Consider the following 54,240-nt stretch of genomic DNA (forward strand, 5'->3'; position numbering starts at 1 on the left):
GCGAGCAGTCGCCGCCAGGTCGGTGTGCGGATTTGAACGGGAGAAGGAGTCACGAGAGCTGCGCCAACAATGCCAGTCCGCCGCTGGTGATCAACACCACGCCGCTGATCGGAGGCACCCAACGGCTGAGCGCGCGCAGCGCAAGCAAGCGCTGCATTGAGGCGGCGGCACTACCGGCCAGCACCAACGGGAGCACCTGGCCGGCACCAAAACAGGTGAGCAGCACCATCCCCACCAACGGACGGCCCTGCTGGGCCATCCAGCCCAGCAACACCGCCAACACAGGGGTGGTGCAGGGGCTGGCCGCCAGACCAAAGGCCGCACCGGCCGCCACCGGGCCAAGCGGCGCCGGGACGCGCCCGCGCCAACGTTCCGGGTCAGGACCAGCCGGCAGGGGAAGGCGCAACAGGCCCAGCAGGTTGAGCCCCATCACCACCGCGAGCACAGCCACCACGGTGGGGATAAAGCCTGGCACCTGCCCATAGAGACGCCCCAGAACGGCACTGGCGAGACCCAGCATCACGAGGGAGAGCACGATCCCCCCGGCAAAGCAGGCACTCAGCAGCCATGGCTTGGAAGTTTTGCTTGAAAACCCCGCCATGTAGGCGACCGTGACCGGCAGCAACGAAAGGGAGCAGGGCCCCAGGCTTGTGAGCAAACCAGCGGCGAAGATCAGAACCAGGGTGGAAGGGCCTGGTGCGTTGAGCGAACCGATGATCAGATCCTCCGCCCAGCGGGCCAGATCTGCGACTTGGAACCCCACCGCATCCATCCGCTTGCTGGCAAGGCCAGGGGGTTGGCCTGGCACTGATAAGGATGGTCAGCCTATCGGGGCATGGTGGGCCAGGTCGCCAGCCGACCGGTCAGTGCCCTGGCGTCGCCGCCGGCCAGTGGGTTGGTCCAAGCCGGCTGATTCCAGGGAACAGCGGATCAACAATCCGGCTGTCAACAAGCTGGCCAGCAGTGAGTTGCCGCCGTAGCTGATCATTGGCAACGGCAGGCCGGTGGTGGGCATCGAGCCACTGGCCACGGCGATGTTGAGGATAGATTGACCGACCAGCAAGGTGGTGGCACCAATCGCCACGAGGCGCTGCTGGTTGCTGCGGCAGCCCAGGGCCACCCTCAGCCCCACGAAGCCGAACAGCAACAGGAACAGCAGCATCACCACCGACCCCACGTAGCCGAATTCCTCAGCAAAGACGGCGAAGATGAAATCGGTGGACTGGATCGGAAGGTATTGGAGCTTCTGGGTGGAGAGACCGAATCCTTCGCCGAGGACACCGCCAGAGCCGATGGCCAGCAGGCTCTGCACGAGTTGATAGCCATCACCTTGAGCGTCGCGCCAGGGATCCAGGAACGACACCACGCGGACTCGCTGGTACTCGTTGATCAGGATGCTCGCTACACCCGTGATGCCGCCGGCTGCTGCGGTGCCCAGCAATCCCAGCAACGGGAGCCCCGCCGCCAGGGCCATCAGCCAGAGCAACAACCCAGTGAGTGCCGCGGTGCTGAGGTTTGGCTGCCGAAGGATCAGGAACAGAATCACGCTGAAAATGCCCAGCCAGAACATCTTCTGGTCGTTGCCGATGCGGCTCCAGTGAGCGAAGAGTGAGGCCCCCTGCAGCACGATGAACGGTTTGATCAGTTCAGATGGCTGGAGCTGAACGGGACCCAACACCAACCATCGACTGGCCCCATTGACGGTGCTGCCCGCCACCAGCGTGGCGAAAATCAACACACCACCGATCAGTACGGCCGGGGCAGCCAGCCTCAACCAGCGTCTCAGCTGGGTGCGAATCGACAACCAGAGCAGAACCCAGCTCGCCAGCATCCACAGTGCCTGGCGTTTGAGGTAGAAGGCCGGGTCGCCCATCTCACGCTCCGCCACCCACCAACTGGCAGACGACAGGATCACCAGGCCCGCCAGGCTCCAGATCGCCACCATGCCAAGCAGCAGACGGGCTTCGGCAGGCCACTGTTCCCAGGTGAAACCAGCGGTTCGCTGGGTCCCCGCCTTGGATCCCGCCGCATTGGCGCCAGACCTAGCGCGAGGTGTCAGAGAACCTGGCACGGGTGGAAAGGGAAAACCATTCCCCATTCAGCCGTGTCGCTGCGACTTTTTCAGTGCAGCAGGGACAAAAAAAAGCCCGGCTGGGCCGGGACGTGACGGTAATGATCAGTGAAGACCACTACAGATGAAGCAACACTAAGGCTTAGTTGCCGACGTTGACCTGACGACGGCCGGTAGCCAGTTCAACTTTGAGGATCTTGCCTCCCTGCTTCATGATTCGCTGTTGTTCAGCAAACCAGCTTTCATACGGCACCCACTTGGTGAAGAAAGTGTTTTGCAACTCCCTCTGACTCCGCACCTTTTCTGGGCATGGAATGCAGGCCGTGATTTTGAACAGACGCATGAAGAAGCCCTCGCTGAGTTCCTTGGGAGGTGATCAGTTGCCCAGGCCGGAACTGATGTAGTCGAGGTAGGTGCCGAGCTCGCGACCGGCATCAGCGCCGACCAGAGAAGCTGCCGTTTCCTTCATCGCCTGGATCGACTGCACCGTGGCACCGATGGGCACACCCAGAGAGTTGTAAGTCTCCTTCAGGCCGTTGAGGACACGCTCATCAAGGATGGAGGTGTCACCAGCCAGCATGGCGTAGGTGGCGTAACGGAGGTAGTAGTCGAGATCGCGGATGCAAGCGGCGTACCTCCGAGTGGTGTACATGTTGCCGCCCGGACGGGTGATGTCCGAATACAGCAGCGTCTTGGCCACAGCTTCTTTGATGATCGCTGAGGCGTTGGCGCTGATGGTGGCAGCAGCCCTCACACGCAGTTCGCCACTGGCGAAATACTGCTCAAGGCGTCCGATGGAGGAATCGTCCAGGTAAAGGCCCTGAACGTCGGACTGATTGATGACGTTGGTGATCGCGTCTTGCATGTGTCCGGGGAAGAGGCGGTGGGCAGGGGGTGTGGCGAACGCTCAGGAAAGGGCGCCGATGACGTAGTCGAAGTAGAAGCCAGCTTCTTCGGCATCGGCTCCCGTGAGAATTCCGAGAGAGGCGTTCTTGAGCTCCCGCACGGCTTCGGCCATGGCCTCAAGCGGTGTGCCCAGTGCCTTGTACATCTCGCGGGCACCGATGATGCCGATCTCTTCGATGGGCGTCACGTCTCCCGCGACCATTCCGTAGGTCACGAGACGGAGGTAGTAGTCGATGTCCCGAAGACAGGTGGCTGTCATCTCTTCTCCGTAGGCGTTGCCGCCCGGGGAGATGATGTCGGGACGCTTTTGAAAGAGGGCGCCGCCGGCCTGCTTCACAATGCGCTCGCGGCTCTCGCTCAAGACCTGAGCCACCCGCAGACGGCGCTGCCCGCCGGCTACGAAAGACTTGATCTGGTCGAGTTCGCCAGGGCTGAGATAGCGGGCTTCGGCGTCCGCGTTGATGATCGAGTTGGAGACGATGCTCATGCAGTTCTGCCTCGAAACAAGCGGTCGCCGTTATGGAGACCGATATCCGGTGGGTAAGGGATGCCCCCCTGACCTGCGACGTCCGATGGCTTTGAGGGCCAGAGCGAATGGTGTTGCAAGCGTGGGCTGACGATCGTGCTTGCCGATCGCCGAATCATTCTGCGGCAAGACCCACCGCAGGCCTGGGCCCGGTAACAGTTCTTCACGGCGAGCGAACCGCGAAATCCCAGGTGGGGCAACGATTTTCGCCGATCCATCACGCCGTGTTCCTGGGGGTCATTGTCAGGAAACTCCATGGAAAACATTGGCTGCCGTTGGACGTTGATAGCCCAACTTGTCAGGATCATGCGAGGTCTCCCATGAAGTTTGACCAAGGTTTCACTTCGATCTGCGCACTTGGTTGGGCCAGATAGATACCCAAGCACAAAAAACCTCCTGGATTGAGATCCAGGAGGTGCAGGGTGGCGCAGATGAGATTGAATCAGTGTCTGGGCTTGATGCTTAGATGGCGCCCCGGGTGGGCGGGGTGAGTCCGGCGTTGCCGGCGTAGAGCGCAGCGGTTCGGTTCACAGTGGGCAATGGGATGCCGTCCTCGGTGTTGAGGCCCCAGAGATAAGGAACAGTGTCGCGGCCGAAGCGGGAGGCATACTCCTCGCTGGTGAGGAGTGCGCCCAGAGCGGTCGTCTGACCCTGCTTGCCGCGCACGGCCAGGAAATCGCTCACCTCTTTGGGTTGACCGGCCCGCCCCATCAGGGCGAGATAGGCCGCAGAGGCGGCGCGAAGCGGGGCCATGCGGTTCAGGCGCTGCTGGAACAGGTCACTGGACGCGACGATCCCGACAAACTCGGACAGGGAGATCTGCCCATCACGCAGTTGGGATTCGGCGTCGCCGAGCCGTTCGGCGGCCAATGGCATGCGATTCAGCAGTTGCCGGTAGGTGGCTGCAATCACAGCCTGAAGTGAAGACTCGCTGGCTCCGGGCCGCCAGGTGATCGGCGCGCCGATGCCACGCCGGCGGCTGAAGCCCTGGGGACGGGCACCCTGGAGGGCGTTCGCCATCGCGGCCTGGGGTTCGCGAACCTGGGTGAAGCTGGCGCCATTGCCGCTCAGGCGTGCAGACCAGCCCCCCACCGGCGGGGAAGAAAGCTGGCGCGTGGTCTGGGCGGGAGCGGGTGACCAGGCAGGAGCCGCGTAGCCAAAGCGCTGACGTGCAGCACTCCAGCGCCGGGTGGGCTCCGGCGGCTGCTTGATGCTCTGGGGCCCCTCCACCGAAGGACGGGCAGCAGGCTGCTCGCCATCGGCGATCTTGGGGCTCCAGCCGCCCACGACGCGCTGCAGGCGACGGTCTGGCAGGTTGCGTTGGGTGAGGTCGCCGCTACCGCGGAATGACTCGTTACGGGCAGTTTCGGGGCGGCGCACAGGGGTGAGCTCCACAACCGCTGCCGCGTTGTAAGGCACCTTCAGCTTCGGCACCCGACGGGCGTTGAGATCGGCCGGCGTGACAAACCGCTCGTAGGGAACGGTGTCCTCACCGAAGGACTGGCTGTATTCGGCGCTTTCAAGGATCGCGTCGATGACGCCGTAGAAGCCCTTGCGAGCGGCTGTGTCGAAGTAGCTGTTGATCTCCCAGCGGCCGAAGGTAGGCCGGCCGAGCAGACGTCGATGGATCACCTCAATCGCTTTGGTGATGTACAGACCCGACCAGTAGCGGCGGCGGAAGGGATTCGAACGCGCCACCAGGCGAATGAACTCCCTCAGGGAGATGTCACCGTTCTCCAGCTTGATCTCTTCGACGGTGAGTCGTTCGCCCTGGTAGCCAGCGGTGCCGAGCACCTGGACGTAGACGGCACGAATCACCGCCTGGGTGCTGGATTCGGTGCCACGAATGCTGGGTTCTCCACCTCGGCGGGGCACGGAGGCGCCACCGGTGGAAATCTGCTGGAGGCGAACCACCTTCGGCCCCACCCGGCGCGGAGTGGACGCGCGGAATTGGGGGCTGTCCATCTGACCCGGCTGCTTCATGCCGTTGCCCACCAGGATGCGGCGGGTGTCGTAGCCGAAGGGCGCTGGCCGGGTGGCCACCGAGGCCGTGGACGACGGAAAGATTGCCCCGTACGTGAGGCCCAGAGGGTCGTTGCCGCCGCCATAGACGTGCTGGTCGGGCAGAGGCTGCCTGTAAGCGGCGTAGAGGGTGATGTATTGAGGCGCGCCTTCGAACGGGGCGCTGAACCGGAAGAGTTTGCGGTTGGAACCCCAGCCGGCACTCTCCTGAGCTTCTTCACCGAGATCGCGCAGGTAAGGGACCGTTTCCTCCCCGAACACCTGGGCGTACTCCATGGAATTGATCAGGGAGTCGACCAGGCCGGCCAGGCCCTGGGCGCTGACAATCGCGAAGTAGCGGCGGAACTCCTCAATCGAACTGACACCGCGTCCGAGGAAATGACGGAAGGCCAGCTCCACCACCCGGCTGTTGGAGAACCTGCCGTAAAACTGGCGGCGGTATTCCTTGCTGCGACCGAGGGCGCGGATGAAATCGCGCATCGACAGCTGGCCCTGTCGCAGCTGGGTGGCTTCCACCGGGCACACCACCTGGGAGTAGCCCTTGACGATGTCGCGTTCGAAGACCTGGCGGTAGGCGGCCCGGATCACCTCGGCCTTCTCACGCCCGGAGAGGCCTGGCTTCATCACGAAGCGCTGGGGGGATTCGGCTGCGAGGGCGTAGATCGCCGGCAGCTGCAGGCCCTGGTTCTCCGGGCTGCCGAGGCGCTGGCGCGGTGAAGGCGTGGGAACGTCCAGTTCCTTGAGCAGGACGTTGAAGCAGTCGATCACCAGCTGACGGGCCTCTGATTCCTGCCGGAAAAGATTGGCCGCTGCTGCACGCATTTCCTGCAGCGCCACATTGGTGGCGGCCAGGGAACAGGCTTTCTCCAGGACGTCGCGGAGGCCCCGGGTGTTCACCGCCAGGATGCTGGGATCCCCCGCCACGACGGCGTATCCCACGTAGCGCAGGAACCAGCCCATGTCCCGCAGGGACTTGCGCATCCGCTCAGTGCCGTAGCGAGCCACGCTGATCGGCGTGAAGCCCGTGGGCAGCACCACCCGTACATCGGCGTCGGCTTGCAGACCCTCGAGCACCCGCCCGAGCAGGCCACTACCGCCGGTTCCCTGGGCAAAGGTGCGCACCGAACGGCTGAAGGCGGCCTGGTCGGTGGCAAGTACGGTCTGTTCAGGCACGGTGACCGCAAAGGGCGTCAGCGGCTCATCGAGATAGGAGAGCGGTGTGCCGCCGGCGAAGATGCGGTTGGCCGCCTTGGCGACGATGGCATCCGCATTGGCCGAGAGTCTGCGGGCCGCTTCCATGCGGGTGGCGCCGCTCTGAAAGAAGGTGAGGAGCGTGTCGAGCTCCCCCTTTTCGGGAAAGCGATCCTGCTGCTCCGCCTGACGGACGCTGGAGAGCGGCAGGGTGTCGTAGCGCTGAGGGCTGACCCTGTTGCTGCCGCTGCTGGCGGTCACGGTCATGGAGAGGGGCGTGTACCAGGCCTGGCCAGGGTACGGCTCAGCTTCCGGCCCTTTTGAACGCCATAGACAAATGTTTGCAGCCCTGAGGGCACGAGGGGCACAGGCTGGGCCCGGCCATGAAAAGCTCGCCTTTCCCCTTCTCCATGCCTTTGCCTGTGTCCGAGCCAGTCGCCGATGCCGCCACACCGGCGGTGCGCTCCTTCTACGACCGCTTCCCTTATCCCGGCGATCCCCTGCAGGACGGCCCCCCGCCCGGGTACAACTGGCGCTGGTGCTACCCCTGCGTGGTGAGCGCCTGCACGGGGATGCTCCCGGAACAGGCGGGGCCCCTGCGCCTGCTCGATGCGGGCTGCGGTACGGGCGTGAGCACCGACTATCTCGCCCATCTCAACCCTGGAGCAGAGATCCTCGCGGTGGACATCAGCCCTGGCACGCTGGAGGTGGCCCGCCGGCGGTTGGAGCGCTCGGGCGGCACCAGGGTGGCCGGCTCCTTGCGGATCGAGCAACGCAGCCTGCTGGACCTCCAGGGCGAAGGCCCCTTCGACCTGATCAATTCCGTGGGAGTGCTGCACCACCTGCGGCAACCGGAAGCTGGCCTGAAGGCCCTGGCCGCGTTGCTGCGCCCGGGCGGACTCCTGCACCTTTTCCTCTATGCCGATGGAGGGCGCTGGGAGATTCACCGTGTTCAGGCCGCCCTCTCGCTGATGGGGGTCAATGGCGATGGCGAAGGACTGCGCCTGGGGCGCCAGCTGTTCGATGCTCTGCCGCCAGCCAACCGCCTGCGTCTCCACCATGAGCAGCGTTGGGCACTCGATACGGCGGCCGACGTCAACTTCGCGGACATGTATCTCCACCCGCAGGAGACCAGTTACGACATCAAGCGTCTCTTCGATTTCGTCGATCAGGCCGACCTGAGTTTCGCTGGCTTCTCCAATCCCCAGGTCTGGGATCCGGCCCGGCTGTTGTCAGGAGAACTGCTCGAACGCGCTCGTGCCCTGCCCGAGCGGGAGCGTTGGGCGTTGGTGGAGGCCCTCGATCCCGACATCAGCCATTTCGAGTTCTTCCTCAGCCGTGGGGAGCTGCCCAGGCAGACCTGGGAGGACGACGCCACGCTGCTGGCTGCGCACGGCTGCCGCAACCCCTGCCTCTGGGGTTGGCCAGGTGCCAGCCTGCTGGACCCCGATCTGCGGCCGCTCGATCTCACTCCGGATGCCGTGGAGCTGCTCACCCAGATCGAGCAGGCGCCACCGGACACGGCGCTCACGGCACTGCCGCTCGCCTGGGAGCCCGCCCGCGTCGCCAGAGTCGCCCGCTGGCTCTGGCAGCACCGTTTGCTGTTGCTCAGCGCACCAGTGCCAGCCTGAAACGTCAAGGGAGCTGTGCGGGCTCCGTGATAGATTCCGGCCGCCTTTCCAATGGATTTGGAGCGTTTGCAGGCTCTTCCCGACGCGTCCAAGATCACATCCGGCATGCCTGCCGGGGGTGTTTCGGGCGGCTCCCGTCAGGCCCTGAGCCTCGAGCCCATCACAGACGTTTTTCCTCCTCAGGAAATCAATGATCTGCGGGCAGCGCTCCTGCGCGATCTCTCCGGGCGTTCCTCGGAAGTTCCGCTACTGATCCAACCGGTTCAACCTGACGCAACACTCCCCGCCGAGGCCCCGCTGGCCAACGGTATGGACGACTACGCCAGGTTGCAGCGCCGCATTCAGCTGGCCACGCTGATTCTTTCCGCGTTTGCCGTTGTTCTTGCTGCCCTCCTGTTCGATCGTTCCACGGCTTTGAGCCTCGCTGTAGGCGCACTGGCCGGCATGCTCTACATGCGGATGCTTGCCCGCAGTGTCGCTCGCATCGGCGGCGACAAACGCGCGGTCGGCAAGTCCCAGTTGCTTGTGCCGATCGTGCTTGTGCTGGCAGCCTCCCGGTTGCCATATCTGGAGATCGTCCCTTCGCTTGTTGGATTTCTTCTCTACAAGCCGGCCTTGATTCTTCAGGCTCTCACCGACCGCTGATTCCCGGCCACCGCCCCGTCGATCCGGGCCTCCTGTCCTTTCTCGTCGCTTCTGCGTCACCCCAGCACACCGATGGCACCGTTGTCTCTCTTGCTGCCCCTGGCCGAACTGGAGGTTGGAAAACACCTCTACTGGAAGATTGGTGGTCTGGTGATCCACGGTCAGGTGTTCATCAGTTCCTGGGTTGTGATCGGCGCCCTGCTGGCACTGGTCGTGGTGGGCACCCGCAAGCTGGAGCGAGATCCCAGGGGTGTTCAGAACCTGCTGGAGTTCCTCTGGTCCTACGTCCGTGATCTGGCTCGTGAGCAGATCGGCGAAAAGGCCTACCGCGATTGGTTGCCGTTCATCGGCACCCTGTTTCTGTTCATCTTCGTCAGCAACTGGGGCGGCGCCCTGGTTCCCTGGAAGTTGATCCACCTTCCGAGTGGAGAGCTCGGTGCTCCCACCGCCGACATCAACACAACCATCGCCTTGGCGCTGCTTGTTTCTCTCGCCTATTTCTACGCAGGTCTCAGCCGGAAAGGTTTCCGGTATTTCGAGTACTACGTAGAGCCCACTCCGATCATGCTTCCGTTCAAGATCGTTGAGGATTTCACCAAGCCTCTCTCCCTTTCTTTCCGTCTGTTCGGCAACATTCTTGCTGACGAACTTGTGGTGGCCGTTCTGGCCTTCCTGGTGCCCCTGATTGTGCCGCTGCCCGCCATGTTTCTTGGTCTGTTCACCAGCGCCATTCAGGCCCTGATCTTCGCCACCCTTGCTGCCTACTACATCGGCGAGGCTGTTCACGAAGAAGCTCACTGAACTTCTGCCGCCCAGGCCCGTCCCAGCGATCTGCTATACCTCCTGCGCGTAGGTCCGGCCATTGCCGGGCCCATCTCCGATCCGGGGATGTCCCAAGCGCCAGGTCCAACCCGCGCTTCACCGGCGCCTTCCATCCCCCCCGTTCCAAAATGGATTCCATCACTTCCGCCGCCTCCGTCGTGGCTGCCGGTCTTGCCGTCGGCCTCGGCGCCATCGGCCCCGGCATCGGTCAGGGCACCGCTGCCGGCGGCGCTGTTGAGGGCATCGCCCGCCAGCCCGAAGCCGAAGGCAAGATCCGCGGCACCCTGCTGCTGTCGCTGGCCTTCATGGAAGCTCTGACCATCTACGGCCTTGTTGTGGCCCTGGTGCTCCTGTTCGCGAACCCTTTCGCAGGCTGATCGCCGTCCGTCGGGATCGGGAGACCAGCCCATTCATTTGGTGCGGCCCCGATCCAGACCCTGGCTTCGTTTGAACCGTCCAGACCCATCTGCCGTGCTTTGCACGGCAGCCGTACCTGATCCTTCCAGCGTCCCTGCCCCATGACCAGCTGGCTTCTACTCGCCGCAGCCGGTGCTCCAGAGGGAGGTCTCTTCGACCTCGATGCCACCCTGCCGCTCATGGCGGTGCAGGTGGTGCTCCTCACCTACGTTCTCAACCTGCTGTTCTTCCGGCCAATTGGTCGCACGGTTGAAGAGCGCGACAGCTACATCACTCTGAGCCGTGCGGATGCCAAGCAGAAGCTTGCACAAGCCGAGCGCCTCGCCGCCGATCTCACCGCCCAGCTTAAGGACGCTCGACAGAAGTCCCAGACGCTGATCGTGGAAGCCGAGGAGGAGATGGACCGGCTTTATCGCTCGGCCCTTGCTGCTGCACAGGCCGATGTCAACGCCAGCATGGAAAGCGCACGCCGCACCATCGAGGCTGAACGTCAGAAGGCCATCGAGCACCTTGAAGGCGAATCCGATCTTCTCAGCGAACTGATCGTCAACCGTCTGCTGGCTGCGAAATGACTCCTTCCCTCTTTCTGATGGCGCCCCATACCCCGCTGTTCGCCAGCGAGGGACATTTCGGGCTCAATCTCAATCTTTTCGAAACCAACGTCATCAACCTGGCGATCGTGATCGCCGCGCTGGTGTGGTTTCTGCCCAAGGTTCTCGGCAGCGCTTTGGAGCGAAGGCGCGAAGTGATCCTGAGCGATCTCCAGGACGCCGAGGAGCGGCTTGGCGTAGCCACAGCCGCTCTTGCCACAGCCCAGAAGGATCTGGCCGAGGCTCAGATCAAGGCGGATCAGATCAGGGCTGACGGCAAAGTGCGCTCTGAGTCCATCCGGCTCGAAAGCGAGCGTCGCACGGTGGAAGCCATGGCGCTGCTGAAACAGGGCTCAAGCAACGATCTTCAATCAGAAGCCGACAGGGTGAGCGAAAAGCTCCGCCGCGAGGCGGCCAGGCTGGCGGTCGAAAAGGCTCTTGCAGCTCTCCCCTCTAAGCTCGATGCCGGTGCCCAGCTCGCACTGATCGACCGTTCCATCGAATCGCTGGGTGAAGTCTGATGCCCTTGCTCAATACCATCGCTTCGCCCTACGCCGAAGCCCTTCTCCAGATCACCGATCAATCCGGTGAGAGTGAACTCGTTGCCGAGCAGGCCAAGCAGTTGCTTGATCTCTGGCACCAATCCGCTGAGCTACGCCAATCCTTCGTTTCCCCTGTGATTGAGCCGGAAACGAAGAAAGCCATTGTGGTGGCCCTCTTCCAGGAGCAGCTCACTCCGTCGTTCCTGAACCTCCTCAAGCTCCTCGCTGATCGTCAGAGGATCTCAATCCTTGATTCGATCCTGGAGCGCTTCCTCACACTCTTCCGTGAGCAGCGCCACATCGCTCTGGCCAGCGTGGTTTCCGCCGCGCCTTTGAGCGACGACCAGCAACAGGCCCTGCGCACCAAGGTGCAGGCGCTGGCTGGTACCGAAAACGTCGAGTTCAAGCTCGACGTCGATCCCTCGTTGATTGGCGGGCTGATCGTCAGATTCGGATCCAAGGTGATCGACGCCAGCCTCTCCGGCCAGGTCCGGAGGCTTGGACTGGCGCTCGCCAAGAGCGGCTGAGCCCCAAGGTTCCCGGCTTTCTCCTCCTTCCCCTCCCCTCCTTTCCTTCCATCGCCTCCCCGCGCGGGGAACTGAACCCATGGTTTCCATCCGTCCCGACGAGATCAGCGCCATCCTCAAGCAGCAGATCGAGGACTATGACAAGTCCGTATCGGTCAGCAACGTCGGCACGGTGCTCCAGGTGGGCGACGGCATCGCCAGGGTCTATGGCCTTGAGCAGGTGATGGCTGGCGAACTGCTCGAGTTCGAAGACGGCACCGAGGGCATTGCTCTCAATCTGGAAGACGACAACGTCGGTGTCGTGCTGATGGGCGAAGGCATCAGCATTCAGGAAGGCAGCACGGTCAAAGCCACCGGACGCATCGCTGAAGTGCCAGTGGGCGACGCCATGCTCGGCCGGGTTGTGGATCCGCTGGCCCGGCCCATCGACGGCAAAGGTGAGATTGCCACCTCAGAAACCCGCCTGATCGAATCACCCGCACCTGGAATCATCCAGCGCAAGTCGGTGCATGAGCCGATGCAGACGGGCATCACCGCGATCGACGCCATGATTCCGATCGGCCGCGGCCAGCGCGAACTGATCATCGGTGACCGCCAGACCGGCAAGACGGCCATCGCCATCGACACCATCCTGAACCAGAAGGGTGAAGGTGTTGTTTGCGTCTATGTGGCGATCGGCCAGAAGCAGGCTTCAGTGGCCAACGTCATTGATGTGCTGCGTGAGAAGGGAGCCCTCGATTACACCATCGTTGTGGCAGCCTGTGCCTCCGAGCCGGCGGCCCTTCAGTACCTCGCCCCTTATGCCGGCGCGGCTATTGCTGAGTACTTCATGTACAAAGGCCAGGCCACCCTGGTGATCTACGACGACCTCACCAAGCAGGCCCAGGCTTACCGCCAGATGTCCCTGCTGCTGCGCCGCCCGCCCGGCCGTGAGGCCTACCCCGGCGACGTCTTCTACTGCCACAGCCGTCTGCTGGAGCGGGCCGCCAAGCTGTCCGATGCCATGGGCAAAGGCAGCATGACAGCCCTGCCCATCATCGAAACCCAGGCTGGAGACGTTTCCGCCTACATCCCCACCAACGTGATCTCGATCACGGATGGCCAGATCTTCCTCACGTCCGACCTCTTCAACTCCGGCCTGCGGCCCGCCATCAACGTGGGCATCTCGGTGAGCCGCGTGGGCGGTGCAGCTCAGACCAAGGCCATCAAGAAGATCGCCGGCACCCTCAAACTGGAACTGGCCCAGTTCGACGAACTCGCTGCCTTCTCCCAGTTCGCTTCTGACCTGGATGCCGCCACACAGAAGCAGCTTGGCCGGGGCAAGCGCCTGCGTGAACTGCTGAAGCAACCCCAGTACAGCCCGCTGATTCTGGCCGAACAGGTGGCCGTGGTCTATGCCGGGGTCAAGGGCCTGATCGATGACGTGGCCATCGACCAGGTGACCCAGTTCGTTCGCGAGCTGCGGGAATACCTCAAGACCAATGCGGCTGCCTATATCGAGCAGGTGCAAACCGAGAAGCAGTTGAGCGAATCCTCCGAGGCCATGCTCAAGGCGGCCATCAGCGAAGTCACCTCCACCCTTCTGGCTTCGGCCTGATCTCCCTGAAGCGAAGCACCTGAACCATGGCCAACCTCAAGGAAACCCGCGACCGCATCAGTTCGGTCAAGAACACCCGCAAGATCACCGAGGCCATGGGGATGGTCGCGGCGGCCAAGGTGCGGCGTGCCCAGGAACAGGTGCTAAGGTCTAGGCCGTTTGCCGACCGCCTGGCCCGGATGCTCGAAAACCTGCAGACCCGTCTGCGTTTCGAGGATGTGGCCAACACCCCGCTGCTTGAACAGACCCGGCCTTTGCGTCACATCACCCTTGTGGTGGTGAGTGCTGACCGTGGCCTCTGTGGTGGCTACAACGCCAACATCATCAAGCGCACGGAACAGCGTTTCGCTGAGCTCAAGGGCCAGGGTTTCACGGTGGAACTGGTGCTGATCGGGCGCAAGGCCGCCGGATACTTCAAGAACCGTTCATATCCGATCCTCACCACGTTCACCGGCCTTGAGCAGGTGCCTACCGCGGATGAGGCGGGCAAGATCGGCGACGAAGTGCTGGCGGCCTTCCTCTCCGGCAGCACAGACCGGGTGGAGATGATCTACACCAAGTTCATCAACCTCGTGAGCAGCGGCCCTGTCTCCCAGACCCTGCTGCCGCTCGACCCCCAGGGCATTGCCGCCCAGGATGATGAGATTTTCCGTCTCACCACACGGGAAGGTCGGCTGGCGGTTGAACGGGGCGTGCCTTCCGGCAACAGCGTTCCGCCTTTGGAGTCGGAGTTCGTGTTTGAGCAGAGCCCGGATCAGCTGCTCAATGCCCTGCTGCCGCTCTACCTCGACAACCAGCTGCTTCGTTCCCTCCAGGAAGCCGCCGCGAGTGAGCTGGCCAGCCGCATGACGGCCATGAACAGCGCCAGCGATAACGCCAAGGAGCTCGCCAAGTCGCTCACTCTCGATTACAACAAGGCCCGCCAGGCTGCGATCACCCAGGAAATCCTGGAAATCGTGGGTGGCTCGGCGATGGGCTGAGGCCATCATCGAGATCCAGCCGCTGTTCCCGCTGGCGCTCGGCCGCCAGCAACTGCGCCCCGACCCGCTCGACTCAGCCGTGATGCTGCAGGAGGCCCTGCAGCTTCGCGGTGCAGCCAATGGCAATCCGTCCGAAGGTTGCGCCTGGACGGGCGACCTGAGTGACGCCTGGCAGGTGCATCGCCGGCCAGCTTTTGGCTGGCTGGTCTCCCAGCTTGAGCGTGCCGCTCCGGCCTATCTCCGAGCACTCGGTTTTGATACCGAGCAGATTGACTTGCACCTGCTGCGTGCCTGGCCCGTGGTGAGCGAGCCGGGTCAAGCCGTCGGCCGCCACCATCACCCCAACGCCCATCTCAGTGCGGTGTACTACATCACGGGGGATGGCAGTGGTCGCTGCGGCTGCCTGCGGCTCTTCCCGCACCGTCAGGTGAACGAGCTGGTGCCGGGCCTGGCCGTCGGTCACAGCGGGCCGATCACCCCTGATCACCCCCTCAACGCCCCCTGGCAGGACGTGGCTCCTCAGGCTGGTCTTCTGGTGCTTTTTCCTGCGAGCACCGATCACGCGGTGCTGCCCAATGAGGACGACGAGCGGCGTTGCTCGGTGAGCTTTGACCTTTTCCTCTCGGCCCGGTCCTCCAGCAGCCATCCCCCTGAGTTTCTCGCTCCCCACCCCGGCGCGTGGACACCGTTTGCGCGCACGGCCTGAGCGTTCGAACCAGCCGCTTCCCGCCCAAAGCTTTCAGCCAGCAGCTTCCCGCCAGCTGCCTCGCTCCCCGCATGATTTCGCGCGGCGCCAAACAGCTGCGTTTCCCCGATTCCTTTGCCAACGGGATTCGCTCCCTGCTTCGGGCCCTTCGGTGATGGGCGAGAGCGCCGTGCTGGCCCTCCGTCCGGGAAGATGGGGCCGCTGCCCTCCCTGAGCGGAGTTGCTCCGCTGCTTGCATCCTCTGCCATGAGTGAAACCTTCACCATCGTCGCTGCGCTCGACGGCGCGACCCATACCTTTTCCTGCTCGGCCGATCAGACGGTCCTGTCGGCGGCTGAAGCCGCTGGCGTGCCCCTGCCCAGTTCCTGCTGCTCGGGGGTCTGCACCACCTGTGCGGCTGTGATCACAGTGGGAACGGTGCATCAGCCCGACGCCATGGGTGTCAAGGCCGACCTGCAGACCCAGGGCTATGCCCTGCTCTGTGTGGCCTACCCGCGCAGTGATCTGCAGCTGAAGGCGGGACAGGAGGACGCGTTGTACGTAGCCCAGTTCGGGCAGTATCAGAAGTGAGCGCCTGGCCCGTGAAGCCAGAGATGCCGTGCGGTTGATCGCCAGGGAGGTGTGGGTGCCGCTTCCGGTCGCTGCGTCGCTGCCCGCCGCAGCACCCGCCGCCACTTCACCAGTCGCGTCATCGCCCTCCGCTTCGGTACTAGCCGCTGTGTTGGCGGCTCTCGATCGCGAGGAGGGCGTGCCGCTGCGCTGGGCGATCACGGCCGTCGAGAGCGCTGAGCACGGGGCCATGCGCGCACGGCTGGAAGCAGTGCTGCTGGTGGAGCCATGACCTCTGCCATCGGCCCAGGGGCGCCCTTGCCGCTCCTGCTGGTGATCCCGACCGGGATCGGATGCTGCATCGGTGGCTATGCCGGTGATGGTTTACCTGCCGCGCGCCTGCTGGCAGCGGCCAGCGGCTGCCTGATCACCCACCCGAACGTGATGAATGGTGCCGCTCTCTACTGGAGCGACCCGAGAATCCACTACGTGGAGGGCTGGGCGTTGAACCGCTTCGCCGCCGGGGATCTGGCGCTCGCACCGGTGCGTCAGCGCCAGGTGGGCCTGTTGCTGGATGCCGGCATCGAGCCGGATCTGCGTCAGCGGCACCTGCAGGTGGCGGATGCCTGCAGGGCCACGCTCGGCCTTGCCGTTGGCCCGGTGCTCACCACCGAGCGGCCCCTGGGGGTGGCGTTGAGCCGCAGCAGCAGCGGTGCGAGCGGTGGTGGGCTCGAGCATCCAGCCGAGCTGCTGCGGGCCGGGGAATGCCTGCGAGAGGCGGGGGCCACAGCCATTGCGATCGTGACCCGCTTCCCGGACGACAACGGCCCGCAGGAGCTTGCGGCCTACCGCGGCGGCGCTGGCGTCGACGGCCTGGCCGGTGCTGAGGCGGTGATCAGTCACCTGCTGGGACGCCACCTGGGGATCCCCTGCGCCCACGCGCCCGCCCTGGCGCCACTGCCGGTGGAGGTGGGCCTTGATCCTCGCGCCGCAGCTGAAGAACTGGGGCACACGTTTCTGCCCTGCGTGCTCGTGGGCCTGAGTCGCGCCCCTGATCTGGTGCCGCTGCAGCCGGCATCCCCCCTGGTCGGTGCGGCGCTGCCCGCCGAGCTGATCCACCCCGCCCGGATCGGGGCCGTGGTGGCTCCGGCCGGCGCGCTGGGGGGGGAGGCGGTGCTGCGCTGCGCCGCCCGCGGCCTGCCGGTGATCGCTGTTCAGAGCAATGCCTGTGTGCTCGAGGTCAGCGGCGACGCCCTCGGGATTCCGGTGCTTCCGGCCGCCACCTATGCCGAGGCGGCGGGTTTGGTGCTGGCTCTGCGCGAGGGGATCGAACCGTCAGCGCTGGTACGCCCTCTCCCCTCGCTGGCTGTTGGCGCGGCGGCGGATTGATCCGGATCAGCGCTGGCAGGGATCCCGATCAGCGCAGGCAGGCCATCGGGTGGCGGGTGGGCACACCCAGCGCCTTGGCCACCCCGGGGTGGCACACCGCCCCATCCACCGTGTTCAGTCCCGAGAGCAGTTCGGGCCGCTCGGTGACCGCCTCCACCAGCCCCCGGCCGGCAATGCCGACGATGTAAGGCAGGGTGACGCTGACCAGCGCTTCGGTGGAGGTGAAAGGCACGGCGCCGGGCATGTTGCCGACGGCGTAATGCTGCACGCCATGGATCGTGACCACTGGATCCGTGTGGGTGGTTTCGCGGCTGGTGGCGATGCAGCCGCCCTGGTCGATCGCCACATCGACGATCACGGAGCCGGGCTTCATGCGTCGGACCAGATCTTCGTCGACGAGGGTGGGCGCCCGGCCGCCGGGGGTGAGCACCGCTCCGATCAGCAGATCGGCGCCGGGCACCATGCGCTCGATCAGGCCCCGGCTGCTCACCAGGCTCACCAGCCGGCCGCTTCGGTCGGATTCCAGGCTGCGCAGACGCTGGGGGGAGTGATCGAGCAGGAACACCTCCGCATCCATCGCCGCCGCCAAGCGGGCCGCATTCCACCCCACCGTGCCGGCCCCAAGCACCACGACCCGCGCCGGCCTGACGCCGGTGCAACCGCCGATCAGAACCCCGCGTCCGCCATGGGGCTTTTCGAGCAGGTGCGCACCCACCTGGGCGGCGAGCCGGCCGGCGATTTCGCTCATCGGCGCCAGCAACGGCAGGTTGCCGTTGTCGAGCTGAACGGTTTCGTAGGCCACCCCGGTGGTGCCGGCCTCCAGCAGCGCCCTGCCCACATCCGGGTAGGCCGCCAGGTGTAGGTAGGTGAACAGGACCAGGTCGCTGCGCAGAAAGCGGAACTCTTCGGCCTGGGGCTCCTTCACCTTCACCACCAGATGGGCCGCCCAGGCCTCTTCCTGGCTCACCAGCTGCGCCCCGGCTTCGGCGTAGCTGGAATCGTCGATGCCCGCACCATTGCCGGCGCCGCTCTGCACCCGCACCTCCAGGCCATGGGACACCAGCTCCCTGACGCCATCGGGGGTGAGGGCCACGCGTTGTTCGTCCCGCTTGATTTCCGTGGGCACGCCGATGCTCGCGATCGGCGCGGTGGGACCGGGGCTGGCCATGCAACTCTCAATCTGCTTACACACTGGCGGCGGCGGGGCCGCACTGCCAGGAATTGGTCCGCATCGGCAGACGATTCAGTCGATGGCGGCAGCAATCGGCATGCGCCAGCCACTGCCGAAGGCCCGGCCGCTCACCTTGATCAGCGGCGCGGCCTGGCGCCGTTTGAACTCGGCCCGGCGCAGCAGGCGGTACACACGCTGGGCCACTTGAGCATCCGTGCCGGCGGCCACCAGCTCCTCCGGGCTGCGCAGCTCTTCGATGAACTGCCGCAGCAGGGGGTCCAGCACGGCGTAGTCGGGCAGGGAATCGGTGTCGCGCTGATCAGGCCGCAACTCAGCGCTTGGTGGCTTCTCGCGGATCGCCGCGCCGATCAGCTCCCCATTGGCCGGCAGCCCGCAACTGCGGCGGCAGTCGGCGGCGGCGGGGCTGTCCAGCCAGGCGCAAAGGCGGAACACGGTGGTCTTGTAGAGGTCGCCGATCACCGCCAGGCCGCCGTTCATGTCGCCATAGAGGGTGCAATAGCCCACGGCCAGCTCCGATTTGTTGCCGGTGGAGAGCAACAGCCGGCCCTGGGTATTGGCCATGGCCATCAGCAGAGTGCCGCGGATGCGGGATTGCAGGTTCTCGGCCGTCAGCCCTGTGGGTGCGGCTCCGATCGGCGCTTCCAGGGCCTGATCAAATCCCCGCATCAGCGGCTCGATCGCCACGCAGCCGTGGGCGACGCCGAGGCGATCCGCCAGCGCGATCGCATCGGTGCGGGATCCTGCTGAGCTGTAGGGGGAAGGCATCAGCAACGCGAACAGCTGGTCAGCCCCCAAGGCCGCCACGGCCACGGCGGCCACCAGCGCTGAATCGATGCCGCCGCTGAGCCCGAGCAGCGCTTGCCGGAAGCCGCATTTGCCGGCGTAGTCGCGCACCCCCAGCACCAGCACCCGGAACAGTTGCTCCATCGGATCCGGAGGTGGGGCGACGGGGCCCGTGGGTTCAGCCCCTGGGTCGCTGTCCCACACCGCCAGGCTCTCGGCGGCGCAGGGCAACTGAAGCCGCATGGCACCGGCTGCGTCCACCACGAAGCTGCCGCCGTCGAACACCAGCTCATCGTTGCCGCCCACCTGGTTCACGTACGCCACCGGGCACTGCAGCCGGGCGGCCGCCGCCTGGGCCAGCCGGCAGCGCACTGTGCCTTTGCCCTGCACGAACGGAGACGCCGAGAGGTTGAGCAGCAGGTCGGGCTGCAGCGGCATGAGCGCGGCGATCGGGTCCGCCCCGCGCAGCCGATGCCCCTGCAGGCGTTCCTCCACCCAGAGGTCCTCGCAGATGGTCAGGCCGATGCGCCACGGGCGCCCGCCCCACTGGCGTTCGATCAGGCAGGCCGCGTCGGCCGGCTGAAAGTAGCGGCGTTCATCGAAGACGTCGTAGCTGGGGAGCAGGCGCTTACGGGCGACGATGCTCCAGCCGCCCTGCTCCACCAGGGCCACGGCGTTGTGAAGCGCCGGCAGTCCGTTGCCAGCCACCGGCTCGGCGACGCCCACCAACAGAGCCAGCCCGCCGGGCAGCTCATGGGCCAGCGCATCGAGCACCTGCTCCTGCTGGCGCAGCAGCGCAGGCCGCAGCAGCAGATCCCGTGGCGGGTACCCCCACAGCGACAGCTCGGGGCTGGCGACCAGATCAGCCCCGGCAGCGGCGGCCTGACGGCTACGTTCCAGAAGCAGTGCACCGTTGCCGCGCAGGTCTCCCACCAGCGGGTCGATCTGGGCGAGGGCGAGCCGCATCAGCGCAGCGGCGGGGTGGCCGGCCGCCTGCTGGCCGCCACGTCGCCCAGGCCGTAGAGGTTGCGCTTGCGCAGCTCCGGCCACAGTTCCGCCGGGATCAGCTGGGGATCGGGATGGAGGCGCAACTGGGAACTGGCCGTGGCCGGGATCTGCAGCGGCAGCACCTCCACCCGGCCTCCCCGTTGCACCAGGCCATCGATGTGCAGCGCGTCGAGCGGCCAGCCCAGGCGAGGCACCACGGCCAGCCGGCAGGCGGCGAGCAGGGCATCCGCCGCGTACCAGCGGGGAATCTGCGGCAGCAGATCGCTGCCCACCACGAAGATCAGGTCGGCTTCAGGCCAGAGCCGGCGGGCCTGCTCCAGGGTGTGGAGGGCGCGGCTGTGGCTGAGGCTCTGGTCCACCTGAATACGAGGATTGCCGATCCCCTCGACCAGCGCCCGCAGCAGCACGGCGCGCACCTCAATGGGGGCCCCATGCTGCTTGAAGGGGTTGTCGCTGGCCCAGGTGCGCACCAGCGGGTAGCGCTCTCCCAGGGCCTGCAGCAGAGCGCGGTGCCCGAGGGTGGGCGGATCGGCGCTCGTGCCGAACAGGGCCACCTGGTCGGGCGCGCTCATGGCTGCAGCCCCTGCAGGGCCGGATCCCAGCCCCGCGGCGTCCATTGCTGCAGCCAGACCTGGGTCTGGGGATCCTGCCGGGCCAGGCGCCGCAGCAGGGCACCGGGGCGGGCCGGGCCCTGATGGGCCGCTTTGAGCAGTTCCGCGGCGGTCAGCCGGCCGGTGAGCCGGGTGGTGTGAACAGCCAGCGCCGCCTGGGCCAGGGCCACGGGCGCGGCAGGGGCCAGCGAGAGCCCGCCGGTGAATGGCGCTGCCACCAGCAGCGCCTGGCGCAGGGCGCCCAGCAGCAGCTGGATGCCGATCTGGGTGCCGCCCAGCAAGGCGCTGTGGCCTGACAGCCGGGCCAGCATCCGCCGCGCCTGGGCGCCATTGATCGTGAGTCCGTACAGCCGGCAGAGCTGCATCACCAGGGCGGTGTCGCAGGCGAGCGAACCAGCCAGATCCAGCAGCACCAGTGGATTGGCGGCAACGCCGGCGGCTTTGAGGGTGGCGTACCGCCCGATCACCCCATGGGCCTGGCATTGCTGCTGGTGCAGGCGCTGGGCCTGCAGACGCTGAGCGAATCGATCCCCTGCCTTGAGACTGTTGAGGGCGAGGAACAGGGCCCCGTGACTGGTCAGCAGGTCCACCAGCCGCTCCTGAAGAGGCTCGATGGCGGGCGGCCGGGCTTCGCTGCGCACACGGCCGTCAGCCAGCAGCTGGGCCTGTCTTGGCGCCGCCGACACCGCCACCAGATCCAGGCCGGCGGCGGCGGCCGGCAGCCGCCGGCGAATGCTGTCGAGCAGCTGGACGCGTTCGCCGGCCGGCCAGCAGTCGATCCGGTTCACCACCAGCAGCAAGGGCTTGCCCCAGCCGAGCACCTGCTCCAGGGCTTCGCCTTCCGGGCTGGTGAGGTCGCCGTCGAGCACAAACAGCAGCAGGTCGGCGCCAAGAGCCACCCTGGCGGCCAGCCGCTGGCGGGCCGGGCCATCCACCTCGTCGATGCCGGGGGTGTCCACCAGCTCCACGCCGTTCAGACCCGCGATCGACTGCTGCCAGCGTTCTCGTTCCTGCAGGCGGGTGCTCCCGTGGGCCAGGTCGGTGGCGAAGCGGGAACGCCCGAGCAAGGCGTTCAGCAGGCTGGATTTGCCCACACCCACGCGGCCGAACACCGCCAGCCGCAGGCGGCCCTGCTCCAGCCGCTCAATCTGGCGATCCAGGGCCGCCAGCTCCGGACCCAGGGCCGAACACTCGCGAGGGGTGAGGTTGATCTCCGAGCGCCAAAGCCTGAGCAACTGGCGGCAACGTGTGGGGGTGTCGGGCGTGGGCCTCATTCGCCGGGGACCTCCACAGGCGACTGCGGCCGCCGCCACCAGCCGGCCAGCACCGCCAGTACGGCGTCGGCACCGATCACACCGACGAAGCCACCGAATTCATCCACCACCACCCGCACGGAATGGCTGCTGCGCCGGAAGGCGGTGAGCAGACGGTCAGCGCGGATCATCTCCGGCACGAACTCCACCGGGCTGATGAGGTTCTGGATCGTGGTCTCACCGCGCCCTTCCACCAGGGCCTGCAGAAGGCTTTCCTGGCTGGCCACCCCCAGCACTTCGTCCACCTCTTCGCCCAGCACCACCCACCACGGGGCGTGCTGGGCAAGCAATTGAGGCTTCACGCTCTGGAGGCTTGCCATCCCAGGCAGGGTGGGGGCTGCCACGCGGGGCACCATCAGATCCCGCGCTGTCAGGTCGTTGAGTTGGAACACCTTGCCGATCATGGCGGCTTCGTCGGCTTCGATCTGGCCGGTGCGGGAGCCAAGCCTGGCCAGCAGGCGGATCTCCTCCTCGTCGGTGCTGAGCTCGCTCTCGGCGGTGATCGCCGGCATCAGACGTTCGAGCACCAGCACCAGCGGCAACATCAACCGCAGCAGCACGTTGACCGTGGCGGCGCTCGCCAGGGACACCGGCATGGCCATGCTGCTGCCGATCGATTTGGGCAGGATTTCCCCCAGCAGGATCACCAGCACGGTGAGGCCGAACGAAAAGAGGGGCAGGGCCATGCCGGAGACGCCCAGCTGCGCGAACACCCAGCCGGCATAGCTGCCGATCATCAGGCTGCCGAAGATGTTGAAGCCGTTGTTGAGAATCACCAGCACCGCCAGGGCACGGCCCAGACGGTTTTTCAGCCGTTGCAGGGCCCTGGCACCGCGCGGCGGCACCGGACGGCCCGCCAGTTCGTGCACCTTGAGGGGATTGACCGTGAGGATGGCCGCCTCGACGCCTGAGCACAGCGCTGATCCCGCCAGAATCACCACCACCAGCGCTGCCAGGCCGAACAGCTCATTCATGGTGGCGCGCCCTTCCCAGCTCGCTCATGTCGGCGCCTTCATCAAGGCAGGGCATTCCATGCCCTTATTTAATCGTCTAAGTCTCTGTCCCGCCGTTTCGTGGTTCCTCCATGGTGATTTCCGCTGCCACCTTCCAGCAGCGTCGCGCGCTTTTCCTGGAACGGCTCGGTGCCGTGGCCGCCGTGATTCCCGCTGCTCCACTGGTCACCCATCACGCCGATGTGGAACATGGCTTCCGCCAGCACAGCGATTTCTGGTACCTCACGGGGTTCGATGAGCCTGGGGCCGTGGCCCTGTTCCTGCCGCACCGCAGTGAGCACCGGTTCGTGCTGTTCGTAGAACCCAAGGACCCTGCGGCCGAGGTCTGGAACGGCTTCCGCTGGGGGTGCGAAGGCGCGGTGTCCCAGTTCGGCGCCGACCTGGCCCATCCGCGGGCGGAACTGGCCGAACGGCTGGCGGAGTACCTCCAAGGGGCCGAGGGCATCGCGTTCCGGGTGGGTCGTCATCCGAGCGTGGAGCCGCTGGTGCTTTCCGCCTGGGCCGCCCAGCTCGACCGGGCACCGCGCAGCGGTCAGGCGGCGCTTGGCCTGGTGGCACCCTGCCCGCTGCTGCACCAGCTGCGCCTGCGCAAGACCGAGGACGAGCTGGAGCGCCTGCGCGAGGCCGCCCGGATCTCCGCCGAAGCCCATGAGCTGGCGCGGCAGGTGGCGCGGCCCGGGCTGAACGAGCGGCAGGTGCAGGCTGCGATCGAGCAGCACTTTCTGCTTCAGGGCGCCCGTGGTCCTGCCTACGGCTCGATCGTCGCCGGCGGCGACAACGCCTGTGTGCTGCACTACACGAGCAACAGTGCACCCTTGCTGGACGGCGATCTGCTGCTGATCGACGCCGGTTGCAGCCTCAGCGATTACTACAACGGCGACATCACCCGCACCTTCCCGGTGGGCGGGCGCTTCAGTGCGGAGCAGCGCGCCCTCTACGACCTGGTGCTGGCTGCCCAGCAGGCGGCAATCGCCTGCGTGAAGCCAGGGGCCGATGCCGAGCAGGTGCATGCGGCCGCGGTGCGGGTGCTGGTGGAGGGACTGGTGGAGCTGGGTCTGCTGCAGGGGGAGGTGGATGGCCTGATCGAGCAGGGCGCCTACCGCCACCTCTATATGCACCGCACCGGCCACTGGCTGGGGCTCGATGTCCACGACGTGGGTGCTTACCGCCTCGGCGAGCATCCTGTGCCGCTTGAGCCCGGCATGGTGCTCACAGTGGAGCCTGGGCTCTACGTGAGCGATCGGCTGCCCGTGCCGGATGGCCAGCCCGCCATCGACGCGCGCTGGAAGGGGATCGGCATCCGCATCGAGGACGACGTGGCCGTGACCCCCAGCGGGCACGAGGTGCTCACAGCCGCTGCTCTCAAATCAGCAGACGCCATGGAGCGGTGAAACCGGCTGCACGGTCCGGGCCGTTCGCTCAGCCGAGCAGGCGGTTCAGCAGCGCGGGAGCCTCCGCCGTGGTGGTCAGGATGTGGTCGGCGCCTGCCTGGGTCAGGTGGTGTTCGTAGACCTGCCGTTGCGCAACGGCTCCCGCGTCCTGCAGGTGAGGCGGAGCCACCGCCAGGCTGACGAAGGCCTGATCGGGATGGCACGCCCGAGCACGCTGCACCGTTTCCACATCCGCCACGGTGTCGCCCACATAGGCCACCAAGGGGGCTTCATGGCCCAGGTCGGTGGTGGCCAGGCGGGCGGCAAGCGTGAGCAGGCCGGTGGGATCGGGCTTGTCCGGAGCGTCGCCCATGGCGATCAGGGGAGGCTGCGGCAATCCGAGCCGCTGATGCAGCACGAAGCGCGCGGAAGCCGGTTCAGCGCCGCTCACGAACCCCCAGGCGAAGCCGTGCTGGCTCAACTGCTCGAAGAAAGGCGGCTGTACCAAAAGCGTTTCTTCCCGGATGAAGCCCTGCCACGCTTCTGGCGGGCCGTCTGGGTCTCCCCCGAAATAGAGCTGGCTGAACACCTCCACCAGGGCACCAAAGCTGGGTAGCGGGTCATGCCCGTGGCGCCGCAGCAGCTCCAGCGATGCCTCCCAGTCGTTGTTCCAAAGACCTTCGCTCTTTAGTGCATCCACCTCGGTCTGTCCGGGCCTCCAACCGCTGTAGTGGTGAACGGTTTCAGCCAGGGCGCGGCGGTAGCTGCCGCTCACGTCGCGAATGACCCCGTCGATGTCGAACAGCAGAACAGCGCGGGGCTTCAGGGCAGGGAGGCCGGGGCTGGTAGGTTACTCGTTTGATTGTTGTCCTTGAGCGCCGAACCTATGACGGCCAGCGATAGCCCTGACGCGGCGGTTTCTGCGATGCCCGCCGTGTCCGCCATGCCTGAGATCCTTCCCGCCGCCGCGGATCCGAGTGGCGCCCGCGAAGGGCGTCCCGTGCTGCGTGGCGCCAGCGCCGCACTGGCCACGGCCACCCTCGACGAAGATGGCGTTCCTTCCGGCCACACGCCGAAAGCGGATGAAGGCCGCTTCCTGCTCAAGATCCTCTGGCTGCCCGACAACGTCGCTTTGGCCGTTGATCAGATCGTGGGCGGTGGCCCCAGCCCCCTCACCTCCTACTTCTTCTGGCCGCGGGAAGATGCCTGGGAAACCCTCAAAGGTGAACTGGAAGCCAAATCCTGGATCACCGACAATGAGCGGGTGGAGATCCTCAACAAGGCCACCGAGGTGATCAACTACTGGCAAGAGGAAGGCAAAGGCAAGTCGCTCGACGAAGCCAAGCTCAAGTTCCCCGACGTCACCTTCTGCGGAACCGCTTGATTGTCAGCGGCGGGCTGCATTGGCTTACGGCCTACAGCGCAGTCCACTTCCTTTCAAGCGTCGTTTGGCTTGGCTTGGCTTCACTGGCCAGGTTCAGGAACGGCTCAACACCTGCTGAAGCGAACGGTCGATGGGTGCCGCTCTCCAGCACATCGCTCACCGACACTCGCCAGAACGTCTAGCACGTTAAAGGCCCCAAGCAGGGGCCTTTTCTTTGTCGATCAAGCGTTCGACCTCCGCACTCGCCCTCGGCCAACTCGAATTCGTCAACAAGCTGGGTCGACGGTCAAGTTCCAGCCACAGTCGAGTTGTATCCGCTACCGGGTTGCATCCGCGGTCGAGCTGCATCCTTCATCGATTGTCATTGGTAGCCAAGTTCCAGCCACCATCAGATTGCATTCATGATCAAGTTCACCAGGCTTGATCGCCGGATGGTATGGATCGATTGACAGCGATTCTCCACTCTGACTTCGCCACGTTGATGATGACGTTCGTGGGAAGTTGAAGTGCCCGAATTCAGCGCTAGTGAGCCGGCGTTGAGCGTTGCAGGGCCTGCTGGCGGAGATCCAAGGCCTCTTGGCCAAGAACCAGGGCCAGCTGGCAGAGTTCAAGGGCCAGCTGGCAAACATCCAGGGCATACAAAAAAAATCTTGGACCGGGCTTGTGGAGCCGATCCAAGGCTGTTGATGGCATTGCGGCCAAAAGGATTGGGGCCGCCAGCAAAGGACAGCGCCGTTGATGGATCAGGCCTTGCGGGTGGCCTGAAGCCTGGCCCGGGCCCGAGCCAGGTTCTGGACGGCTTTCACCTTTTCCGTGCTGGGCGGCTGGCCTTCGAAGCTGGCTGCACGCAGCTGGGCTTCTTCCACCTGCTGCTCGGCGGCGGCGGCATCGATTTTGTCTCCGAGCTCTGCGGTGTTCACGAGCACAGTGACTTCGTCGGCTTCGACTTCGGCAAAACCACCCATCAAGGCAATGGAGGTCCAGTCTTTGCCGCTGCGCAGGCGCATCACGCCCACATCGAGAGCAGTAAGCAAGGAGACGTGTCCGGGGAGGATCCCCAGCTGCCCAGTGGTGCTGGGCAGGATCACCTCATCCGCGCTGCCGTCGAAAACGCTCTGGTCAGGTGCCAGAACACGGAGATTGAGAGTCATGGCGAGAAGGTGACAGGGAGATCAGAGGCAGTCCGTCGCGAATCAGGACTTGGCGTCAGCGAGGATCTTGGCGGCCTTGGCCTTCACCTGATCGATGTTGCCCACGAGGTAGAAAGCAGCCTCGGGAAGATCATCCAGCTCACCAGCGAGGATCATATTGAAGCCGCTGATGGTGTCTTCGAGCTTCACGTATTCGCCGGACTGGCCAGTGAAGATTTCAGCCACAAAGAAGGGCTGAGACAGGAACTTCTCGATCTTGCGCGCGCGGTCGACGGTGCGACGGTCGTCTTCGGAGAGTTCGTCGAGGCCGAGGATGGCGATGATGTCCTGAAGCTCTTTGTAGCGCTGCAGGGTGGATTGCACGGAACGGGCGGTGCGGTAGTGCTCGTCGCCCACAACGGCCGGCTGGAGCATGGTGCTGGTGGAGTCGAGCGGGTCGACGGCCGGGTAGATGCCCTTCGAAGCCAGGCCGCGGCTCAGCACCGTGGTGGCATCGAGGTGGGCAAAGGTGGTGGCGGGAGCGGGGTCGGTGAGGTCGTCGGCCGGCACGTACACAGCCTGGATCGAGGTGATTGAACCTTCGAGCGTGGAGGTGATGCGTTCCTGAAGCTCACCGACGTCGGTGCCGAGGGTGGGCTGGTAGCCCACAGCGGAGGGCATGCGGCCGAGCAGGGCGCTCACTTCGGAGCCGGCTTGGACGAAGCGGAAGATGTTGTCGATGAACAGCAGCACATCCTGCTTGTTCACATCACGGAAATGCTCGGCCATGGTGAGTGCCGACAGACCCACGCGCATGCGGGCGCCGGGGGGCTCGTTCATCTGACCGAAGCAGAGCGCCACCTTGGATTTCGGGAGGTCTTCGGAGTTGATCACTCCAGATTCCTTGAACTCTTCGTAGAGGTCGTTGCCCTCACGGGTGCGCTCGCCAACGCCACCGAACACGGAAACACCGCCGTGCTCCTTGGCAATGTTGTTGATGAGCTCCTGGATCAGCACGGTTTTGCCCACGCCGGCGCCACCGAACAGGCCGACCTTGCCACCCTGGCGGTAAGGAGCCAGGAGGTCGATCACCTTGATGCCGGTTTCAAACACCTTGGGCTTGGTTTCGAGCTCGATCAGCTTCGGCGCATCCCTGTGGATGGGAGATGTGAGGGTGGAGGTGACCGGACCACGCTCATCAACCGGCTCGCCGAGCACGTTGAAGATGCGGCCAAGAGTGGCCTCACCCACGGGGACGCTGATCGGGGCGCCCGTATCGAGGGCGGACATGCCACGCACGACGCCGTCGGTGCCGCTCATCGCAACGGCACGCACCCGGTGGTCGCCGAGCAGCTGCTGGACTTCCGCAGTGAGGGCGATGTCCTGACCCGAGGAGTTGCGGCCTTCAACGCGGATGGCATTGAAGATGCGGGGCAGCTTGCCGGCCGGAAATTCAATGTCGAGAACGGGGCCGATCACCTGACGGACAACACCCTTGGAGCCGGTGTTGACGGGAGCAGCAGCAGCCATAGGAAAGGAAGGAAGATCGCGCAGCGGGACGCGCGCCCGCCTGAAGCCGCGCCACCATACCACCGCGAATGGCCTGGTCTTCAGAGCCTGAGGCCCGTGCCGCGTGCTGGGTTCGGTCAACCGCACACCGTACCGATTGCACTGCACCCTTCCACCGCCATAGGTTGGCACTCAGGCAGGGCGAGTGCTAATTCGCTCTCCCCTGTGGCGCCCACGGCGCCGCACCACCGCATTTGAAACGATCCATGGCTGCTGTCTCCCTCAGCGTCTCCACTGTCAAACCCCTTGGAGATCGCATTTTCATCAAGGTGTCCGAATCGGAGGAAAGAACCGCGGGCGGCATCCTGCTCCCCGACACTGCACAGGAGAAGCCCCAGGTGGGCAAAGTGGTCCAAGTGGGCCCCGGCAAGCGCAATGAGGACGGCTCCCGCCAAGCTCCTGAAGTGAGCGTGGGCGACAAGGTGCTCTACAGCAAGTACGCCGGTACTGACATCAAGCTCGGCACCGATGAGTTCGTGCTGCTCTCCGAAAAAGACATTCTCGCCATCGTCGACTGATCGCTCCGGCACCTGAGGTTCCTGTGAGCCTTAACTGCCCTCACTGATCACGTCCTGACCCCCGACGACTCGTGGGACGGTCAACCCTTTACCAACTACTTCAAGGAGCATCCCTTCCATGGCCAAGCGCATCATCTACAACGAGAACGCCCGCCGGGCCCTCGAAAAAGGCATCGACATCCTCGCTGAGGCAGTTGCCGTCACCCTCGGCCCAAAGGGCCGCAACGTGGTGCTGGAAAAGAAATTCGGCGCTCCCCAGATCATCAATGACGGCGTCACCATCGCCAAAGAGATCGAACTGGAAGACCACATCGAGAACACCGGTGTGGCCCTGATCCGTCAGGCCGCCTCCAAAACCAACGACGCCGCCGGCGACGGCACCACCACGGCCACCGTCCTGGCCCACGCCATGGTCAAGGCGGGTCTCCGCAACGTGGCTGCGGGCGCCAACGCCATCACCCTCAAGAAGGGCATCGACAAGGCTGCCGATTTCCTCGTCAAGAAGATTGAGGAGCACGCCAAGCCGATCGCCGACAGCAACGCCATCGCCCAGGTGGGCACCATCTCCGCCGGCAACGACGAAGAGGTGGGCCGCATGATCGCCGACGCTATGGACAAGGTCGGCAAAGAAGGCGTGATCTCCCTGGAAGAAGGGAAGTCGATGACCACCGAACTGGAGGTCACCGAGGGCATGCGCTTCGACAAGGGCTACATCTCCCCTTACTTCGCCACCGACACCGAGCGGATGGAAGCGGTGCTCGACGAGCCCTACATCCTGCTCACCGACAAGAAGATCGGCCTGGTGCAAGACCTGGTGCCCGTGCTTGAGCAGATCGCCCGCACCGGCAAGCCCCTGCTGATCATCGCCGAGGACATCGAGAAGGAAGCCCTCGCCACCCTGGTGGTGAACCGCCTGCGCGGCGTGCTCAACGTGGCCGCCGTCAAGGCCCCTGGTTTCGGCGACCGCCGCAAGGCCATGCTTGAGGACATCGCCGTTCTCACCAACGGTCAGCTGATCACCGAAGACGCCGGCCTCAAGCTGGAGAACACCAAGCTGGAGATGCTGGGCACCGCCCGCCGCATCACCATCAACAAGGACACCACCACCATCGTCGCCGAAGGCAACGAAGTGCCCGTCAAGGCCCGTGTGGAGCAGATCCGCAAGCAGATCGACGAAACCGACTCCTCCTACGACAAGGAGAAGCTGCAGGAGCGTCTGGCCAAGCTGAGCGGCGGTGTGGCCGTGGTCAAGGTGGGTGCAGCCACCGAAACCGAGATGAAGGACAAGAAGCTGCGCCTGGAAGACGCCATCAACGCCACCAAGGCGGCTGTTGAGGAAGGCATCGTTCCTGGTGGCGGCACCACCCTGGCCCACCTGGCCCCTGCTCTCGAGGAGTGGGCGGCTGCCAACCTCACCGGCGAAGAGCTGATCGGTGCCACCATCGTGGCCTCCGCCCTCACCGCTCCGCTGATGCGGATCGCCCAGAACGCCGGTGTCAATGGCGCCGTCGTCGCTGAGCATGTCAAGGGCATGCCGTTCAACGAGGGCTACAACGCCGCCACCGGTGAATACGTCGACATGCTGGCTGCCGGCATCGTTGATCCCGCCAAGGTGACCCGCTCCGGCCTGCAGAACGCCGCCTCGATCGCCGGCATGGTGCTCACCACCGAGTGCATCGTGGCCGACCTGCCCGAGAAGAAGGAAGCTGCTCCCGCCGGCGGCGGTGGCGGCATGGGCGGCGACTTCGACTACTGATCGTCTGCCCCTGGATTCGCAGGGTCACCCTGCGGATCCAGCTCCGATCAACCGTCACTGCTTCAAGCCAGCAGCTTCGAACCGCCAACTTCGAGCGATCAGCTGCCAACCAGCAGCAGATCAGTTGCGACCGATCAGCGCATCACCGGAGCAGGCCAAAAGCCTGCTCTTTTTTCGTCCTTTGTCCATGTGGCCGGCGGGGAGGCGCCAAGATGCATGCGCAGAGGTATGCCACAACGGCGCAAGGGCTCAACGTCCCTGCCGCAGCAAGTTCCTACTTGCCGGGCACGAAGGCAAGCGCGACGCCGTTGTTGCAGTAACGCTTGCCGGTGGGCCTGGGTCCATCGTTGAACACATGGCCCTGATGCCCGCCGCAGCGGCGGCAGTGGTATTCCGTGCGGGGCACGATCAATTTGAAATCCAGCTGGGTGACCAACGCATTCGGCAGGGGCTGCCAGAAGCTGGGCCAGCCGGTGCCACTGTCGAATTTCGTGGTGGAGGAGAACAGCGGCAAACGGCAGCCAGCACACACGTAGGTGCCGGCTCGCTTTTCGTTGTTGAGCGGGCTGGAGAACGGCCGCTCCGTGCCCTCACGGCGCAGCACTGCAAAGGCGGCAGGACTCAGGCGCTCCTTCCAGGCAGCCTCACTGAGTTGCCAGGCAGGATCGCCAGCCTTGCTCGCAGCCTCAGCTTTTCGGCCTCCCAACAGAGGAGAGAGCAGGAGGGCCAGCGAGGCCAGCAAGCCACGGCGTTTGATTGGTGTCACGGCAGGGTCAGCGCAGCCAGCCGGCGCTCAGCACCACGGCGAGGCCGAGAAACAGGGCAAGCAGGGTCCAGGTGACGCGGTTGAGTGTGGCTTCGGCGCTGCGGGCGCTGCTGAACATCGACCCGCCACTGCTGGCCAGGCCTCCCATGCCATCGCCCTTGGGGCTGTGCAGCAACACGCTGGCGATCAGGAGCACGCCGAGAGCGGCCCAGATCCAGGAAAGAACCGTGGTGATCATCTTCAGACCCTACCCAAACACCAGGCCCGAACGCCAGGCCGATCGGCCCTTCAGAGTGCGGGCAGGCTGACCTGACGGCCCGCCGGGCTCAGACCTGCAGCGCCCGTGGCCGCAAGGGCTCAGGAGTGGGCAGCAGTGGCGATGGCTCGATCAGGGAGGTCCCCGTCATGTTGGCGGGCACAGGCAGCTCAAGGATCTCCAGCAGGGTGGGGGCGATGTCCGCCAGGCCGCCCCCTTCCCTCAGGCGCACATCCGTGCCGTGGCCAGCCAGCTTGCGCCGTTCCCCTTCCACCAGGATCACCGGAACCGGGTTGGTGGTGTGGGCCGTCCAGGGCCGCCCGTCCTCCCCTTTCATCACTTCGGCATTGCCGTGATCGGCGGTGATCAGCAGGGTGCCCCCCTGCCGATTGGTAGCTTCCATCAGTCGGCCCACGCAGTGATCCACGGTGGCGATGGCGGCGGCTGTGGCCTCCATCTGCCCCGTATGGCCCACCATGTCGGGATTGGCGTAGTTGATCACCACCAGGGAGTAGATGCCTTTGTTGATCGAGGCGATGCAGCTGTCGGTGAGGGCAGCGGCGGACATCTCGGGAGCCTGGTCGTAGGTGGCCACCCGCGGGGAGGGCACCAGGTGGCGGTCTTCGCCGTTGAAGGGCTGCTCGATGCCGCCGTTGAGGAAATAGGTGACGTGCGGATACTTCTCCGTTTCGGCGGTGCGCAACTGGCGCAGCCCGTGTTCGGAGACCACCTGGCCGAGCAGACCATCGAGTGACTCGGGGGGGAAGGCCACCGCCACGTCGAGGGCTTGCTCGTACTGGGTGAAAGTGACCAGGTGCAGAGGCTCGATGCGCTCCCTGGAGAAACCGCTGAAGTCTTCGAGCACAAGGGCGCGCACCAACTGACGCACCCGGTCGGGGCGGAAGTTGAAACAGATCAGGCCATCGCCGGGGCTCAGGTGGCCGGAGCTGAGGCGGTAGGGCTCAAGGAACTCATCGTTGATGCCGTTCTCGTAGGCCGCCAGGACCACCTGCTGGGCCGTGAGCGGGCCGTCGGCCGGTCTGGCCTCGGTGAGCAATCGGTAGGCCTTCTCGGTGCGGTCCCAGCGGTTGTCGCGGTCCATGCTCCAGTAGCGGCCGCAGATCGTGCTGATCCGCCCCACGCCGGCGGCTGTGATCTGGGCATCGATGCGGTCGAGGAAGGCGATCGCGCTCTGGGGCGGGGTGTCGCGCCCGTCGGTGACCACATGGATGCAGACGTCGCTGAGGCCGCGGCCTGCGGCCCACTGCAGCAGGCCGCCCAGGTGATCGATGTGGCTGTGCACGCCGCCGTCGGAGCAGAGGCCGATCAGGTGGAGTGCGCCGCCATTCACCAGCAGGGTGTCGGCCAGGGCATTGAGGGCGGGATTGGCGGCAAGGCTGCCGTCCTTCACCGCTTTGCCGATCCGCACCAACTCCTGCCGGATGATCCGCCCGGAGCCGATGGTGAGGTGGCCCACTTCCGAGTTGCCCATCTGGCCGTCGGGCAGGCCCACGTCGCCGCCGCTCGCCTGGATCAGCGTGTGGGGGTAGGCCTCCCACAGCGCATCCATCACCGGGGTGCTGGCCGCGCGGATCGCATTGTTATCGCTGGCTTCGCGGTATCCCCAGCCATCGAGAATGGCCAGTACCACCGGTGGCACGTAGCGGTGATCCACGGGGCCGGAGGGGGGAGGGGGGAGAGAGCCGCTCGGGCGAGAGCTGGAGCTCGTGGAAGGAATGTCGGTCACCGATTCTTCCGCAAAGCCCTGATACAGGCTGATCGCCCTCAAAATTACAGTGTGATCTCTTCGTCACAGAAAGCAGGCCGGTAAGCGTCAGCTAATGGGCATAAGCGCAAGGAGACTCCCTTACCATTTCACCTCCGGGATCCCCACATGGTGTCGTCAATCGGTGACCATTGCGTGGAGATTCTCTCCGCCCAGGATCTGACCCGCACGGTTCATCGCCTTGCCTCCCAGGTGCTGGAGAGTGCGCCGGACAGCCGCCAGCTGTTGCTGCTCGGCATCCCCACCCGCGGCGTCGAGTTAGCTCGGGTGCTGGCCGCCCAGCTCGAAGCCAGCTGCGGTCATCCAGTGGATCAGGGCAGCCTTGATCCCACCTTCCACCGCGACGACCTGGCCCGGGTGGGCACCCGCATGGTGCAGGCCACCCAGCTGCCTGCAGCGCTCGAAGGCCGCCATGTGGTGCTGGTGGACGACGTGATCTTCACCGGACGGACGGTGCGAGCCGCTCTGGAGGCGTTGCACGCCTGGGGCCGGCCGGCGGTGGTGCGTTTGCTGGTGATGGTGGACCGGGGGCACCGGGAGCTGCCGATCCAGCCTGATTTCTGTGGTCGGGTGGTGCCCACCAGCCGCCAGGAGTCGATTCAGCTCTGGCTGGCGGCCGTGGATGGGCGCGATGGTGTGGTGCTGCTCAAGCCCTGAGGCAAGTCTCTTCAGGCCACCGGCTCGAGCTCGTCCGGGCGGAAATGGGCGCGATAGCGACCGAACGCCACCACCACCGGCAGGGTCGGGCTGATCGGACGACCTTTCCAGTCGTCAAGCACCTGGAACACCTCACCCTCCAGTCCCTGGAGGTCGAAGGGCTGACCGCGGTGCTCTGGATGGGTGTACACCACGACGCTCTGGCAGACCCTGACCTGTTCTCCCGGCTTCATGAAGGATGCGGTGGCGGACGGCGGCAATCCTGTCACGGCAGCCCTTCAGCGTTGACAGGTGGTTTCGGGGCCGCTCTCCACCACCTTCCCGCCGAGTTGCCGGCAGGCACGGGTGAAGGCCGACCAGTCGTCGACCCCCTGGGCGAGCAGACCCTTGATGGCCGCATCCAGCTCGGCCACGGGCACGGAGTTGGCTGCCGTAGCGCCATGGCTGTGATGCTCCTGCTCCTGGGTTTTCAGACCGGAGATGGCGGTTTCCACCTGCCTGCGCAGCACGGCTGACTGCGATTTCCACCAGGGATGATCGATCCGGTTGAGGGCTTCAAGCGCTTCCCACCAGCGTTTCTGCTCCACCAACTGGGTGGCCCTCTCCTGCTGAAAGCGGTTACGGCTCCAGAACTCCCTGAGGTTGTCACCGAGCGCGTCACCCGCGGGGTGGCGGTCTTCGCCCATCGGTTTGAGGAACACCATCGCCCCCTCCAGATCTCCGGCCTCGAAACGGGCCATCGCCTTGGTGCGCAGCTCTTCCTGCCAGGAGCGCAACCGGTCGCGGTCAGAGTGGATGCCTGCTTCGGAATTGGCCAGCAGCAGTTGCAGCTGAAGTGCCTCCTGCCAGCGCTGCCCCTGCCAGAGCCGCTCGGCGCGCGCACGGCGGCAGCGGCCTTGTTCGCGCGGTGCGCGCCCTGTCATCCAGCGGAGTGAAGCCAGCTGGTCGCTGTAGGCGAGGCAGGCCTCGTAGCGCCCCTCGCTGGCCGCCCGCTCGAGCCGGCCAGGCAGTTGGCCTTCCCACCAGCGTGCCGCACCGATCACAGCGGCCACCAGGCCGAGAGTGAGCGCCAACCAGAAACGCGGAAGCCTGTGGCGGCGGATGGCCAAGGCAAGGAACAGGCAATCCTCCCTTTCTATGAACAGGACCCGCGGCTTTCAGCCTGGCGGGGTCAGCCGCGCTGTCGTCCACTGCCTACGCGTGGGCTGATTGATCACCGCGGGTGGGGCCAGCAGAGCGCTTCGTCTCAGTGGAAGCGAGCGGTCTCAACGCACGGGGCCAAGCGGCTGAGGGGGTGAGCGCCGCGACGTGCTCAGGTCTTCGCTTTCCAGCACCAGCTGGCCCTGCCCATCGATCTGAAAGTGGAGCCGCAGGCAATCGCTGCCAAGTTTTCCGGGAGTATCGAGACCGATCGGCGCGGGTTGCTGCCCCCAGGGCTGCACCTCCGCCTCCCCTGCGGGCCGCCGCCGCAGCTGGGGCAGTCCATCGCGAAACACCACCTCGGAGCGTTCGTCGTCGCGGGGCTCCCCCAGCACCAGGTCGATCTGCTCCTGGCCGTCGTCGCTGCAGGCGAGCAGCAGCTCCAGCGGCTGGGTGGTGGGCCAGTTCTGCCCTTCGACAAACAGCGGATGCCAGCGATGGCTGCCGCTGCGCTGGTCCCAGCAGCGCAGGGACACGCCCCGGGCGAGCACGTCCTTGATCCGCACGCCCGGGGTGAGCGCCAGCGCCCCCAGGGCCACCGCCTCGATCGGCCGTTCGTCGCGCAGGGGCACACCGGGGCAACGCTCCTGCAGCCAGCGGCGCACGAGCGGAATCCGGCTGCTGCCCCCCACCGGCAGGATGGCCTCCACGTCCGCAAAGTCCAGCCCCTCGGCCCTGGCGGCGGCGAGCACCCGCTCCAGCAGCTCCTCCAGCAGAGAGAGAAATCCCTGCTCCAGAAGAGTGGTTTCCAGTTCCTGGCGGCTCAGCTGCAGCAGGCGGCTGGTGCCCCCCGGCAGCATCGTCAGCACCGACGCCTCGGCGCTCTCGCTCAGCCGGCACTTGAGGGATTCCGCAGCTTCCAGCAAGGTGCCAGGTGGCGGGCCCTGGCCGTTGACCTGCGCCCAGAGCGCCGCGGCGATCCAGCGGTCGATGTCCCGGCCGCCGAGGGCCACGCCCGCCTTGCCCACGACCCTGGCGCAGCGCAGTTTCTGGCTGCTGTTTCTGAGGTCGCGGCCGGCGAAGCGCAGCAGCTGGGCCACCGGCGCGGCGCGCCCCTCGCCGCCTTCGAGCGCCACCAGCGAAAGATCGATCGTGCCGCCACCAAGATCCACCACCAGCACGCGGCTGCCGGGGGGCAGTCCGGCGCCGATGGCCGCAGCGGTGGGCTCATCCACCAGGGCCACCTCCTCAACAGCCAGGTCCTGGCTGACGGCGTGCAGCCATTCCCGATAGCCGCGGTAGCCGTCGATCGGCGCGGTGAGCACCAGACGGGTAGGGGCCAGCTGCGCTGGCAGGTGGCGCCAGAGCTGGCGCAGCAGCATCGCTCCGGCCTGCTCCGGGGACAGCAGAGACGCAGCGGCGGCGCCACCGGCTCCTTCTTCCCGGCCGGCATCGGCGCAGCCGCCGATGCCGCGCTTGAAATCGCGGCAGAGCTCAGGGCCTTCACTGCCGGCGAGGCCGGCCTCGATCACCTGGCGCCCGATCAACGGCTGCTCCGCTGTGGCGCTGGCAAGCCACAGCAGGCTGGGGACCACGCAGGGGTCAGCGCAGCTGTAGGGGGGGATCTCCACGAGCTGGGGCGCGCCGCCCTCGGCGGACTGGAAGGCCACCACCGTGGTGGTGCTGCCCAGGTCAATCGCCAGGGTGCCAGGTGTCGCCATCGTGAGCGGGCGAAGGGCTCCGCGCAGCTTGGCGGATGGCCGCCGGCATCCGCTTGGCGGCTGACCCTTCCGCCCGAGCTGGCCTAAGGTCATGGAAACCAACATGACCTATGTATTCCGGCGCCACGGTGAACCCGAAGGAACTGGCCCAGCGTGCCGAAAGCCTGATCCGTCACTCGAGCAACCGCTACCTCACCACGGTGAAGATCGCCTTTCGGGCCAAGCAGCGCCGTTTCGATGATTTCGACGGGCTCCTGGAGGATTCGATGATCAAGCCAGTCCAGCGGGCCATCGTGGAGCTCTCCGATGAGCAGGATCAGCCCGATCTGCTGCCCGGCTGATCGATCCGGAGCTGGCGGTGCCGTTGTTTCCGGCTCAGGAGTGCCGGCTGGGGTCGTTGCACCTGAGATGGCAGAACCGGCTGGTTCAGTGCTCTCAATTGCGGCCCCTGCAACCTGATGCACCCGGCAGGATTTGCCACTGAGGGGGAGGGATGGCGGCTGGCTCTTGAGGCTGGCCGCCATCCATTTGGCGTGTTGATCGGCGGTGATGGCTGGGCGGCGGAGCTGAGCCTGGCCGAAGCGGCCGAACTGCGCCGGGGCCTGCTCGAGCTGATCGAGCAACACACCGCCATTGCCGGCCAGCTGATGGCAGAAGAGAGCCTGGAGCTGGAGCTGGAGCGTGGCCCTTGGTGGCTCGGCCTCTGTGGCGATCGCCGCTGTTGGGCGCTGCGCTTCGTGCTGGCGCCCAGCGATGGGCAGCGGGGCCTGGAAGGGAGCTGGACGCCTGCCGCCAGCGCCGCTCTGGCGCAGGCCTTGGCACCCCTGGTGCTGGAGCCGGCAGGGTGTGAGACCACGGAGGGATTGGGCGGCTGATCAGCACTGCTGATCAGCAACCTGTTCCCAGCCCAGCCCCCGGATCGCGGCGGGTTTTGCCCAGCTTTTCCACAGGCCGGACTGCCCGGACCGGCTGCCCTGGCAGTCACCTGTGGAGAACCGCCCCGCCGCAGGTTCTCCCCTTGACACGCGGCGTCGATCGCTTCAAGGGCAACCCTTAACGCGCTCGTTACCACCCCGGAGCGCAGCTGGGCCCGCAATCTCACGCTGGGATGGGCAATGTCAGCCCCTCTGCCCTCGATTTGACGCCATCGGAAGCTTGTGGGGAACTGGGTGACGACCACCCTCCTGCCGCGCCTCGATGGATCCTGCCTCCGTTGTCGACAGCTACCCGCGTTGCCCGTCCCGCGTCCGTCCGCCTGACGCTGCCGAGGGCAGCGATGGTGCCGCCGGGGTGGTGAGCATCAGGGCAGAGGTGCCGGAGGCCTTGCTGGGCTCGATGCGCACCTTCATCGATGCTCATCCCAACTGGGACCAGTACCGCCTTTTCCAGGCCGCTCTGGCGGGCTTCCTGGTGCAGAACGGGGTCAACAGCCGCGCCGTGACCCGTTGCTACGTCGGCAACATGTTCAACTGGAACGCCTCAGAGGACGGCTGCTTCAGCGCTCGCTGAGCGTCCGGGTGATCCCGCCCTGCACGAAGCCTTGGCCGAACAGGTCGCTGTAGCCGGCCATGAGGGTGCCGACCATCACCGGCCAACCGATCAGCAGCCCCACCGCCAGCAGCACCGCCAGAGCGGCGAAGGGGGTGGGCACCAGCAGCACCATCACCACCTGGAGGCCATGGAGGGCCAGCGTCAGCAAATACAGCGGCGCCCAGCGGCGTGTCTTCCTCGACCAGCCGCGCTGAAAGGCCCGCACCGGCCCCAGCCCTTCCACCACCAACAATGGCAGCTGAAACACCTGGCTGGCATTGAGGATCAGCAGGGCGGCGCCCCCCAGCACCAGCGCCAGCATGCCCAGGACTGGAGTGAGCAGACTCATTACCCCTGCCACCAGCCCGCAGGTGATCAGCACCAGCGCGTTGACCAGCAGCATCAGCATCGCCATGCCCAGGAGGCGTAGCACGGCCGCACCTTCCCAGCGAGCCAGCTCGGCGAAGCTTGGTTGCCCTGCCGCCAGGGCGATCCGGTTGCCGCGGAGAAGCCCCACGTTCAGCCAGATGTTGCTGGCCCCCCCAGCGGCCAGCCCGGCCAAAGCCAGGAACAGATAACCCGCCGGCCCGCCCTGCTGGAGCCCATCACTGCCACGGTTCTGCGCCAGCTGGCCGATCAGGTTGAGCACCCCGCCCAGCAAGGTGAAACCCATGAACCGCAACGGCGCCTGCCCAAAGGCGCGCCAGCCCCGCCGTAGGCAGGAACCGATCGCCAGCGGGGCCATGGACCCGCCGGCGATTGTCATGGGGCCTGCAGCAGCAACGCCATCAGGCGCGCTGCAATGGCATCGGCAACGGGCAGGATCGAAAGCCGGTTGCCGCGCCGCACCACCATCAGCTCTTCGGGCGTGAACGATTCCCGCAGGGCATCCAGGCTCAGCAGCTGATCGAAGGTGCGGCGATAAGCCAGCCGTACACAATCCCAACGCGGCGCCTCCGGCTTCGAGGCAGGGTCGAAATAGGAGGACGTTGGATCGAACTGGGTGGGATCGGTGAGCCCGGTGGCGACCACCTCCATCAGGCCGATGATCCCGGGGGGCTTGGTATTCGAGTGATAGAAGAAGGCCTGATCGCCCACCTGCATGCTGCGCATGTAATTGCGCGCCTGGTAATTGCGAATCCCATCCCAGAGGGTGGTGCCCTCGCTGGCGAGATGCTCGATTCCGTAGACGTCCGGCTCGCTCTTCATCAGCCAGAAGGCCATCGCAGCGCCGGCTCCTTGCTCAGCTGAACAGGAGCTCACTCTATGGCGGCAGGTGTGGCATTCAGCGCGGAGACAAGCACGCGGAAGTGGTCGCCACGGGCTTCAAAACTGCTGTATTGGTCGAAGCTGGCGCAGGCCGGCGATAACAGCACGGTCGGTGATTCGGAGGCCGTGGCCAGGGCGTTGGCCTCCTGCACCGCGGCTCCGAGATCTTCAACATTGCGCACCTCGCCGCTGAAGCCGCTGTTGCGCAGCAGACCGGCGAAGTGGTCGCGGGCGGCGCCGTAAACCACTACCGCCGCCGCCTGCCGTTGCAGCGCCGCGAGCCAGGCGGAGGCATCGCCCTGTTTCGCCTGCCCGCCCGCCAGCACCACCATCGGCCCCGGCAGGGCCTTGAGTGCCACCTCGGCGGCGTCGTAATTGGTGGCTTTGCTGTCGTTGTACCAGGTGATCCCGGCGCGGTCGCAGATCCGCTCAAGGCGGTGCGGAACCCCGGGGAAGCTGCGAAAGGCAGCGGCCATCACGGCAGCATTCAGGCCGAGCTTGAGCCCCACGGCGGCGGCCAGCACCAGGTTCTGTCGGTTGTGCTGCCCTGGCAGGGCCAGGCTGGCGGCGTCGAACAGCTCGCCTTCGCGGCTGAAGAGCCTGCCGTTTTCGATCCAGATCAGCGGATCGATCCCGGCGGGAAGATCGGCGCGGGGGCCGGCCGATACCCAGTCGGCCCGGTCCCAGCTGGGGGCCTGGGCCCTGAGATCGGCGTCATCGGCGTTGAGCAGCCGCACCGTGGCGTTCTCCAGCAGCCGCCGCTTGATCGCGCGGTAGTTGCCGAGCGTGCCGTGCCGCTCCAGGTGGTCCGGGGTGAGGGTGGTCCACAGGCCGAAGGCGGGGGCCAGCTCGGGGGAGGCCTCGATCTGGTAGCTGCTCAGCTCCATCACCACCCAGTCAGGGTTGGCCTCGCCCCGCAGGTGGCGCTCGAGCAGCAGCTCGGCCGCTGAGGTGCCCATGTTGCCGGCCATCGGCGCATCGAGGCCGGCGGCCTGAAGCAGATGGCTGACCAGATGGGTGACGGTGGTCTTGCCGTTGGTGCCGGTGATCCCGATCCAGGGAATGCCGCGACTGGCGGCCCAGGCCACCGACGGTTCGCCGCAGAGCCGCACGCCCCGGTTACGTAGCTCCACCAGGGTGGGGTGGTCCCAGCGGACGCCCGGACTGACCACCACCGTGGCCGGCAGGCGCTCAAGGGCCTCGAACAGCTCGATCGAGAGGGGGCTGTCGAGCTGCACCTCAATGCCGCCGGCCTGCAGATCGTTGGCAAGGAGATGCTGCGCCGGCGTGCGGGAGCTTTCCAGCACCAGCACCTGGCTGCCAAGTGCCTGCAGCAGGCGTGCCGCCCCGGCGCCGGATCGACCCAGCCCGATCACCACGGTGAAGGCACCGAAGGGCGGTGAAACTTCCCGCAGCGGCAGCGGTTGGGTCAACGGGAGAACGTAAAGGAGTGGGCGATACTGGAATCGAACCAGTGACTCCTACCGTGTCAAGGTAGTGCTCTACCTCTGAGCTAATCGCCCGGGTCGGGAGTCATGAAGACGACACCCGGAGCCGAAACTTAGCAGCCGGCCTCTCCCCCCTCACCGCAGCCAGGCGCATCAGCTGCGCAGCAGGGCCAGCCGCCAGCGGTCGCGCTTGGTGAGCTCCACCTCCAGCACGGTGAGCTCTCCCCGGTTCTCCAGCCGCACCCGATCGCCGGCCCTGAGCTCCCTGCTGGGGCTGCGCACGTCGTCCCAGTTGACGCGGACCGCCCCGTTGCGGATCTGCTCGGCCATGCGGCTGCGCGGGATGCCGAAACCGGCCGAGCCCACCGCATCGAGCCGCAGCGAAGCCTCCACGGTGGAAAAGCGACGGGGCTGGGGCCGGGCCGGAGGCTGGAGGCGCTCCAGGGGCGTGGTCTCCAGCTGCACCTCCACGCTGCGCACCAGGGCGGTGCCCCCAGCAAAACGCCCGGCCAGTTCCGGGGTGACCACCAGCTGGGCGCCGCGGTCGCCGCGCAGCCACAGATCCCCCAGCTCCGCCTCCTGCGCTCCCGCCTGCAGCAGCCCGCGGCGGAAATCGCCGGCGCTGGCGGAATCGAACAGGAAGTTGCCACTCAGCGTCAGTCCGATCAGCGGCAAGGCGGTGTCCGTCGCCTGGCTGGTGCCTGGTGGCGGGGCGTCCAGCTCAGCGCGCGTCAGTTGCAGCCGGCAGCGCTCGGCGCCGGGGTGCCCCCCTTCGACGTGAAGGGTGAGCTCGCTGAGGCTGCCGAGGCGCGCCGCGGCCTCCTCACGCAGGAGTGGCGTCACGAAGGAGCTCCACACCGGCTGCCAGGTGCGCAGGGCCTCTTCCGCGTGATCAATCAGCTCTGCCAGCCGTTCGGGGGCGTGGCTGCCCTGCAGCAGCTCGCTGCGCGGGAGGGTGACGGCGCTCAACGCTCCGCCAGGCGCACCACCGCCTTGGGTCGGGTTTCCTGAATCAGGGTCCAGGGAATCTCCTGGCCTGGGGCGCTCTCCACCAGCAGCAGCCAGTTGCCCTCCTCGAGGCGGTTGCGCAGGCTGCGGATGCGGTCGTCGGGATCGGAGGTGACGCTGGCGGCGGCGGCGAAGCTTCCCATCCAGCCCGAGCCCATGCCCAGCAGGCCGCCGATCAGCGGCTCGCCGTAAGGACCGGCGAAGGCGAAGGTCTGCAGATCGGTCATGAAGGTGAAGGTGAGGCCGGCGAAGAACCCGAACGGCATCAGCCAGCGCACCATCCCCCGCTGACGGCGTTGGCGGGCCAGCCCCGGGTTGAGCAGTTCCACGCTGTCGATCGAGGTTTCCCCCTCACCGATGGTCAGCAGGGTGGCTGGCGCCGGACGGACCCCATCCAGCTTGTCCTTCAGGCGTTGCAGGCTCTTGCGATCCGCCAGCACCACCACCACGCACAATCCCAAGGCCCGGTGTCCCAAAGCACGATTCTCTTTGCTGAGCGCAGGAGCTGTGGCGGCGGATCACTACACTTCACCCCCTGCGGTGTCTGGCGCGTTCCGGACCGCTCCTTCCCCAACGTCGCGGGTCATGACAAAGGTTCTGGTTTCCGATCCCATCGATCAGACGGGCATCGACATCCTCTCCCAGGTGGCCCAGGTGGATGTGCGCACCGGCCTACCGCCCGACCAGTTACTCAGCATCATCGGCGACTACGACGCTCTGATGATCCGCTCAGGCACTCAGGTGACCGCCGAGCTGATCGCAGCAGCTCCACGCCTCCGCATCATCGGTCGTGCCGGTGTCGGTGTCGACAACGTGGATGTGCCCGCCGCCACCCGGCAGGGGGTGCTGGTGGTGAACTCGCCCGAAGGCAACACGATCGCCGCCGCAGAACATGCGCTCGCCATGATGCTGTCGCTCTCGCGGCACGTGCCCCAGGCGCACGCCAGCACCATGGCCGGTGGCTGGGACCGCAAGAAATACGTCGGCAACGAGCTCTACAAGAAGAAGCTCGGCGTGGTGGGCCTCGGCAAGATCGGCTCCCATGTGGCCCGGGTGGCCAAGGCGCTCGGCATGGAGGTGCTCGCCTACGACCCGTTCATCTCCACCGAGCGGGCCCAGATGCTCCAGGTGCGGTTGATGGCGGTCGCGCCCCTGTTCGCCGAAGCTGATTACATCAGCCTGCACCTGCCCCGCACCCCGGACACGGAGAATCTGGTCAACGCCGAACTGCTGGGTTCGATGAAACCCACCGCCCGGCTGGTGAACTGTGCCCGTGGCGGCATCGTGGATGAGGCCGCCCTGGCAGCTGCGCTGGAAGCCGGCACCATCGCCGGGGCGGCGCTGGATGTGTACGCGAACGAGCCGCTGAAGCCCGATTCGCCGCTGCTGGCCGTGCGCGATCGCCTGATCCTCACGCCCCACCTGGGCGCCTCCACCGAAGAGGCCCAGGAAAATGTGGCGATCGATGTGGCCGAGCAGATCCGCGATGTGCTGCTGGGCCTGCCGGCCCGCAGCGCCGTGAACATCCCCGGCATGACCCCGGAGGTGATGGAGCGACTCAAGCCCCACCTGCAGCTGGCCGAAACCCTGGGCCTGCTGCTCAGTCAGATGGCCGGGGGCTCGGTGCAGGAGCTGGAGGTGCGGCTGCAGGGCGAATTCGCCAACCACCCCTCCCAGCCGCTGGTGGTGGCCGCGCTCAAGGGGCTGCTCTCCAGCGCCCTCGGCGACCGCATCAACTACGTGAACGCCTCGCTCGAGGCGAAGGGGCGTGGCCTGCATGTGCTGGAAGTGAAAGACGACTCCAGCCGTGATTTCGCCGGTGGTTCGCTGCAGCTCACCTCGCGCGGTTCCCAGGGCAGCCACACCGTCACCGGGGCGGTGTTCGCCGATGGTGACCTGCGCATCACCACGATCGATGAGTTCCCGGTGAACGTGGCCCCCAGCCGCCACATGCTGTTCACCCGCCACCGGGACATGCCCGGCATCATCGGCCACCTCGGCTCCCTGCTCGGCGAGCACAACGTGAACATCGCCTCGATGCAGGTGGGCCGTCGGATCGTGCGCGGCGATGCGGTGATGGTGCTCAGCCTCGACGACCCCATTCCGCCAAGCCTGCTCGCCTCGATCGGCAAGATCAACGGCATCCAGGAGGCGCACCCGGTCACGCTGTGACCGGCGACCCGACGGCCGCACGGCTGAGCGACCACCGCTGGTGGCGCCTGGAGATGGCGGCTCCGCCGGAGCTGGAGGAGTCGCTGCTGTGGAAGCTGCAGAGTCTGGGGATCTCCCGGGTGGCCGTGCGCCATCACCCCAGCACCCCCGACCAGCACCAGCTCGTGGCCTGGCTGCCGGCGATCGACTGGCCCGAGTGCGAACGCGCCCGGCTACCTGAGGCCCTGGCCCCACTGGCGGCCACCTTCGATCTACCCCTGCCCCCGCTGGCCTGGGCCCTGCAGGACGACGAGGACTGGAGTCTCAGCTGGAAGCAGCACTGGCAAGCTGATCCGGTGGGGGAGCGGCTGCTGATCCTGCCCGCCTGGCTGGAGGTGCCCGACGACCAGACCCACCGCCTGGTGATCCGCATCGATCCCGGCAGTGCGTTCGGCACCGGCAGCCACCCCACCACCCGGCTCTGCCTGGAGGCCCTCGATCAGCTGGCGCAGCAGACCGGCGGCGCTCTGACAGGCCGGCGGGTGGCCGATCTCGGCTGCGGCAGCGGCATCCTCGGCTTCGGCGCCCTGCGCCTGGGTGCCGCCTCCCTGGCCGCCACTGACAACGATCCGCTGGCGGTGAGAGCCACCCGGGAGAACGGCCGTCTCAACGGCTTCAGCGAAGGGCCTGACGGGCTGATGCAGGTGGCGCTGGGCTCGGTGGAGGAGCTGGCCGAGCTGTTGGCCGGGCAACCGGCCGACATCCTGCTCTGCAACATCCTGGCGCCGGTGATCGCGGAGCTGGCCGTGGGATTCACGTCGGTGCTGGCGCCCGATGGCGTGGGGTTCCTGAGCGGCCTGCTGGTGGATCAGGCGCCGGCGCTGGAGAGCACCCTCGCCTCCCTGGGCTGGTTGGCCGAGCTGATCGCCGACGAGGGCGGCTGGGGGGTGATAAGGATCCAGCAACAGCCTCCTGTCATATAAATCACGCTTATCCGTGCTCACCCTTTGATTGCGCTTCCGGGGCTCCCACCCCAAGACCGCCGCCATCGCCCCTGTCCGATGTAGGAAGGTGCGGTCCTACAGGCCCGGATCCTCCAGGAGCCTGTGAGCCCCAAATTTCCCTTCCATGGCTTCCTACAAGGTCACCCTCATCAACGAGAGCGAGGGCCTCAACAAGACCATCGAGGTTCCCGATGATCAGTACATCCTGGATGCTGCTGAAGAGCAGGGCATTGACCTCCCCTATTCCTGCCGCGCTGGCGCCTGCTCCACCTGCGCCGGCAAGCTGACCTCCGGCACCGTTGACCAGTCGGACCAGAGCTTCCTCGACGACGACCAGATCGAAGCTGGCTTCGTGCTCACCTGCGTGGCCTACCCCACCTCCGACGTCACCATCACCACCCACGCCGAAGAAGAGCTCTATTGAGCCGACGGCCCTTACCCGCCGCCAGCCCGGCAAATGTCGGCCGCTCTCCACATCCAACAGGCGGAACTGATCGCTATCCGGCGCGCCGCTTGTTTCCTTTCTCCTTCTCTGCCACCCTTCGGGGTGGCTTTTTGATGGCCTTGCAGGTCGACAATCTCCAGGACCACGGCAGCGAACATTGCAGCCCCGGGGGCCAGTACAGCTACCGCGTGATCGGAGCGTGCTGCCGCCTGTTCGACCGGGAAGAGTTGCCGTGGCCCTGCTGCCGCCTGGCCTGGCGCAGCAAGGAACCCAGCTGGCGTCGCATCGGCCGCCGCTTTGTGGCCGATCTGGCCTCGCGGCGTTGCCCCTCCTATGCGGTGGAGGTTCTGGAGCCGGGCTCCCGCCCCACCCGCACCGTGATCACGCTGTTTCCGCTGCGCCTCTCGCCGGCGCTCCAGGAGTGGTGGTACAGCAAGCAGCCCGCCTCGCTCGATCCCGCCTGCCAGCGACCACCTGCCGCCTCGGCCGGTAGTGCGGATCCCAACGACCCGGCAGCCTCGCCCCCCGTCTCCCTCTCAGGCCTCTGAGATGAGCCGCGGGAGCAGCGGCGCATGAACCGCATGCAGTAGTGCTGCACCGCTGCCAAAAAAAAGCCCCCTGGGCAAGGGGGCTGTGGCGTTGATTGGCCGGTAGAGCCTGCCGGTGGGCGAGGCTCAGACGTGCACCTGGCACGGATAACGGATATAGGCCTGGATTCAGAAGTAAACCTTGCCGCCACCCCACTGGGTGCCGCTCACTTTGGGGGCCACCAGGATGTAGCCGGCGATCAGGCGGAGGTCGTCGTCGCTGAGATCGCGCATTTTGACGAACACATCGCTGCTGCGCATGCTCGGGTGGACGTCGGCGATGCTGTATTCACCGTCGTAAGAGGTGGGGTCCTTGATGTAGTCAACGAGGGAGTCGACCGAGTTGCGCGGCGGGGTGGCCAGGGCCAGGGTTTCCGGGTCGAGGCCCACGTTGTAGTTCGTCTTGGTGACACCGCCGGCGTGACAGGTGCCGCAGCTGTCGTTGAACAACTTGCGACCACTCTTGATCTCCGATTCGCTGAAGGTGACCAGGCCACCATCCGGTGTGCCGCTGACCGTGAGCGTTTCTGCATCCCATTGGGCGGCCTGCAGAGGAGCCACCCAGACTCCGAAGGTCAGCAGCAATCCCAGCGGCACCACCAGCAGAAGGCGGGCGATCGACCGGAGGGCGGCGGGAAGGGAAAGGGCCATGGAGGGAGCTGGCGAATTGGCGGTGGACACCGCACCTGAGACCTTGTATCACGGGCGAAGGGCACTCCGGGGCGGGATCAAGAACTGTTGCAGGCACAAGCGGCCCGGCCAACCCGCGGCCTGTGCCTCAACCCTCGTCGGGGTTGACCTCAAGGGTGAGGAAATCCTTGGCCACCAACGTGTTCGGGAAGATCGCCCTTGCCTCGTCGAGCAGATCATCGGGGGTGACCGTGTTGCCCTGCACGTAACGGGGGCTCAGGTGGGTGAGCGCCAGGGTTTTCACCCCGGCGAGGGCCGCCGTCTGGGCCGCCATGGTGCTGGTGGAGTGCTGCCGTTGGAACGCCATCTCCGCTTCCCCGTGAGCAAAGGTGGATTCGTGCACGAGCAGATCGGCGCCTCGCGCCAGCTCCACCGCCGCTTCGCAGAACACGGTGTCGGTGCAGTACACGAAGGTGCTCCCGGGCCGCGCCGGCCCGCACAGCCGCTCTCCATGGATGATCCGCCCGTCCTCGAGCGTGACGCTCCGACCCGCCTTGAGCTCGGCGTAGATGGGGCCGGGCGGGATGCCCAGCGCGCGGGCCTGCTGCACATCGAAGCGCCCGGGGCGGGGCTTCTGCTCCACCCGGTAGCCGTAGGCGGGGATGCGATGGGTGAGCGGCGCGCAGCGCACGATCAGATCGTCATCGTCGAGCAGCACCGTGCCGGCAGTGGCGGCCTCGCGTACCCGATGGCTGGCCAGGGGATAGCCGATGCGCGTCGATGAGGTTCGCAGCACGCCTTCGAGGTAATCGCGCAGGGGGTCGGGGCCGTAGAGATCGATGCCCTGGCAACTGCCAGCCATGCCCAGGCTGGCGAGCAGACCCGGCAACCCAAAGATGTGGTCGCCGTGCATGTGGGTGATGAAGATGCGCCGCAGCTGCGACACCCGCAGGTCGCTGCGGAGGAATTGATGCTGGGTACCTTCGCCGCAGTCGAACAGCCACAGCTCGGCGCGTTGTGGCAGCCGCAGCGCCACGGCCGACACGTTGCGGGCCCGGGTGGGAACGCCCGAACTCGTTCCGAGGAAAGTGACCTGCAAGCCAGTTGCGCTTTGCCGCATGCTGCCACGTCGATCACTGGCCGGCGGAGGGCTGGCGCGGTGCCCGGATCGTCGTGACAATGACCCCCTTGTGAGCTCCGCTGCTGGTCGCCATGGCTGGGATGTTCGCCCGCTCGGCGCTGCCGAAGGCCTTCCATCGGTCCGCTGCACCTTCACTGGCGCCACGCCTTGGCCTTGCCGGCCTGGCAATGCCTCTGGCCTGGGCGATGCTGCCCGGCCTGCCAGCGGCCCATGCCCAGCAGCCGGCCATCCGGCCGGTGCCCCAGACGGCCAGCGCCAGTCCCGATCCGAGCCTGCGGGTGCTGCTGCTGGAGACGGCGGAGGTACGGGTGGGCGGCGCCAGCGGCCTGCGCCTGCTTGATGCCAGCGGCCGAGAACGGCTGCGCCTCCCCGAAGGCGGTGCCATTGCCCTGCGCCCTGCCGGCAGCGGCGTGCGGGTGGAGGTGGTGGCGCCCCGGGGGCTGGGCACGGCGCCTGCATCGCTGAGCCTGGCGGAGCTGTGGATCGATGCCGGCCAGTCCCCCGGTGGCGACGCCGTGCTGCAGCTGAAGAACCGCGCCTACCGGGGACGGCTGGTGGTGCGCCCGGCCGCCTCCGCGTTGCGGGTGGTCAATGTGGTCGCCCTCGAGACCTACCTTCCCAGCGTGGTGGGAAGCGAGATGCCCGCCAGCTGGCCCCTGGAGGCCTTGCGGGCCCAGGCCGTGGCGGCGCGCACCTACGCCCTCCGCCAGCGCCGCCCCGACCAGCCCTTCGACCTCAAGGCCACCGTCAGCAGCCAGGTCTACAAAGGGGTGGAGGCGGAGACCGCGTCCACCAGGGAGGCGGTGCGCGGCACCCGCGGATTGGTGCTGACCCACCAGAACGCCCTGATCAATGCGGTGTTCCACAGCAGTGCCGGTGGCACCACCGAAAACAGCGGCGATCTGTGGCAGCGCCAGATGCCCTATCTGGTGAGCGTCGCCGACTTCGATGAGGCCTCACCGGTGAGCCGCTGGCGCCAGGAACTGCCGCCGCCGCTGCTGGCCCGCGCCTTCGCCGAACTGGGCGGGGTGCAGCGCATCGACATCCTCTCCACCACCGCCAGTGGCAGGGTGCGGCAGGCCCGCGTGGTGGGCCCCAGTGGCCAGCTTCTGGTGAGTGGGGCGGAGCTGCGCAGCCGGCTGGGCCTGAAGAGCACGCTGGTGCGTTTCGAGGCAGCCCCCTTCAGCTTCACTGAGCCTCAGGTGCCGCCTTCCACCTGGTTGTCGGCCACGGGCGTGCTGCTCTCGCTGCCAGCGCCGCCGCCGCTGCTACCTCCCCTCAACCCCACGCTGGTGGCGGTGGGACGGGGCTTCGGCCACGGGGTGGGCATGAGCCAGTGGGGGGCCCTGGCTATGGCCCAGCGCGGCAGCAGCTTCCAGGAGATTCTCCGCCACTACTACCGCGGCGCCCAACTGCGTCCGTACGGTGACATCGCCACACCACGTCTGGCGGCGGATGCGGGCTCTGCATCAGGCTCCTCACCATGGAGTCCCCGCCACACGGCCCTGCGTTCCGCTCGCCTCTGAGCGCGCCGGCCCTACCCTCTCTTTGCCCTGAATCCATCGCTCCGATCCCCGGTTGGCACCACCGGCTGGAGGTGTTTCCGGATGGGGAGCAACTGAGCGAGGCGGTGGCAGAGGCCCTGTTCGACCAGTTGCTGCGCCCTCAGGCCCTGCCGCTGGGGCTGGCCACGGGTCGCACGATGGTGGCGGTGTACGGCGCCCTGCGGCAGCGCATCGCGGCGCTGCCGCCTGCGGAGCGGGCCCGCCTGCTGGCCGGATGGCGCAGCTTCAACCTCGATGCCTACGTGGGCCTGCCCCGGCACGATCCCCGCAGCTTCGCTGCTGAGATGGAGGCCCGGCTGATCGCACCGCTTGGTCTCGCTCCGGAGCAGGTGGCCCTGCCTGATGGCCTGGCCGCCGACGCTCAGGCCGAAGCCGTCCGCTACAGCACCGCGCTGGAGGAGGCCGGCGGCATCGGCCTCCAGCTGCTGGGGCTCGGCAACAACGGCCATGTGGGCTTCAACGAACCCCCCTGTGAGGCCAGCCAGCGCTGTCATGTGGTGGAGCTCGATGCCGCCACCCGCGCCCAGAACGCCCCGGCGTTCGGCGGTGATCCAGAGGCCGTGCCGCGGTGGGCGATCACGCTCGGTCTGGCGGAGATCCTGGCGGCGCAGCGGATCCTGCTGGTGGTGAGTGGCTCTTCCAAAGGGCCGATCCTGAGACGGCTACTGCAGGAGCCCCCCAACGCCCAGCTGCCGGCCAGCTGGCTGCAGCAGCACCCGCGGCTCCGGCTGATGGTCGACCGGGCTGCGCTCACTGGCTGAAGCCAGCACCTGCCGGCTCACCTCCCCGCCAGCGACGGCAGGCCAGCCATCACGCCAGGAACGCTTCGATCAGGGCCTCGTCGGCCTCCAGGTTGGCGGTCACGCTGCGGACGTCATCGAGGTCGTCGAGGGCATCGAGCATGCGCAGGCAGTGGCGCAGCGCCTCGGACTCCTCCAGGCGGCAGGTGGTGGATGGGATCCAGCGGTGCTCCCAGCCCTGCACGCTCCAGCCCTGGTGCCGCAGGGCATCCTGCAGGGCCTCCAGGTCGGCATAACTGCACACCACTTCCGCGGAGGCGTCGCCAGCTCCAGCTCCACCACGACCTCCCCCCCCAGCAGGTTCGCCCTTGCCGGCTGCCGTCCCCCCTGCCACTGGCTCGAACGTGTAGGTGAGCGCGGCGGGACCGCCTGCCATCTCCAAGACCAGCAGGCTCTCCAGCAGGGCGTTCTCCTCAAGGTGGGGCTGCGCGATCCGCACCACGCCGCGGTGCTCGAACAGGTACCCCACACAGCCCACCTCGCCCAGGTTGCCCCAGTGCTTGCTGAAGGCCAGGCGCAGGTCCGCCGCCGTGCGGTTGCGGTTGTCGGTGAGCGCTTCCACCAGCACGGCCACCCCGCCGGGGCCATAGCCCTCGTACCGGACCTCCTGAAACTGATCGCCGTCACCGCTGCCATGGCCAGCTCCCTTGGCGATTGCCCGCTCGATGTTGGTGTTGGGCAGCCCGGCGGCTCTGGCCTTCTCCAGGGCCGTCCGAAGCTGGAAGTTGCCGGCCGGATCGGCCCCGGCGCGGGCGGCCACGCTGATTTCCCGGGCCAGGCGGGTGAACACCACGCCGCGTTTGGCATCGACCACCGCCTTCTGGCGTTTGATCTGGCTCCATTTGCTGTGGCCGGCCATGGCTGGGTGCTGGGTGCGGGATCGGGAGGGAAGCGCCGACGCGGCGGCCTTAGCCGGCCGCGTCGAACACCAGTCGCGGTTGCAGGCGACCGCCCGGGGCGGTGCGGGCCATGCCGGCCAGGTGGCCCTGCGGATCGAGGATCACCACGGGCTGGTCGAGCACGCTGGGATCGAAACCGGGCCGATCGGGGCTGGAGACGGCGCTGGCGCAGAGGCTGCGGCCGCAGCGCCAGCCTGCCAGATCCGCCGCATCCAGCTGTCGCGAGGGCAGGTGCCTGAGCGGCTGGAGTGGATTGTCGAGAGCCGGCAGGGGCGCCCCGCTCTCGAGCGCCTCCAGGCTGACGCTGCCACTCAGAGAGAAGCCGAGCGCTTCGGTGCGACGCAGGCTGGCCAGGGTGCCACCGCAACCCAGGGCGTTGCCCAGGTCCCTCGCCAGGGAGCGGATGTAGGTGCCAGCGGAACAGCGCACCGTCAGCTCCAGCTGCTGGCTGGCGGGCTCCCAGCTCAGCAGCTCAAGCGCATCGATCTGCACCGGCCGCGCCGCCAGCTCCATCGTTTCGCCCCGCCGCGCCCGCGCATACGCCCGCTCCCCATCCACGTGCACCGCCGACACCTGGGGCGGTTGCTGCAGGATCGAACCGCGGAAGCGCTCCAGGCAGGCGTCCAGGTCGTCGTGGCTGAGGGCGGGCACCGGACGGCGCTCCAGCAACTCACCGCTGAGGTCGTCACTGCTGGTGCGCCAGCCGAGCTGGATCACGCCGCGGTAGGCCTTGCCACTCGGCAGGTAGGGCAGCAGGCGCGTGGCGGTGCCCAGTGCCAGCGGCAACACGCCGGTGACGGCAGGATCGAGGGTGCCGCCGTGGCCGACCCGCTTGAGCCCGTAGCAGCGGCGCACCCTGGCCACGCAGGCGTGGGAGGTGAGACCTGCCGGCTTGTCGAGCACCAGGAAGCCGCAGGGCGAAGGGGAGGTGGTCACCGCGACATCGCTGCAGATGGCAAACGCCGGGAAAGGGAAGGCCGGCGGCGGTGCATCATCGCCGCCAGGGGGTGGCAGGAGCCAGGCGGGGCTTCAGGCTGGGGTGCCTGTTCCCCCGGTACTGCGTCTGTGCCTGTGCAACACCGCCGTGATCTGGCCTTCCTGGTGCTGGCCGGCCTCTTCCTCGGCACCATGGGCATGCTCAACATCCTCGGCCTCACCCGCTTCCTGAGCCTGGGCTCGATCGGCGGCTGGCCGATCGTGGTGGCGGTGGGTGCCCTGCCCTATCCGGTCACCTTCCTCTGCACCGATCTGATCAGCGAGATCTGGGGCGAGCAGAAGGCGGGACAGGTGGTGTGGGTGGGGCTGCTGCTCAACGGCTGGATCGTGCTCATCCTCTGGCTTGGAGGGGTGCTACCTGGCCTGGCCGGCACCGACTCCAGCACCTTCTTCGAGATGCGGCGCCTGGCCTTCGGCGCCGTGGGGGCCTCCATGGTGGCGTACCTGGCGGCCCAGTTCACCGACGTGCGCCTTTTCCATTTCTGGAAGCGCTTCAGCGGCGGCAAGGCCCTCTGGCTGCGCAACAACGGCTCCACCCTGGTCAGCCAGCTGGTGGACACCACAGCGGTGGTGTTGATCAGCCACTACGCCGCCCATGTGCTGCCGATCCGCTCTGGTGAGCCGGTGCTGCCCCAGCTATGGGCGTTCATCCTCAGCGGCTACCTGTTCAAGTTTCTGGCCGCCCTGCTCGACACCCTGCCCTTCTACCTCCTGGTGGGCTGGCTGCGGCGCTGGCTTGAGGTGCCCGGCGACGGGGTGGAACTGGGCCATGAAGACCCCCGCCCACTCCCGCTCCCCCGACCGGGGCGCTGAGCCAGCCGTGAGCGGCGGCCCCTTACCCTGACGGTCTGCCAAGGGGACCAGGAGTGTCCGAGTCAACCCAGACCATGACGGCCCCATCGGTGCTGCCCAGCCTCGATGTGGAGCGGTTCCTGCGGGACGGCTTCGGCCTGTTCGACCAGCTGGCGGCCTATGTGCAGCTGAGCCCAGGCGAACTGGAGCAGCGCCTGGCCCACAGCCGCAGCGACCTGGCCGCCCTGCACCCCGGCGCCACCGGCTTCGACCCGGAACGGGTGGAGGCCTTCTACGAGGAAACGGTGGGCCACGGCCACCTGCTCGAGCTTTCGGCCTGGCACTTGGGCAGCGGCGATTACATCGCCGACACTCTGCGCCTGCAGCAGCATCTGGCCCGGGGCCAGGTGCTCGACTTCGGCGGCGGCATCGGCACCCATGCCCTGGCGGCGGCGGCGCTGCCCCAGGTGGAGCGGGTGTGGTTCGTGGACCTCAACCCCGACAACCGGGCGTTCGTGCGCCAGCGGGCGGAAGCCCTGGGCCTCGCCCATCGCCTCGGCTTCTGCCGCGATCTGAGCGATCCGTCCCTGCCGGCCGCGTTCGACACCATCGTCTGCCTGGATGTGCTGGAGCACCTGAGCCATCCGGCCGATCAGCTGGAGGTGTTCGCCTCACGCATGTCGAAGGAGGCGGTGGCCCTGCTCAACTGGTATTTCTTCAAGGGCTTCGCTGGCGAGTATCCGTTCCACTTCGATGACCCTCAACTGGTGGAGCGTTTCTTCCGCAAACTCCAGAGCCGCTTCCTCGAGGTGTTCCACCCCTTCCTGATCACCACCAGGGCCTATCGCCTCGCCGATTGACCAGCCTGGTCACCGCCGCATGCGCGGAGGC

60 protein-coding genes and 1 tRNA gene (1 of these 61 only partly in view) are annotated in these 54,240 nt (G+C 66.6%); 30 read left to right on the top strand and 31 right to left on the bottom strand.

All coding sequences use genetic code 11. From position 1 onward, the window contains the following. The 7 genes from KQ303_RS07250 to KQ303_RS07280 form a co-directional block, all read right to left on the bottom strand. On the bottom strand, positions 1-53 hold the beginning of the coding sequence (locus KQ303_RS07250) for a cytochrome c biogenesis protein ResB (protein WP_259729782.1). The gene continues 1,312 nt to the left of window position 1, outside the view; only the first 53 of its 1,365 coding nucleotides appear in the window; the start codon lies at positions 51-53; its stop codon lies beyond the left edge, outside the window. Then, positions 50-772 carry a cytochrome c biogenesis CcdA family protein gene (locus KQ303_RS07255; RefSeq protein ID WP_094512739.1) on the bottom strand — a complete coding sequence of 241 codons (723 nt, stop codon included), beginning with the start codon at positions 770-772 and terminating at the stop codon, positions 50-52. The genes KQ303_RS07250 and KQ303_RS07255 overlap by 4 nt, the downstream gene beginning before the upstream one ends. Before the next feature lie 48 nt (positions 773-820). Beyond that, the gene (locus tag KQ303_RS07260) at positions 821-2,098 is read right to left on the bottom strand and encodes an FtsW/RodA/SpoVE family cell cycle protein (RefSeq protein WP_259729783.1); all 1,278 of its coding nucleotides are present in this window, start codon (positions 2,096-2,098) and stop codon (positions 821-823) included. 115 nt (positions 2,099-2,213) lie between these two features. Beyond that, positions 2,214-2,414 (bottom strand): phycobilisome linker polypeptide, encoded by a 201-nt coding sequence (locus KQ303_RS07265; RefSeq protein ID WP_094512737.1) that lies wholly within the window; start codon positions 2,412-2,414, stop codon positions 2,214-2,216. Positions 2,415-2,447: 33 nt separating this feature from the next. Continuing rightward, the gene (gene apcB / locus KQ303_RS07270) at positions 2,448-2,936 is read right to left on the bottom strand and encodes an allophycocyanin subunit beta (RefSeq protein ID WP_094512736.1); all 489 of its coding nucleotides are present in this window, start codon (positions 2,934-2,936) and stop codon (positions 2,448-2,450) included. A 42-nt stretch (positions 2,937-2,978) separates the two neighbouring features. Then, positions 2,979-3,464 carry an allophycocyanin gene (locus tag KQ303_RS07275; protein WP_094512735.1) on the bottom strand — a complete coding sequence of 162 codons (486 nt, stop codon included), beginning with the start codon at positions 3,462-3,464 and terminating at the stop codon, positions 2,979-2,981. Positions 3,465-3,965: 501 nt separating this feature from the next. Continuing rightward, positions 3,966-6,983, bottom strand: a complete 3,018-nt coding sequence (locus tag KQ303_RS07280; RefSeq protein WP_259729784.1) for a phycobilisome rod-core linker polypeptide — start codon at positions 6,981-6,983, stop codon at positions 3,966-3,968. 143 nt (positions 6,984-7,126) lie between these two features. Here KQ303_RS07280 and KQ303_RS07285 point away from each other — a divergent pair, with 143 nt between their 5' ends. The 13 genes from KQ303_RS07285 to KQ303_RS07345 all read left to right on the top strand — a co-directional run bounded on the left by KQ303_RS07285 (position 7,127) and on the right by KQ303_RS07345 (position 17,111). After that, complete coding sequence (locus KQ303_RS07285; protein WP_259729785.1) at positions 7,127-8,347, top strand: trans-aconitate 2-methyltransferase; 1,221 nt, start codon at positions 7,127-7,129, stop codon at positions 8,345-8,347. A 51-nt stretch (positions 8,348-8,398) separates the two neighbouring features. Next, the gene (locus KQ303_RS07290) at positions 8,399-8,992 is read left to right on the top strand and encodes an ATP synthase subunit I (protein WP_259729786.1); all 594 of its coding nucleotides are present in this window, start codon (positions 8,399-8,401) and stop codon (positions 8,990-8,992) included. 72 nt (positions 8,993-9,064) lie between these two features. Then, positions 9,065-9,793, top strand: a complete 729-nt coding sequence (gene atpB, locus KQ303_RS07295) for a F0F1 ATP synthase subunit A (RefSeq protein ID WP_094512732.1) — start codon at positions 9,065-9,067, stop codon at positions 9,791-9,793. Between the two features lie 149 nt (positions 9,794-9,942). After that, positions 9,943-10,191: an ATP synthase F0 subunit C gene (atpE, locus tag KQ303_RS07300; protein ID WP_010315318.1), complete on the top strand. Its 249-nt coding sequence runs from the start codon at positions 9,943-9,945 to the stop codon at positions 10,189-10,191. 141 nt (positions 10,192-10,332) lie between these two features. Next, positions 10,333-10,803: a F0F1 ATP synthase subunit B' gene (locus tag KQ303_RS07305; protein WP_259729787.1), complete on the top strand. Its 471-nt coding sequence runs from the start codon at positions 10,333-10,335 to the stop codon at positions 10,801-10,803. Between the two features lie 17 nt (positions 10,804-10,820). After that, positions 10,821-11,342: a F0F1 ATP synthase subunit B gene (locus KQ303_RS07310; protein ID WP_399233206.1), complete on the top strand. Its 522-nt coding sequence runs from the start codon at positions 10,821-10,823 to the stop codon at positions 11,340-11,342. Further along, a complete protein-coding gene (gene atpH / locus KQ303_RS07315) occupies positions 11,342-11,890 on the top strand; it encodes an ATP synthase F1 subunit delta (protein ID WP_259729788.1) in 549 nt (182 codons plus the stop codon). The genes KQ303_RS07310 and atpH overlap by 1 nt, the downstream gene beginning before the upstream one ends. Positions 11,891-11,969: 79 nt before the next feature. Beyond that, positions 11,970-13,487, top strand: a complete 1,518-nt coding sequence (gene atpA, locus KQ303_RS07320) for a F0F1 ATP synthase subunit alpha (protein ID WP_094512728.1) — start codon at positions 11,970-11,972, stop codon at positions 13,485-13,487. Positions 13,488-13,513: 26 nt separating this feature from the next. Next, entirely contained in the window at positions 13,514-14,467 is a 954-nt protein-coding gene (locus KQ303_RS07325) for a F0F1 ATP synthase subunit gamma (RefSeq protein ID WP_259729789.1), read from the top strand. After that, positions 14,448-15,173 carry a 2OG-Fe(II) oxygenase family protein gene (locus KQ303_RS07330; protein WP_259729790.1) on the top strand — a complete coding sequence of 242 codons (726 nt, stop codon included), beginning with the start codon at positions 14,448-14,450 and terminating at the stop codon, positions 15,171-15,173. Before KQ303_RS07325 ends, KQ303_RS07330 begins: the two co-directional genes overlap by 20 nt. A 246-nt stretch (positions 15,174-15,419) precedes the next feature. Beyond that, positions 15,420-15,743 carry a 2Fe-2S iron-sulfur cluster-binding protein gene (locus KQ303_RS07335; protein WP_259729791.1) on the top strand — a complete coding sequence of 108 codons (324 nt, stop codon included), beginning with the start codon at positions 15,420-15,422 and terminating at the stop codon, positions 15,741-15,743. A gap of 28 nt (positions 15,744-15,771) precedes the next feature. Further along, positions 15,772-16,014, top strand: a complete 243-nt coding sequence (locus KQ303_RS07340; protein ID WP_259729792.1) for a hypothetical protein — start codon at positions 15,772-15,774, stop codon at positions 16,012-16,014. Then, positions 16,011-17,111, top strand: a complete 1,101-nt coding sequence (locus tag KQ303_RS07345; protein WP_259729793.1) for a DUF3326 domain-containing protein — start codon at positions 16,011-16,013, stop codon at positions 17,109-17,111. Before KQ303_RS07340 ends, KQ303_RS07345 begins: the two co-directional genes overlap by 4 nt. Before the next feature lie 28 nt (positions 17,112-17,139). Here KQ303_RS07345 and ald read toward each other — a convergent pair whose 3' ends face one another. The 5 genes from ald to KQ303_RS07370 all read right to left on the bottom strand — a co-directional run bounded on the left by ald (position 17,140) and on the right by KQ303_RS07370 (position 22,992). Continuing rightward, positions 17,140-18,279, bottom strand: a complete 1,140-nt coding sequence (gene ald, locus KQ303_RS07350; protein WP_094512724.1) for an alanine dehydrogenase — start codon at positions 18,277-18,279, stop codon at positions 17,140-17,142. A 75-nt stretch (positions 18,280-18,354) separates the two neighbouring features. Then, positions 18,355-20,052: an NAD+ synthase gene (locus KQ303_RS07355; RefSeq protein ID WP_259729794.1), complete on the bottom strand. Its 1,698-nt coding sequence runs from the start codon at positions 20,050-20,052 to the stop codon at positions 18,355-18,357. Continuing rightward, positions 20,052-20,666 carry a nicotinate-nucleotide adenylyltransferase gene (locus KQ303_RS07360; protein WP_094512816.1) on the bottom strand — a complete coding sequence of 205 codons (615 nt, stop codon included), beginning with the start codon at positions 20,664-20,666 and terminating at the stop codon, positions 20,052-20,054. The genes KQ303_RS07355 and KQ303_RS07360 overlap by 1 nt, the downstream gene beginning before the upstream one ends. Continuing rightward, complete coding sequence (locus KQ303_RS07365; RefSeq protein ID WP_259729795.1) at positions 20,663-21,979, bottom strand: GTP-binding protein; 1,317 nt, start codon at positions 21,977-21,979, stop codon at positions 20,663-20,665. The genes KQ303_RS07360 and KQ303_RS07365 overlap by 4 nt, the downstream gene beginning before the upstream one ends. Next, positions 21,976-22,992 (bottom strand): CNNM domain-containing protein, encoded by a 1,017-nt coding sequence (locus KQ303_RS07370; RefSeq protein WP_255140651.1) that lies wholly within the window; start codon positions 22,990-22,992, stop codon positions 21,976-21,978. The genes KQ303_RS07365 and KQ303_RS07370 overlap by 4 nt, the downstream gene beginning before the upstream one ends. A 110-nt stretch (positions 22,993-23,102) precedes the next feature. Between KQ303_RS07370 and KQ303_RS07375 the strand changes: the two genes are divergently transcribed. Further along, positions 23,103-24,422, top strand: coding sequence for an aminopeptidase P N-terminal domain-containing protein (locus KQ303_RS07375; RefSeq protein WP_259729796.1), 1,320 nt, complete (start codon positions 23,103-23,105; stop codon positions 24,420-24,422). Positions 24,423-24,450: 28 nt separating this feature from the next. Here the strand turns inward: KQ303_RS07375 and KQ303_RS07380 are convergent, their stop codons facing one another. Then, on the bottom strand, positions 24,451-25,227 hold the full coding sequence (locus KQ303_RS07380; protein ID WP_259729850.1) for a TIGR01548 family HAD-type hydrolase: 777 nt from the start codon (positions 25,225-25,227) through the stop codon (positions 24,451-24,453). A 117-nt stretch (positions 25,228-25,344) separates the two neighbouring features. On the opposite strand from KQ303_RS07380, the gene KQ303_RS07385 reads away from it, so the two are divergent. Together KQ303_RS07385 and KQ303_RS07390 are read left to right on the top strand one after the other, a co-directional pair. Beyond that, entirely contained in the window at positions 25,345-25,785 is a 441-nt protein-coding gene (locus KQ303_RS07385; protein ID WP_233132959.1) for a 30S ribosomal protein PSRP-3, read from the top strand. Between the two features lie 543 nt (positions 25,786-26,328). After that, entirely contained in the window at positions 26,329-26,472 is a 144-nt protein-coding gene (locus KQ303_RS07390) for a hypothetical protein (protein WP_259729797.1), read from the top strand. A 56-nt stretch (positions 26,473-26,528) separates the two neighbouring features. Here the strand turns inward: KQ303_RS07390 and atpC are convergent, their stop codons facing one another. Further along, positions 26,529-26,936 carry an ATP synthase F1 subunit epsilon gene (gene atpC / locus KQ303_RS07395; RefSeq protein ID WP_094512717.1) on the bottom strand — a complete coding sequence of 136 codons (408 nt, stop codon included), beginning with the start codon at positions 26,934-26,936 and terminating at the stop codon, positions 26,529-26,531. 42 nt (positions 26,937-26,978) lie between these two features. Continuing rightward, positions 26,979-28,445, bottom strand: a complete 1,467-nt coding sequence (gene atpD / locus KQ303_RS07400) for a F0F1 ATP synthase subunit beta (RefSeq protein WP_259729798.1) — start codon at positions 28,443-28,445, stop codon at positions 26,979-26,981. Between the two features lie 245 nt (positions 28,446-28,690). On the opposite strand from atpD, the gene groES reads away from it, so the two are divergent. After that, positions 28,691-29,002, top strand: coding sequence for a co-chaperone GroES (groES, locus tag KQ303_RS07405; protein ID WP_259729799.1), 312 nt, complete (start codon positions 28,691-28,693; stop codon positions 29,000-29,002). Between the two features lie 118 nt (positions 29,003-29,120). Beyond that, entirely contained in the window at positions 29,121-30,758 is a 1,638-nt protein-coding gene (gene groL / locus KQ303_RS07410; protein ID WP_259729800.1) for a chaperonin GroEL, read from the top strand. Between the two features lie 274 nt (positions 30,759-31,032). On the opposite strand, the gene msrB is transcribed toward groL, so the two are convergent. The 3 genes from msrB to gpmI form a co-directional block, all read right to left on the bottom strand. Further along, complete coding sequence (gene msrB / locus KQ303_RS07415) at positions 31,033-31,515, bottom strand: peptide-methionine (R)-S-oxide reductase MsrB (protein WP_259729851.1); 483 nt, start codon at positions 31,513-31,515, stop codon at positions 31,033-31,035. A 16-nt stretch (positions 31,516-31,531) separates the two neighbouring features. Further along, complete coding sequence (gene secG, locus KQ303_RS07420; protein ID WP_094512713.1) at positions 31,532-31,762, bottom strand: preprotein translocase subunit SecG; 231 nt, start codon at positions 31,760-31,762, stop codon at positions 31,532-31,534. A gap of 88 nt (positions 31,763-31,850) precedes the next feature. Next, positions 31,851-33,431, bottom strand: coding sequence for a 2,3-bisphosphoglycerate-independent phosphoglycerate mutase (gene gpmI / locus KQ303_RS07425; protein ID WP_094512814.1), 1,581 nt, complete (start codon positions 33,429-33,431; stop codon positions 31,851-31,853). Between the two features lie 243 nt (positions 33,432-33,674). On the opposite strand from gpmI, the gene pyrR reads away from it, so the two are divergent. Continuing rightward, entirely contained in the window at positions 33,675-34,223 is a 549-nt protein-coding gene (gene pyrR, locus KQ303_RS07430; RefSeq protein ID WP_094512712.1) for a bifunctional pyr operon transcriptional regulator/uracil phosphoribosyltransferase PyrR, read from the top strand. A gap of 11 nt (positions 34,224-34,234) precedes the next feature. Here pyrR and KQ303_RS07435 read toward each other — a convergent pair whose 3' ends face one another. The 3 genes from KQ303_RS07435 to KQ303_RS07445 all read right to left on the bottom strand — a co-directional run bounded on the left by KQ303_RS07435 (position 34,235) and on the right by KQ303_RS07445 (position 37,084). After that, positions 34,235-34,456: a ferredoxin-thioredoxin reductase variable chain gene (locus KQ303_RS07435; RefSeq protein WP_094512711.1), complete on the bottom strand. Its 222-nt coding sequence runs from the start codon at positions 34,454-34,456 to the stop codon at positions 34,235-34,237. Positions 34,457-34,501: 45 nt separating this feature from the next. Then, on the bottom strand, positions 34,502-35,296 hold the full coding sequence (locus KQ303_RS07440; protein WP_259729801.1) for a hypothetical protein: 795 nt from the start codon (positions 35,294-35,296) through the stop codon (positions 34,502-34,504). A gap of 192 nt (positions 35,297-35,488) precedes the next feature. Further along, on the bottom strand, positions 35,489-37,084 hold the full coding sequence (locus tag KQ303_RS07445; protein WP_259729802.1) for an Hsp70 family protein: 1,596 nt from the start codon (positions 37,082-37,084) through the stop codon (positions 35,489-35,491). A 128-nt stretch (positions 37,085-37,212) separates the two neighbouring features. Here KQ303_RS07445 and KQ303_RS07450 point away from each other — a divergent pair, with 128 nt between their 5' ends. The 3 genes from KQ303_RS07450 (at position 37,213) to KQ303_RS07460 (ending at position 38,593) form a co-directional block, all read left to right on the top strand. Further along, the gene (locus tag KQ303_RS07450) at positions 37,213-37,425 is read left to right on the top strand and encodes a DNA-directed RNA polymerase subunit omega (RefSeq protein WP_259729852.1); all 213 of its coding nucleotides are present in this window, start codon (positions 37,213-37,215) and stop codon (positions 37,423-37,425) included. 117 nt (positions 37,426-37,542) lie between these two features. Beyond that, positions 37,543-37,959, top strand: a complete 417-nt coding sequence (locus KQ303_RS07455) for a DUF1818 family protein (RefSeq protein WP_094512707.1) — start codon at positions 37,543-37,545, stop codon at positions 37,957-37,959. Between the two features lie 415 nt (positions 37,960-38,374). Next, positions 38,375-38,593, top strand: coding sequence for a DUF2811 domain-containing protein (locus tag KQ303_RS07460; RefSeq protein WP_255101154.1), 219 nt, complete (start codon positions 38,375-38,377; stop codon positions 38,591-38,593). On the opposite strand, the gene KQ303_RS07465 is transcribed toward KQ303_RS07460, so the two are convergent. From KQ303_RS07465 to KQ303_RS07490, 6 genes are all read right to left on the bottom strand, one after another. Then, the gene (locus KQ303_RS07465) at positions 38,580-39,380 is read right to left on the bottom strand and encodes a hypothetical protein (RefSeq protein ID WP_259729803.1); all 801 of its coding nucleotides are present in this window, start codon (positions 39,378-39,380) and stop codon (positions 38,580-38,582) included. The two genes, KQ303_RS07460 and KQ303_RS07465, sit on opposite strands and share 14 nt — an antisense overlap. Further along, positions 39,377-39,838, bottom strand: a complete 462-nt coding sequence (locus KQ303_RS07470) for an EVE domain-containing protein (protein ID WP_255101096.1) — start codon at positions 39,836-39,838, stop codon at positions 39,377-39,379. Before KQ303_RS07470 ends, KQ303_RS07465 begins: the two co-directional genes overlap by 4 nt. Positions 39,839-39,873: 35 nt before the next feature. Further along, positions 39,874-41,316, bottom strand: coding sequence for a UDP-N-acetylmuramoyl-L-alanine--D-glutamate ligase (gene murD / locus KQ303_RS07475; protein ID WP_259729804.1), 1,443 nt, complete (start codon positions 41,314-41,316; stop codon positions 39,874-39,876). Positions 41,317-41,334: 18 nt separating this feature from the next. After that, positions 41,335-41,406: transfer RNA gene (locus KQ303_RS07480), tRNA-Val, on the bottom strand. Between the two features lie 78 nt (positions 41,407-41,484). After that, entirely contained in the window at positions 41,485-42,300 is an 816-nt protein-coding gene (locus KQ303_RS07485; protein ID WP_259729805.1) for a photosystem II S4 domain protein, read from the bottom strand. Further along, positions 42,297-42,800, bottom strand: coding sequence for a hypothetical protein (locus KQ303_RS07490; protein WP_094512702.1), 504 nt, complete (start codon positions 42,798-42,800; stop codon positions 42,297-42,299). The genes KQ303_RS07485 and KQ303_RS07490 overlap by 4 nt, the downstream gene beginning before the upstream one ends. 124 nt (positions 42,801-42,924) lie before the next feature. Here KQ303_RS07490 and serA point away from each other — a divergent pair, with 124 nt between their 5' ends. From serA to KQ303_RS07510, 4 genes are all read left to right on the top strand, one after another. Beyond that, positions 42,925-44,511, top strand: coding sequence for a phosphoglycerate dehydrogenase (gene serA / locus KQ303_RS07495; RefSeq protein ID WP_094512701.1), 1,587 nt, complete (start codon positions 42,925-42,927; stop codon positions 44,509-44,511). Further along, complete coding sequence (gene prmA, locus KQ303_RS07500; RefSeq protein WP_259729806.1) at positions 44,508-45,473, top strand: 50S ribosomal protein L11 methyltransferase; 966 nt, start codon at positions 44,508-44,510, stop codon at positions 45,471-45,473. The genes serA and prmA overlap by 4 nt, the downstream gene beginning before the upstream one ends. Before the next feature lie 145 nt (positions 45,474-45,618). Further along, positions 45,619-45,918, top strand: coding sequence for a ferredoxin (locus KQ303_RS07505; RefSeq protein ID WP_094512700.1), 300 nt, complete (start codon positions 45,619-45,621; stop codon positions 45,916-45,918). Positions 45,919-46,052: 134 nt separating this feature from the next. Further along, entirely contained in the window at positions 46,053-46,487 is a 435-nt protein-coding gene (locus KQ303_RS07510) for a hypothetical protein (protein WP_259729807.1), read from the top strand. A gap of 168 nt (positions 46,488-46,655) precedes the next feature. Here KQ303_RS07510 and psbV read toward each other — a convergent pair whose 3' ends face one another. Both psbV and rnz read right to left on the bottom strand, forming a co-directional pair. Then, entirely contained in the window at positions 46,656-47,177 is a 522-nt protein-coding gene (gene psbV, locus KQ303_RS07515; protein ID WP_259729808.1) for a photosystem II cytochrome c-550, read from the bottom strand. Positions 47,178-47,304: 127 nt separating this feature from the next. Then, positions 47,305-48,255 carry a ribonuclease Z gene (rnz, locus tag KQ303_RS07520; protein ID WP_094512698.1) on the bottom strand — a complete coding sequence of 317 codons (951 nt, stop codon included), beginning with the start codon at positions 48,253-48,255 and terminating at the stop codon, positions 47,305-47,307. Between the two features lie 113 nt (positions 48,256-48,368). On the opposite strand from rnz, the gene KQ303_RS07525 reads away from it, so the two are divergent. Continuing rightward, positions 48,369-49,823, top strand: a complete 1,455-nt coding sequence (locus tag KQ303_RS07525) for a SpoIID/LytB domain-containing protein (protein WP_259729809.1) — start codon at positions 48,369-48,371, stop codon at positions 49,821-49,823. Next, the gene (locus KQ303_RS07530; RefSeq protein WP_259729810.1) at positions 49,781-50,623 is read left to right on the top strand and encodes a glucosamine-6-phosphate deaminase; all 843 of its coding nucleotides are present in this window, start codon (positions 49,781-49,783) and stop codon (positions 50,621-50,623) included. Before KQ303_RS07525 ends, KQ303_RS07530 begins: the two co-directional genes overlap by 43 nt. Before the next feature lie 49 nt (positions 50,624-50,672). Here KQ303_RS07530 and KQ303_RS07535 read toward each other — a convergent pair whose 3' ends face one another. Both KQ303_RS07535 and truB read right to left on the bottom strand, forming a co-directional pair. Beyond that, a complete protein-coding gene (locus KQ303_RS07535) occupies positions 50,673-51,521 on the bottom strand; it encodes a YebC/PmpR family DNA-binding transcriptional regulator (protein ID WP_259729811.1) in 849 nt (282 codons plus the stop codon). 49 nt (positions 51,522-51,570) lie between these two features. Next, positions 51,571-52,497 (bottom strand): tRNA pseudouridine(55) synthase TruB, encoded by a 927-nt coding sequence (gene truB / locus KQ303_RS07540; RefSeq protein WP_259729812.1) that lies wholly within the window; start codon positions 52,495-52,497, stop codon positions 51,571-51,573. Between the two features lie 129 nt (positions 52,498-52,626). Between truB and KQ303_RS07545 the strand changes: the two genes are divergently transcribed. Next, complete coding sequence (locus tag KQ303_RS07545) at positions 52,627-53,370, top strand: queuosine precursor transporter (RefSeq protein ID WP_094512694.1); 744 nt, start codon at positions 52,627-52,629, stop codon at positions 53,368-53,370. A 74-nt stretch (positions 53,371-53,444) separates the two neighbouring features. Then, positions 53,445-54,209, top strand: a complete 765-nt coding sequence (locus KQ303_RS07550) for a bifunctional 2-polyprenyl-6-hydroxyphenol methylase/3-demethylubiquinol 3-O-methyltransferase UbiG (protein WP_259729813.1) — start codon at positions 53,445-53,447, stop codon at positions 54,207-54,209. Positions 54,210-54,240: the final 31 nt, after the last annotated feature.

It is taken from the genome of Synechococcus sp. CS-1333 (assembly GCF_025128015.1).
GTDB lineage: Bacteria > Cyanobacteriota > Cyanobacteriia > PCC-6307 > Cyanobiaceae > MW101C3.

Excerpts from the sequence above, each read along its gene's own strand:
- KQ303_RS07310 (WP_399233206.1), top strand. The coding sequence starts at position 10,821 with ATGGCGCCCCATACCCCGCTGTTCGCCAGCGAGGGACATTTCGGGCTC.
- KQ303_RS07535 (WP_259729811.1), bottom strand. The coding sequence starts at position 51,521 with ATGGCCGGCCACAGCAAATGGAGCCAGATCAAACGCCAGAAGGCGGTG.
- KQ303_RS07375 (WP_259729796.1), top strand. The coding sequence starts at position 23,103 with ATGGTGATTTCCGCTGCCACCTTCCAGCAGCGTCGCGCGCTTTTCCTG.
- KQ303_RS07305 (WP_259729787.1), top strand. The coding sequence starts at position 10,333 with ATGACCAGCTGGCTTCTACTCGCCGCAGCCGGTGCTCCAGAGGGAGGT.
- KQ303_RS07275 (WP_094512735.1), bottom strand. The coding sequence starts at position 3,464 with ATGAGCATCGTCTCCAACTCGATCATCAACGCGGACGCCGAAGCCCGC.
- KQ303_RS07510 (WP_259729807.1), top strand. The coding sequence starts at position 46,053 with ATGGCCTTGCAGGTCGACAATCTCCAGGACCACGGCAGCGAACATTGC.
- apcB (WP_094512736.1), bottom strand. The coding sequence starts at position 2,936 with ATGCAAGACGCGATCACCAACGTCATCAATCAGTCCGACGTTCAGGGC.
- KQ303_RS07530 (WP_259729810.1), top strand. The coding sequence starts at position 49,781 with ATGGAGTCCCCGCCACACGGCCCTGCGTTCCGCTCGCCTCTGAGCGCG.
- KQ303_RS07465 (WP_259729803.1), bottom strand. The coding sequence starts at position 39,380 with ATGACAATCGCCGGCGGGTCCATGGCCCCGCTGGCGATCGGTTCCTGC.
- KQ303_RS07360 (WP_094512816.1), bottom strand. The coding sequence starts at position 20,666 with ATGAGCGCGCCCGACCAGGTGGCCCTGTTCGGCACGAGCGCCGATCCG.
- KQ303_RS07550 (WP_259729813.1), top strand. The coding sequence starts at position 53,445 with ATGACGGCCCCATCGGTGCTGCCCAGCCTCGATGTGGAGCGGTTCCTG.
- KQ303_RS07280 (WP_259729784.1), bottom strand. The coding sequence starts at position 6,983 with ATGACCGTGACCGCCAGCAGCGGCAGCAACAGGGTCAGCCCTCAGCGC.
- KQ303_RS07370 (WP_255140651.1), bottom strand. The coding sequence starts at position 22,992 with ATGAATGAGCTGTTCGGCCTGGCAGCGCTGGTGGTGGTGATTCTGGCG.
- KQ303_RS07335 (WP_259729791.1), top strand. The coding sequence starts at position 15,420 with ATGAGTGAAACCTTCACCATCGTCGCTGCGCTCGACGGCGCGACCCAT.
- KQ303_RS07445 (WP_259729802.1), bottom strand. The coding sequence starts at position 37,084 with ATGGCGACACCTGGCACCCTGGCGATTGACCTGGGCAGCACCACCACG.
- atpB (WP_094512732.1), top strand. The coding sequence starts at position 9,065 with ATGGCACCGTTGTCTCTCTTGCTGCCCCTGGCCGAACTGGAGGTTGGA.
- KQ303_RS07265 (WP_094512737.1), bottom strand. The coding sequence starts at position 2,414 with ATGCGTCTGTTCAAAATCACGGCCTGCATTCCATGCCCAGAAAAGGTG.
- KQ303_RS07525 (WP_259729809.1), top strand. The coding sequence starts at position 48,369 with ATGGCTGGGATGTTCGCCCGCTCGGCGCTGCCGAAGGCCTTCCATCGG.
- groES (WP_259729799.1), top strand. The coding sequence starts at position 28,691 with ATGGCTGCTGTCTCCCTCAGCGTCTCCACTGTCAAACCCCTTGGAGAT.
- KQ303_RS07470 (WP_255101096.1), bottom strand. The coding sequence starts at position 39,838 with ATGGCCTTCTGGCTGATGAAGAGCGAGCCGGACGTCTACGGAATCGAG.
- KQ303_RS07385 (WP_233132959.1), top strand. The coding sequence starts at position 25,345 with ATGCCTGAGATCCTTCCCGCCGCCGCGGATCCGAGTGGCGCCCGCGAA.
- KQ303_RS07260 (WP_259729783.1), bottom strand. The coding sequence starts at position 2,098 with ATGGGGAATGGTTTTCCCTTTCCACCCGTGCCAGGTTCTCTGACACCT.
- ald (WP_094512724.1), bottom strand. The coding sequence starts at position 18,279 with ATGGCCAGCCCCGGTCCCACCGCGCCGATCGCGAGCATCGGCGTGCCC.
- pyrR (WP_094512712.1), top strand. The coding sequence starts at position 33,675 with ATGGTGTCGTCAATCGGTGACCATTGCGTGGAGATTCTCTCCGCCCAG.
- atpE (WP_010315318.1), top strand. The coding sequence starts at position 9,943 with ATGGATTCCATCACTTCCGCCGCCTCCGTCGTGGCTGCCGGTCTTGCC.
- KQ303_RS07365 (WP_259729795.1), bottom strand. The coding sequence starts at position 21,979 with ATGAGGCCCACGCCCGACACCCCCACACGTTGCCGCCAGTTGCTCAGG.
- atpD (WP_259729798.1), bottom strand. The coding sequence starts at position 28,445 with ATGGCTGCTGCTGCTCCCGTCAACACCGGCTCCAAGGGTGTTGTCCGT.
- KQ303_RS07455 (WP_094512707.1), top strand. The coding sequence starts at position 37,543 with ATGCACCCGGCAGGATTTGCCACTGAGGGGGAGGGATGGCGGCTGGCT.
- KQ303_RS07325 (WP_259729789.1), top strand. The coding sequence starts at position 13,514 with ATGGCCAACCTCAAGGAAACCCGCGACCGCATCAGTTCGGTCAAGAAC.
- KQ303_RS07290 (WP_259729786.1), top strand. The coding sequence starts at position 8,399 with ATGGATTTGGAGCGTTTGCAGGCTCTTCCCGACGCGTCCAAGATCACA.
- atpH (WP_259729788.1), top strand. The coding sequence starts at position 11,342 with ATGCCCTTGCTCAATACCATCGCTTCGCCCTACGCCGAAGCCCTTCTC.
- KQ303_RS07505 (WP_094512700.1), top strand. The coding sequence starts at position 45,619 with ATGGCTTCCTACAAGGTCACCCTCATCAACGAGAGCGAGGGCCTCAAC.
- KQ303_RS07435 (WP_094512711.1), bottom strand. The coding sequence starts at position 34,456 with ATGAAGCCGGGAGAACAGGTCAGGGTCTGCCAGAGCGTCGTGGTGTAC.
- atpA (WP_094512728.1), top strand. The coding sequence starts at position 11,970 with ATGGTTTCCATCCGTCCCGACGAGATCAGCGCCATCCTCAAGCAGCAG.
- psbV (WP_259729808.1), bottom strand. The coding sequence starts at position 47,177 with ATGGCCCTTTCCCTTCCCGCCGCCCTCCGGTCGATCGCCCGCCTTCTG.
- groL (WP_259729800.1), top strand. The coding sequence starts at position 29,121 with ATGGCCAAGCGCATCATCTACAACGAGAACGCCCGCCGGGCCCTCGAA.
- secG (WP_094512713.1), bottom strand. The coding sequence starts at position 31,762 with ATGATCACCACGGTTCTTTCCTGGATCTGGGCCGCTCTCGGCGTGCTC.
- KQ303_RS07285 (WP_259729785.1), top strand. The coding sequence starts at position 7,127 with ATGCCTTTGCCTGTGTCCGAGCCAGTCGCCGATGCCGCCACACCGGCG.
- KQ303_RS07345 (WP_259729793.1), top strand. The coding sequence starts at position 16,011 with ATGACCTCTGCCATCGGCCCAGGGGCGCCCTTGCCGCTCCTGCTGGTG.
- KQ303_RS07355 (WP_259729794.1), bottom strand. The coding sequence starts at position 20,052 with ATGCGGCTCGCCCTCGCCCAGATCGACCCGCTGGTGGGAGACCTGCGC.
- KQ303_RS07255 (WP_094512739.1), bottom strand. The coding sequence starts at position 772 with ATGGATGCGGTGGGGTTCCAAGTCGCAGATCTGGCCCGCTGGGCGGAG.
- serA (WP_094512701.1), top strand. The coding sequence starts at position 42,925 with ATGACAAAGGTTCTGGTTTCCGATCCCATCGATCAGACGGGCATCGAC.
- atpC (WP_094512717.1), bottom strand. The coding sequence starts at position 26,936 with ATGACTCTCAATCTCCGTGTTCTGGCACCTGACCAGAGCGTTTTCGAC.